The sequence below is a fragment of the Micromonospora sp. RP3T genome (genome assembly GCF_003027925.1).
Classification (GTDB): domain Bacteria; phylum Actinomycetota; class Actinomycetes; order Mycobacteriales; family Micromonosporaceae; genus Micromonospora.
On sequence record NZ_PYPS01000027.1, the window covers coordinates 54,290 to 103,833 of the forward strand.

Annotated in this window: 41 protein-coding genes and 5 tRNA genes (1 of these 46 cut by a window edge); 21 read left to right on the forward strand and 25 right to left on the reverse strand. The window is 74.4% G+C overall.

Annotated features, from left to right (window positions below; all coding sequences use genetic code 11):
• The 5 genes from C8054_RS21340 to C8054_RS21360 form a co-directional block, all read right to left on the reverse strand.
• On the reverse strand, nucleotides 1-165 hold the beginning of the coding sequence (locus C8054_RS21340) for a phosphatase PAP2 family protein (RefSeq protein ID WP_107159383.1). It extends 1,326 nt beyond the left edge of the window; the window shows 165 of its 1,491 coding nt (coding positions 1-165); its start codon is at nucleotides 163-165; its stop codon lies off the left edge, out of view.
• Between the two features lie 77 nt (nucleotides 166-242).
• Complete coding sequence (locus tag C8054_RS21345) at nucleotides 243-1,244, reverse strand: YihY/virulence factor BrkB family protein (protein ID WP_107159385.1); 1,002 nt, start codon at nucleotides 1,242-1,244, stop codon at nucleotides 243-245.
• On the reverse strand, nucleotides 1,237-2,244 hold the full coding sequence (locus tag C8054_RS21350) for a diacylglycerol kinase family protein (protein ID WP_107159387.1): 1,008 nt from the start codon (nucleotides 2,242-2,244) through the stop codon (nucleotides 1,237-1,239). Before C8054_RS21350 ends, C8054_RS21345 begins: the two co-directional genes overlap by 8 nt.
• A 91-nt stretch (nucleotides 2,245-2,335) precedes the next feature.
• The gene (locus C8054_RS21355; protein WP_107159389.1) at nucleotides 2,336-2,911 is read right to left on the reverse strand and encodes a Clp protease N-terminal domain-containing protein; all 576 of its coding nucleotides are present in this window, start codon (nucleotides 2,909-2,911) and stop codon (nucleotides 2,336-2,338) included.
• Nucleotides 2,911-3,147, reverse strand: a complete 237-nt coding sequence (locus C8054_RS21360) for an HTH domain-containing protein (RefSeq protein WP_107159391.1) — start codon at nucleotides 3,145-3,147, stop codon at nucleotides 2,911-2,913. The genes C8054_RS21355 and C8054_RS21360 overlap by 1 nt, the downstream gene beginning before the upstream one ends.
• A 102-nt stretch (nucleotides 3,148-3,249) precedes the next feature.
• Between C8054_RS21360 and C8054_RS21365 the strand changes: the two genes are divergently transcribed.
• From C8054_RS21365 to C8054_RS21390, 6 genes are all read left to right on the forward strand, one after another.
• Entirely contained in the window at nucleotides 3,250-4,050 is an 801-nt protein-coding gene (locus C8054_RS21365; protein WP_107159393.1) for a PP2C family serine/threonine-protein phosphatase, read from the forward strand.
• Nucleotides 4,051-4,117: 67 nt separating this feature from the next.
• Entirely contained in the window at nucleotides 4,118-4,681 is a 564-nt protein-coding gene (locus C8054_RS21370; protein ID WP_107159395.1) for a TetR/AcrR family transcriptional regulator, read from the forward strand.
• Nucleotides 4,678-5,502 (forward strand): oxidoreductase, encoded by an 825-nt coding sequence (locus C8054_RS21375; RefSeq protein WP_107159397.1) that lies wholly within the window; start codon nucleotides 4,678-4,680, stop codon nucleotides 5,500-5,502. The genes C8054_RS21370 and C8054_RS21375 overlap by 4 nt, the downstream gene beginning before the upstream one ends.
• Nucleotides 5,503-5,567: 65 nt before the next feature.
• The gene (locus tag C8054_RS21380; protein ID WP_107159399.1) at nucleotides 5,568-6,398 is read left to right on the forward strand and encodes a universal stress protein; all 831 of its coding nucleotides are present in this window, start codon (nucleotides 5,568-5,570) and stop codon (nucleotides 6,396-6,398) included.
• 128 nt (nucleotides 6,399-6,526) lie between these two features.
• Nucleotides 6,527-8,929, forward strand: coding sequence for a phosphoketolase (locus tag C8054_RS21385; RefSeq protein WP_107159401.1), 2,403 nt, complete (start codon nucleotides 6,527-6,529; stop codon nucleotides 8,927-8,929).
• Nucleotides 8,926-9,789, forward strand: coding sequence for a universal stress protein (locus tag C8054_RS21390; protein ID WP_107159403.1), 864 nt, complete (start codon nucleotides 8,926-8,928; stop codon nucleotides 9,787-9,789). Before C8054_RS21385 ends, C8054_RS21390 begins: the two co-directional genes overlap by 4 nt.
• A 47-nt stretch (nucleotides 9,790-9,836) precedes the next feature.
• Here the strand turns inward: C8054_RS21390 and C8054_RS21395 are convergent, their stop codons facing one another.
• Nucleotides 9,837-12,176, reverse strand: coding sequence for a heavy metal translocating P-type ATPase (locus C8054_RS21395; RefSeq protein WP_107159405.1), 2,340 nt, complete (start codon nucleotides 12,174-12,176; stop codon nucleotides 9,837-9,839).
• A 170-nt stretch (nucleotides 12,177-12,346) separates the two neighbouring features.
• Here C8054_RS21395 and C8054_RS21400 point away from each other — a divergent pair, with 170 nt between their 5' ends.
• Together C8054_RS21400 and C8054_RS21405 are read left to right on the forward strand one after the other, a co-directional pair.
• Complete coding sequence (locus tag C8054_RS21400) at nucleotides 12,347-13,357, forward strand: nitroreductase (protein WP_107159407.1); 1,011 nt, start codon at nucleotides 12,347-12,349, stop codon at nucleotides 13,355-13,357.
• Between the two features lie 92 nt (nucleotides 13,358-13,449).
• A complete protein-coding gene (locus C8054_RS21405) occupies nucleotides 13,450-15,117 on the forward strand; it encodes a GAF domain-containing sensor histidine kinase (protein WP_199199867.1) in 1,668 nt (555 codons plus the stop codon).
• Nucleotides 15,118-15,128: 11 nt separating this feature from the next.
• Here the strand turns inward: C8054_RS21405 and C8054_RS21410 are convergent, their stop codons facing one another.
• Nucleotides 15,129-15,767 carry a response regulator transcription factor gene (locus C8054_RS21410; RefSeq protein WP_107159411.1) on the reverse strand — a complete coding sequence of 213 codons (639 nt, stop codon included), beginning with the start codon at nucleotides 15,765-15,767 and terminating at the stop codon, nucleotides 15,129-15,131.
• A gap of 176 nt (nucleotides 15,768-15,943) precedes the next feature.
• Between C8054_RS21410 and C8054_RS21415 the strand changes: the two genes are divergently transcribed.
• From C8054_RS21415 to C8054_RS32345, 3 genes are all read left to right on the forward strand, one after another.
• Nucleotides 15,944-16,918, forward strand: a complete 975-nt coding sequence (locus C8054_RS21415; protein ID WP_107159413.1) for a nitroreductase — start codon at nucleotides 15,944-15,946, stop codon at nucleotides 16,916-16,918.
• Between the two features lie 56 nt (nucleotides 16,919-16,974).
• Complete coding sequence (locus C8054_RS21420) at nucleotides 16,975-19,899, forward strand: AfsR/SARP family transcriptional regulator (protein WP_107159415.1); 2,925 nt, start codon at nucleotides 16,975-16,977, stop codon at nucleotides 19,897-19,899.
• A gap of 65 nt (nucleotides 19,900-19,964) precedes the next feature.
• On the forward strand, nucleotides 19,965-20,969 hold the full coding sequence (locus C8054_RS32345) for a twin-arginine translocation signal domain-containing protein (protein WP_107159417.1): 1,005 nt from the start codon (nucleotides 19,965-19,967) through the stop codon (nucleotides 20,967-20,969).
• A 208-nt stretch (nucleotides 20,970-21,177) separates the two neighbouring features.
• Here C8054_RS32345 and C8054_RS21430 read toward each other — a convergent pair whose 3' ends face one another.
• Nucleotides 21,178-22,179, reverse strand: a complete 1,002-nt coding sequence (locus C8054_RS21430) for an NAD-dependent epimerase/dehydratase family protein (protein ID WP_107159419.1) — start codon at nucleotides 22,177-22,179, stop codon at nucleotides 21,178-21,180.
• A gap of 492 nt (nucleotides 22,180-22,671) precedes the next feature.
• On the opposite strand from C8054_RS21430, the gene C8054_RS21435 reads away from it, so the two are divergent.
• Nucleotides 22,672-23,214 (forward strand): hypothetical protein, encoded by a 543-nt coding sequence (locus C8054_RS21435; RefSeq protein ID WP_107159421.1) that lies wholly within the window; start codon nucleotides 22,672-22,674, stop codon nucleotides 23,212-23,214.
• 66 nt (nucleotides 23,215-23,280) lie between these two features.
• Here the strand turns inward: C8054_RS21435 and C8054_RS21440 are convergent, their stop codons facing one another.
• The 3 genes from C8054_RS21440 to C8054_RS21450 form a co-directional block, all read right to left on the reverse strand.
• On the reverse strand, nucleotides 23,281-24,927 hold the full coding sequence (locus C8054_RS21440) for a PKD domain-containing protein (RefSeq protein ID WP_107159423.1): 1,647 nt from the start codon (nucleotides 24,925-24,927) through the stop codon (nucleotides 23,281-23,283).
• Nucleotides 24,928-25,104: 177 nt separating this feature from the next.
• Nucleotides 25,105-25,176: transfer RNA gene (locus C8054_RS21445), tRNA-Val, on the reverse strand.
• A 13-nt stretch (nucleotides 25,177-25,189) separates the two neighbouring features.
• Nucleotides 25,190-25,262: transfer RNA gene (locus C8054_RS21450), tRNA-Gly, on the reverse strand.
• A gap of 149 nt (nucleotides 25,263-25,411) precedes the next feature.
• Here C8054_RS21450 and C8054_RS21455 point away from each other — a divergent pair.
• Complete coding sequence (locus tag C8054_RS21455) at nucleotides 25,412-25,654, forward strand: DUF6458 family protein (protein ID WP_107159425.1); 243 nt, start codon at nucleotides 25,412-25,414, stop codon at nucleotides 25,652-25,654.
• Nucleotides 25,655-25,744: 90 nt separating this feature from the next.
• Here C8054_RS21455 and C8054_RS21460 read toward each other — a convergent pair whose 3' ends face one another.
• The 4 genes from C8054_RS21460 to C8054_RS21475 form a co-directional block, all read right to left on the reverse strand.
• Nucleotides 25,745-26,563 carry an isocitrate lyase/phosphoenolpyruvate mutase family protein gene (locus C8054_RS21460; RefSeq protein ID WP_107159427.1) on the reverse strand — a complete coding sequence of 273 codons (819 nt, stop codon included), beginning with the start codon at nucleotides 26,561-26,563 and terminating at the stop codon, nucleotides 25,745-25,747.
• 87 nt (nucleotides 26,564-26,650) lie between these two features.
• Nucleotides 26,651-26,725 (reverse strand) — tRNA-Val (locus C8054_RS21465).
• A 13-nt stretch (nucleotides 26,726-26,738) separates the two neighbouring features.
• Nucleotides 26,739-26,809, reverse strand: a tRNA-Cys gene (locus C8054_RS21470).
• Between the two features lie 35 nt (nucleotides 26,810-26,844).
• Nucleotides 26,845-26,917, reverse strand: a tRNA-Gly gene (locus tag C8054_RS21475).
• A 273-nt stretch (nucleotides 26,918-27,190) separates the two neighbouring features.
• Here C8054_RS21475 and C8054_RS21480 point away from each other — a divergent pair.
• Entirely contained in the window at nucleotides 27,191-27,793 is a 603-nt protein-coding gene (locus C8054_RS21480; protein ID WP_199199863.1) for a TetR/AcrR family transcriptional regulator, read from the forward strand.
• A gap of 128 nt (nucleotides 27,794-27,921) precedes the next feature.
• On the opposite strand, the gene C8054_RS21485 is transcribed toward C8054_RS21480, so the two are convergent.
• The gene (locus C8054_RS21485; protein WP_107159429.1) at nucleotides 27,922-29,094 is read right to left on the reverse strand and encodes an alkane 1-monooxygenase; all 1,173 of its coding nucleotides are present in this window, start codon (nucleotides 29,092-29,094) and stop codon (nucleotides 27,922-27,924) included.
• A 285-nt stretch (nucleotides 29,095-29,379) separates the two neighbouring features.
• Here C8054_RS21485 and C8054_RS21490 point away from each other — a divergent pair, with 285 nt between their 5' ends.
• Nucleotides 29,380-30,738, forward strand: coding sequence for a glycosyltransferase family 2 protein (locus C8054_RS21490; protein WP_107159432.1), 1,359 nt, complete (start codon nucleotides 29,380-29,382; stop codon nucleotides 30,736-30,738).
• Between the two features lie 18 nt (nucleotides 30,739-30,756).
• Here C8054_RS21490 and C8054_RS21495 read toward each other — a convergent pair whose 3' ends face one another.
• Nucleotides 30,757-31,611 carry a hypothetical protein gene (locus C8054_RS21495; RefSeq protein WP_233219815.1) on the reverse strand — a complete coding sequence of 285 codons (855 nt, stop codon included), beginning with the start codon at nucleotides 31,609-31,611 and terminating at the stop codon, nucleotides 30,757-30,759.
• A 181-nt stretch (nucleotides 31,612-31,792) separates the two neighbouring features.
• Between C8054_RS21495 and C8054_RS21500 the strand changes: the two genes are divergently transcribed.
• The 3 genes from C8054_RS21500 to C8054_RS21510 all read left to right on the forward strand — a co-directional run bounded on the left by C8054_RS21500 (nucleotide 31,793) and on the right by C8054_RS21510 (nucleotide 34,387).
• Nucleotides 31,793-32,461, forward strand: coding sequence for a methyltransferase (locus C8054_RS21500; RefSeq protein ID WP_107159434.1), 669 nt, complete (start codon nucleotides 31,793-31,795; stop codon nucleotides 32,459-32,461).
• Nucleotides 32,462-32,636: 175 nt separating this feature from the next.
• A complete protein-coding gene (locus C8054_RS21505; RefSeq protein ID WP_107159436.1) occupies nucleotides 32,637-33,569 on the forward strand; it encodes an ABC transporter ATP-binding protein in 933 nt (310 codons plus the stop codon).
• Nucleotides 33,566-34,387, forward strand: coding sequence for an ABC transporter permease (locus C8054_RS21510; RefSeq protein WP_107159438.1), 822 nt, complete (start codon nucleotides 33,566-33,568; stop codon nucleotides 34,385-34,387). Before C8054_RS21505 ends, C8054_RS21510 begins: the two co-directional genes overlap by 4 nt.
• A gap of 24 nt (nucleotides 34,388-34,411) precedes the next feature.
• Here the strand turns inward: C8054_RS21510 and C8054_RS21515 are convergent, their stop codons facing one another.
• From C8054_RS21515 to C8054_RS21530, 4 genes are all read right to left on the reverse strand, one after another.
• Nucleotides 34,412-35,089 carry a response regulator transcription factor gene (locus C8054_RS21515; protein WP_107159440.1) on the reverse strand — a complete coding sequence of 226 codons (678 nt, stop codon included), beginning with the start codon at nucleotides 35,087-35,089 and terminating at the stop codon, nucleotides 34,412-34,414.
• On the reverse strand, nucleotides 35,086-36,813 hold the full coding sequence (locus C8054_RS21520; RefSeq protein WP_233219824.1) for a sensor histidine kinase: 1,728 nt from the start codon (nucleotides 36,811-36,813) through the stop codon (nucleotides 35,086-35,088). Before C8054_RS21520 ends, C8054_RS21515 begins: the two co-directional genes overlap by 4 nt.
• Before the next feature lie 114 nt (nucleotides 36,814-36,927).
• The gene (gene bioD, locus C8054_RS21525) at nucleotides 36,928-37,656 is read right to left on the reverse strand and encodes a dethiobiotin synthase (RefSeq protein WP_107159443.1); all 729 of its coding nucleotides are present in this window, start codon (nucleotides 37,654-37,656) and stop codon (nucleotides 36,928-36,930) included.
• Nucleotides 37,653-38,810, reverse strand: a complete 1,158-nt coding sequence (locus tag C8054_RS21530) for an 8-amino-7-oxononanoate synthase (RefSeq protein ID WP_107159445.1) — start codon at nucleotides 38,808-38,810, stop codon at nucleotides 37,653-37,655. The genes bioD and C8054_RS21530 overlap by 4 nt, the downstream gene beginning before the upstream one ends.
• A 156-nt stretch (nucleotides 38,811-38,966) precedes the next feature.
• On the opposite strand from C8054_RS21530, the gene bioB reads away from it, so the two are divergent.
• From bioB to C8054_RS21545, 3 genes are read left to right on the forward strand one after another with little or no spacing between them, the layout of a single operon-like run.
• Nucleotides 38,967-39,962, forward strand: a complete 996-nt coding sequence (bioB, locus tag C8054_RS21535) for a biotin synthase BioB (protein ID WP_107159447.1) — start codon at nucleotides 38,967-38,969, stop codon at nucleotides 39,960-39,962.
• 52 nt (nucleotides 39,963-40,014) lie between these two features.
• Nucleotides 40,015-40,236 carry a hypothetical protein gene (locus C8054_RS21540; RefSeq protein WP_199199868.1) on the forward strand — a complete coding sequence of 74 codons (222 nt, stop codon included), beginning with the start codon at nucleotides 40,015-40,017 and terminating at the stop codon, nucleotides 40,234-40,236.
• A gap of 4 nt (nucleotides 40,237-40,240) precedes the next feature.
• A complete protein-coding gene (locus C8054_RS21545; RefSeq protein WP_107159482.1) occupies nucleotides 40,241-40,747 on the forward strand; it encodes a GNAT family N-acetyltransferase in 507 nt (168 codons plus the stop codon).
• Nucleotides 40,748-40,835: 88 nt separating this feature from the next.
• Here C8054_RS21545 and C8054_RS21550 read toward each other — a convergent pair whose 3' ends face one another.
• From C8054_RS21550 to C8054_RS21565, 4 genes are all read right to left on the reverse strand, one after another.
• The gene (locus C8054_RS21550) at nucleotides 40,836-43,268 is read right to left on the reverse strand and encodes a non-reducing end alpha-L-arabinofuranosidase family hydrolase (protein ID WP_107159449.1); all 2,433 of its coding nucleotides are present in this window, start codon (nucleotides 43,266-43,268) and stop codon (nucleotides 40,836-40,838) included.
• A gap of 212 nt (nucleotides 43,269-43,480) precedes the next feature.
• Nucleotides 43,481-46,366, reverse strand: a complete 2,886-nt coding sequence (locus tag C8054_RS21555) for a glycoside hydrolase family 9 protein (protein ID WP_107159451.1) — start codon at nucleotides 46,364-46,366, stop codon at nucleotides 43,481-43,483.
• A 219-nt stretch (nucleotides 46,367-46,585) separates the two neighbouring features.
• Nucleotides 46,586-47,080, reverse strand: a complete 495-nt coding sequence (locus C8054_RS21560) for a hypothetical protein (protein WP_146179950.1) — start codon at nucleotides 47,078-47,080, stop codon at nucleotides 46,586-46,588.
• 5 nt (nucleotides 47,081-47,085) lie between these two features.
• On the reverse strand, nucleotides 47,086-49,544 hold a 2,459-nt coding region (locus tag C8054_RS21565), incomplete at its 5' end, for an ALF repeat-containing protein (RefSeq protein WP_107159455.1).

Below are 49,544 nucleotides of genomic sequence, written 5' to 3' on the forward strand. Positions count from 1 at the left end.
GGCCGCCGCGTGGTCGGCGTCCTGGAGCGGGCTCCAGCGGAACCGGACGAGCATGAGCAGCACGCCGAAGGCGACGCCCGCGCCGGCCACCGCGAGCAGCCCGACGAGGCTCCGCTCGGCGAAGTGGCCGAGCGGCCGGCGCCCGGCTTCCTTGACCGCGGTCACACCGCACCTCCCTTTTCTTCCTGCGAGGCGCGCTGTACCCGATCGGCGTGGCTCTCACACGCCGCGTCGGCGCGGCGTCAGAGCGCGGTCATCTCCCCGGTGTCGAACAGCTCCTCGCGCTGCGCCTCCGGCTCCCACAGATCCGGCTGGGCCGGCTCCTCCACCCCGATCCGCATGGCCTCCAACTGGGCGGCGAAGGCCAGCCCGCCGAAGAGCGCCATGCCGGTGAGGTTGGCCCAGAGCAGCAGCGCCATCATGCCGGTCAACGCGCCGTAGGTCTGGCCGAAACCGCCGCTGTACTTGACGTACGCGGCGAGCAGCAGGCTGGCCAGCCACCACAGCGCGATGGCGATGCCGGCGCCGAAGAAGAGCCAGGACAGGCCGGGTTGCTTGCGTCGGGGCGCGTGCCGGAACAGCACCGCCACGGCGAGCACGGTCAGGCCGAGACTCAGCGGCCAGCGGACCACGTCCCAGACGACGGTGGCGACGTCGCCCCACTCGTAGTGCCGGCGCACCGAATCGCCCAGCGCGCCGCCGCCGACCAGGATCAGGAACCCGGTCAGCGCGGGCACGCCGGCGACCACCGCGAGGACGGCGGCGCGGACGTACTTCCACAGCGCCGGGCGGTCCCGCTCCACGCCGTAGATCCGGTTGGCGCCGCGCTCGATCTGCGCCATCGTGGTGGTCAGCGCCACCAGCCCGGTGATCAGACCGAGGGTCAGCGCCAGCTCGCCGGCGTCCTCGGTGCGGTCGGTGTCGGAGAGCAGCTCCTGCACCACCGTCTCGCTCTGGCCCGGCGTGATCGCCAGGACCGTGTCGGCGACGACCTTGCCGCCCTCGTCCGCGCCGAGGTCGGTGATCAGCCCGGTGAGCGCGATCAGGAACGGCACCACGGCGAGGCAGAGCTGCAACGCCAGGGCCCGGGAGTGGCTGAAGCCGTCGCCGTAGCGGAACCGGATGAACGCGTCCCGCAGCAGGGACCAGCCGCCGTGCCGGCGCAGGGTGCGCCAGGCGTCGTCGGCGGACAGCTCGTTCTCGGCCATCAACCGGGTCTCGGGGACGAGCTTGGTGCTACTCACGGCGCGCCTCGTCGATCAGACGCTCGCCGCGCTCTGCGGCGGCCTGGGCGTCCTCCGCCAGGTCGGGGTGGTCCGCCGGACGGGGCACGCAGAGCCAGAGCGACTCGGGCCGGATGGTGGCGGTGAGCGAGCGGCCCGGCTCGATCAGGTCGCCGTCGAGCTGCCGGGGCTGGGCCCGGTTGCTGGCGATCTCGACGGTGCGGGCCCGGAACACCTCCATCCGGGGCACGCTGCCGGTGCGGCGGACCAGCGCCCAGCCCATCGCGACCCAGTGGCCGAGCGTGCGCGGGGTCAGCACCGCCACGTCGAGCCAGCCGTCGTCCGGCTCGGCGTCGGTGAGCAGGCGCACCCCGCCCTGGAGGCGGCCGACGTTGGCCACCAGGACCGAGCGGGCGCGGCGGCGCAGCGGCGGCCGGCCGTCGATGCGGACCGAGACCCGCATCGGGCGGTCCCGCAGGTGGCGGGCGGCGCCGACCAGGTAGGCCGGCCAGCCGATCCGCTTCTTGGTGGTCTCGGAGGTGGAGTCGAGCATCTGGGCGTCGAAGCCCATTCCGGCCATCACCGCGAAACACTGGTCGTCGACCACGCCGACGTCGAGCCGGCGCATTCCGCGCTCGACGGCGACCTCCAGCCCGGCCGCCAGGTCGCCTGAGAGGCCGAGGTTGGCGGCGAGCAGGTTGCCGGTGCCCTGGGGCAGCACGGCCAGCGCCACGTCGGTGCCGGCCAGCGCGGTCACGCAGGCCATCACGGTGCCGTCGCCGCCGCAGGCGAAGACCACCTCAGCGCCGGCCTTCACCGCCTCCTCCGCCTGGCCGCGGCCCGGGTCCTCGACCGTGGTCTCGTACCAGGTCGGGGCCGGCCAGCCGGCCGCGTCGAGCGCGCCGTCCACGATCCGGCGGAACTCGTCGAGGTCGGCCACCTTCACCGGGTTCACCACCACGGCCGAGCGCGGGGTCCGGTTCTCGGCGGTCACCGGAAGCTTGTCGTCTGCACCGTCCACGGCGTCAGTGTGCAGGACACCGGGCGCGGCGGCGACCCGGCGGGCGGGGTCGTTGCGAGGACCGCAATCAGGTTTGGATTCCGGCGGGGGGTCAGGCCGCCTCGCGCAGCGCCGCGTCGACCCGTCGCCGCAGGTCGTCGACGTCGACGCCGGCCTCGGTGAGCACCTGCGCGGCCAGGCCGTCGCCCTCCCGGAGCAGACCGAGCAGGATGTGCTCGGTGCCGATGTGCCGGTGGCGCAGCCGGAGCGCCTCGCGCAGCGACAGCTCCAGCACCTTCTTGGCCCGCGGCGAGAACCGGCCGCTGTCGTGCCGGCGACGCCACCACCGGCGCGGGCGCGGTGTCGCCTCGCGGAACGCGTCCGGGCCGAACGACTCCTCGATCCGGGCCACGATGGCGGCCAGGTCGATGCCGATCTCGCGCAGCGCCGCCGCGTCCGCCGCGCCGAGCCCGTCGACGCCCTGCGCGGTGTGGCGGGCCACCGCCGCGCGCAGGGCGTCGGCGTCGACGCCGTCGGCCGACAGCAGCCGGACCGCCAGGTTGTCGCGGTCGGCGAGCACACCGAGCAGCAGGTGCTCGGTGCCGACCGGCCGCCGGCCCTCGGTCTGTGCCTCGACGAGCGCGTGGTGCACCACGGCCCGGGCCCGGTCGGTGAATCGTTCGAACATCACGCCTCCCAGCTTTCGCGCACCGCCGGCCGTCCGGCGTGCTTCTTGTGGACCGCCTGTCGGCTGACCTCGAGCGCGTCGGCGATCTCCTGCCAGGACCAGCCCTGTCGGCGGGCGTTGTCCACCTGGACCACCTCGAGCCGTTCGAGCAGCCGGCGCAGGGCGAGCACGGCCCGCAGGCCGACCTTGGGGTCGGTGCTGCCGGCGGCCGCCGCGAGTTCCGTTGCCTGACTCATGCTGTCAATGTAGGTTGACAGCACCATGTCGTCAACCCCGGTTGACACCAGACACGCCCCGACCTGCCCGTTCGCCGCCCGTGCCGGTGTTACGGTCCGCTGGTGTTCCACCGCCGCCCACCGGACCGGCCGGTCGAGGCCACCCGCCGACTGACCGCCGGCCGGCTCACGCTGGAGGTCGCCGGCGGCAGCGTGGTCGGGCACCGCTACCCGGCGAACTACGACGTGCTGCACGTCGACGAGGAACTGCCGCTGGCCGTGGTCTGCGACGGCATGGGCGAGGGCGAGGGCAGCCGGGTGGCCGGCACGACCGCGACGCAGACCTTCGTCGGGCGGGTCCGCGCCGGGTGGCCGGTCGTCGACGCCGCCGGGCTGCACGCCGCCGCCGCCGAGACGCAGCGCCGGGTCCGCCGGGCCGGCGCCACGCGCGCCGGGCTGAGCGGGTGCACGCTCACCGCGCTGGTGATCGAGCCGGACGGCGACCGGGGCTGGCTCGTGCACCTCGGCGACTCGCGGGCGTACCGGCTGCGCGACGGGCTGCTGGAACTGGTCACCGTGGACCACACCATGGCCTGGCTGGGGCTGCTGCACGGCTGGTGGCCGGCCGACTCCCCGGAGGCGGCCCGGGCCCGCTACCAACTGCTGCGCTACGTCGGCCACCCGGACCAGCCGGAACCGGACCTGCTCGCCGCCCCGCTGCGTCGCGGGGACACCTGGCTGCTCTGCACCGACGGGATCAGCGACCAGCTCGGCTACCACCGGCTGCGGGACCTGCTGGCGGCCCGCCAGGAGCCGGCGCGGACGGTCCGGGCGCTGCTGGACGCCAGCCTGGCGGCCGGCGGCGCGGACAACGCCACCGCCGTCGTGGTCCGCGTGCACCCCGCCCTGCCCGCCCCCCGCTGACCACCGCGCTCCCGGCGTGACCGGGGACACGGTTGACGTACTGACGTTTTATGCAAGACTTGTCAGCATGTCGAACGACCGGTTGGAGACGATCCTGACCGCCGCGTACGCGTGCTTCACCCGGCACGGGATGCGACGCACCACCATGGACGACATCGCCGCCGCCGCCGGCATGTCCCGGCCGGCGGTCTACCAGTACGTGCGCAACAAGAACGACGCCTACCGACGACTGGCCGAACGGCTCTTCGCCGACACGCTCGACCAGGCCCGGCGGGCCGCCGCCACCGGAGGCGGCGAACTGGCCGACCGGCTGCACGACGTGCTCGCCGCCAAGCTGGAGCTCACGCTCACGCTGCACCGGGACAGCCCGCACGCCACCGAGCTGCTCGACGCCAGCGGCAAGCTCACCGGTGACCTCGTCGAGGCGTACACCGCCGAGATGACCGACCTGGTGGCCGGCACGCTGGCGGACGCCGCGGGGCCCCGGGCCCGCGCGGTGGCCGACGTGCTCGTCGCGCTCACCCGCGGCCTGGAGGCCGACCTCACCGACCCCGACCTGCCCCGGCAGCGGCTGCGCGACGGCGTCGCGCTGCTCGTCGCCGGCCTGACCTCTCCGGGAGACCACGCATGACCACCGTCCTGATCACCGGCACCTCCTCCGGCATCGGCCGGGCCACCGTCGCGCGGCTCGCCCGCCGCTCCGACCTCACCGTGTACGCCACCGCCCGCAAGGTCGACGCGATCGCCGACCTGGCCGACACCGGCGCCCGACTGCTCGCCCTCGACGTGACCGACGAGGCGTCCATGCGCGCCGCAGTCGCCACTGTGGAAGCCGCGCACGGCCAGGTCGACGTGCTGATCAACAACGCCGGTTACGGCGAGTACGGCCCGATCGAGGAGGCCCCGATGGACCGGGTGCGGGCCCAGTTCGAGACCAACGTCTTCGGGCTCGCCCGGCTCACCCAGCTCGTGCTGCCCGGCATGCGCCGGGCCGGCCGGGGCCGGATCGTCAACGTCAGCTCGATGGGTGGCCGGCTGGTCTTCCCCGGCGGCGGCTACTACCACGCCAGCAAGTACGCGGTGGAGGCGATCTCCGACGCGCTGCGCCAGGAGGTGCGGCCGTTCGGGGTGGACGTGGCGGTCATCGAGCCGGGCCTGATCCGCACCGGCTTCGGCGCGGTCGCCGCGTCCACGCTCGGCGCCGGCACCGAGCCGACCGGGCCGTACCGCCGGATGGTGGCCGCGGTCGACGCGTCGATGGCGAAGTCCTACCGGAACCCGGCGCTCGCCGCCCCGCCGGACGCGGTGGCCCGGGTGATCGAGCGGGCCGTGCTGGCCCGCCGCCCCCGCACCCGCTACCTGGTCACCGCCGCCGCCTGGGCGATGGTGCACACCCGCCGGTTGTTCGGCGCCCGGTTCTTCGACGCGGTCAACCGCCTCCAGTTCCGCTGACCCGGTCCGGCCGGCCGGCCGCCCGACTACCGTGGGTGAAGAACCCGGTCGGGAGGTGAGCCGGAATGGCCGCACCCACCCACGGCGCGGTGGTGGTCGGCGTCGGCCGGTCGGCGGAGGCGCTGACGGTGGTCCGCACGGCCGCCGGCGAGGCCGCCGCGCACGACCGGCCGCTGCACCTGCTGCACGCGTTCAACTGGGCCGCGACCGGCGGCCCCGCCCCGGCCGGCGGCAGCCGCATCGACGCCGAACGCCTGCTGGAGCAGGCCGGCCAGCTCGCCGCCGACGCCGCGCCGGGGGTGCCGGTCAGCGGCGAGATCGTCGAGGGCTCGCCGGTCGAGGCTCTGCTGCGGGCCGCCGGCACCGCCTTCCTGGTCGCGCTCGGTGACGGCGGCATCTCCACCTGCCCGGCCTGCGTACCGGCCGACGCGCCCGCCGTCGAGCTGGCCGCCCGCGCCGGCTGCCCGGTCCTGGTCGGCCGGTCCGAGCCGGCCCCGCCGGGGCCGCTGCTGGTCGGCTACGACGGCTCGCCGGGCGCCCGCCACACCCTCGGGTACGCCTTCGACTGCGCCGAACGCCGGGGCGCCCGGCTGCTCGCCGTCCGGGTGGTCGAACCGGAGCGCCGCGACACCGACGACGGCCTGCTGGAAGCGGCGGTCAACCGGCAGGCCGTCCGGCACCCCCGGGTGGCCGCCGACTGCCAGACCGTCCGCGGCGAGCCCGCCGACGTCCTGCTCGACCGCTCCCGATCGGCGCAGCTCGCGGTGGTCGGCGCGCGCGGCGACGGGCCGGTCCGGTCCAGTCTCGGCGAGGTCAGCCAGGCCCTGCTCTACCACTCGCCGGCCCCGCTGATCGTCGTCCGGGGGCTCGACCCGGGCGCCCGGGAGGGGGCATGACGCCCGCCCGACCCGGGACCTACGGCCCTGACCGACGCCCCCGCCCGGACGCGAGGGTGGACGGGCCGGGGACGGAGGATTCCGCCCCGAGTGGCAGCCGACCCCGAGCCGCGAGAGGCCAACGTCGCATGGACACCGCGCTGGACCTGCACAGCCCCCTGACCGACGACGAGTTGCGCCGGCTGGACGCCTACTGGCGGGCCGCGAACTACCTGACCGTGGGGCAGATCTACCTGCTCGACAACCCGCTGCTCCGCGAGCCGCTCAAGCCCGAGCACGTCAAGCCCCGCCTGCTCGGCCACTGGGGCACCAGCCCCGGCCTCAACCTGCTCTACACGCACCTCAACCGCGTCATCGTCGACCGGGACCTCTCCGCCATCTTCGTCACCGGCCCCGGCCACGGCGGCCCGGCACTGGTCGCCAACACCTGGCTGGAGGGCACCTACAGCGAGCTGTACCACCACATCCCGCGCGACGAGGCCGGCATGCAGCGGCTGTTCCGCCAGTTCTCGTTCCCCGGCGGCATCCCCAGCCACGTGGCACCGGAGGTGCCCGGCTCGATCCACGAGGGCGGCGAGCTGGGGTACGCGCTGAGCCACGCGTACGGGGCCGCGTTCGACAACCCGGACCTGCTGGTCGCCTGCGTGATCGGCGACGGCGAGGCGGAGACCGGCCCGCTGGCCGGGAGCTGGCTGTCCAACGTGTTCCTCAACCCGGCGCGGGACGGGGCGGTACTGCCGATCCTGCACCTCAACGGCTACAAGATCGCCAACCCGACGGTGCTGGACCGGATCCCCGCCGACGACCTGCGCGACCTGATGCGCGGCTACGGCTACCAGCCGTACCTGGTCGAGGGCGACGACCCGGCGACGGTGCACCAACTGCTCGCCGCGACGCTGGACCGGGCGGTCGACGAGATCGCCGAGATCCAGCGCCGGGCCCGCTCCGGCGGCGAGGTCGAGCGTCCCCGCTGGCCGATGATCGTGCTGCGCACGCCGAAGGGCTGGACCGGCCCGGCGGACGTGGACGGCAAGCCTGTCGAGGGCACGTTCCGCGCCCACCAGGTGCCGATCGCCGAGGTGCGCGACAACCCGGCGCACCTGGCCGAGCTGGAGCGCTGGCTGCGCAGCTACCGGCCGGAGGAGCTGTTCGACGCCACCGGCGGCCCGGTCGCCGAGCTGGCCGCGCTGCCGCCCACCGGCGACCGGCGGATGAGCGCCAACCCGGTGGCCAACGGCGGCAAGCTGCTGCGCAACCTGGAGCTGCCCGACTTCCGTGACTACGGCGTCGACGTCGAGGAGCCCGGCGGCACGGTCGCCGGGGCGGCCGGCACGCTCGGCCCCTGGGTGCGCGACGTGATCGCCCGCAACCCGCAGACGTTCCGCCTGTTCGGCCCGGACGAGGTCGCCTCGAACCGGCTCGGCGCGGCGTTCGAGGTCACCGACCGGGCGTTCGTCGGCCGCCGGGAGCCCGGCGACGACCACCTCTCCCCCGACGGCCGGGTGATGGAGGTGCTCTCCGAGCACCTCTGCGAGGGCTGGCTGGAGGGCTACCTGCTGACCGGCCGGCACGGCATCTTCACCAGCTACGAGGCGTTCATCCACATCGTCGACTCGATGGTCAACCAGCACGCCAAGTGGCTCAAGGTGACCCGGCACATCCCCTGGCGGGAACCGATCGCCTCGCTGAACTACCTGCTCTCCAGCCACGTCTGGCGGCAGGACCACAACGGCTTCTCGCACCAGGACCCCGGCTTCATCGACCATGTGGTCAACAAGAAGGCCGAGGTGGTCCGCGTCTACCTGCCGCCGGACGCCAACACGCTGCTCTCCACCATGGACCACTGCCTGCGCAGCCGGCACTACATCAACGTGGTGGTGGCCGGGAAGCAGCCGGCGCCGAACTGGCTGACCATGGACGAGGCGGTCCAGCACTGCCGCCGCGGCCTGGGCATCTGGGACTGGGCCAGCACCGACGACGGCGCCGAGCCGGACGTGGTGCTCGCCTGCGCCGGCGACGTGCCGACGCTGGAGACGCTCGCCGCCGCCGACCTGCTGCGCCGGCACCTGCCGGACCTGAAGGTGCGGGTCGTCAACGTGGTCGACCTGATGCGGCTGCAACCGCCCTCGGAGCACCCGCACGGCCTGCCGGACAACGAGTTCGACACCATCTTCACCCGCGACAAGCCGGTCATCTTCGCCTACCACGGCTATCCGTGGCTGATCCACCGGCTCACCTACCGCCGCGCCAACCACGAGAACCTGCACGTGCGCGGCTACAAGGAGGAGGGCACCACCACCACGCCGTTCGACATGGTGATGCTCAACGACCTGGACCGCTTCCACCTGGTCATCGACACCATCGACCGGGTGCCGGGGCTGCGCTCGCGCGCCGCGCACCTGCGCCAGGAGATGGTGGACACGCGCCAGGCCTGCCGCGACCACACCCGCGAGTACGGCGAGGACGACCCCCGGGTCGCCGAGTGGCGCTGGATCCGCGAGACCGACCCGGCCGTGAAAGGTGACGCATGAGTGACGACGAGATCGTGGTCGGCTACGACGGCTCGACCGACGCGTCGGTGGCCCTGAACTGGGCGCTGGACGAGGCGGGCCGGTCGGGCCGGCCGGTGCGGCTGGCGTACGTCTTCGAGTGGTTGACGGTGGCCGGCTGGATCGGCCCCGGCGTGGCCCCGGGCATCTGGCCGGACGAGAACGCCCGCCGGCAGATCGAGGAACTGGTCCGCAAGGCGGCGGCGGACGCCGCCGCCGAGCGGCCCGGCATCACCGTGCACGGCGAGGTGTTCGACGGCCCGCCCGCGCTGGTGTTGCAGGAACGCTCCACCGGGGCCGGGATGCTGGTGCTCGGCAGCCGGGGGCACGGCGGCTTCGGCGGCCTGCTCGCCGGCTCCACCGCGGTCTCGGTCAGCGCGCACGCCCACTGCCCGGTGGTGGTGGTCCGCGACGGCCAGGCCGCCACGTCCGGGCCGGTGGTGGTCGGCTCGGACGGCTCCCCCTCGGCGCTGCGGGCGCTCGGCTTCGCCGTGGAGCGGGCCGCCCAGCGGGACGTGCCGCTGCGGGTGCTGCGGGTGTGGGAGCCGCCGGGTGACCGGTGGGCGCCGCCGGACTTCGACCCGGAGGACGTCGCGGCCGGCGAGCGGACCGCCGCCGAGGCGGAGCTGGCACCGTGGCGGGAGACCTTCCCGAACGTGCCGGTGGAGATCTCCACCGTGCCCGGCAGCGCCGCGTCGCTGCTGGTGGAGGCGAGCCGGGCGGCGCAGCTCGTGGTGGTCGGCAGTCGGGGCCGGGGCGGGCTGCGCGGCATGCTGCTCGGCTCGGTCAGCCAGCAGCTCATCCAGCACGCGCACTGCCCCGTCGCCGTCGTCCGGGAGTAGAAGGAGGGGCCCCTTCTTAACGCATTCTGCATAAGAAGGGGCCCCTCCTAACGCCCCGGCGAGCCGTCGGCGGTGTTGAGCGAGAAGTAGTCCTCCTCCTCCTGGGCCAGGTGCAGGCGCAGCACCGCGTCCAGGCCGTACAGCGCGGCGAGCAGGTCGGGCACCTCCTCGGCGGGCAGTCCGCCGTCCAGCGCCGCCAGGTGCCCGCCGATCCGCTCCACCAGCCGGACGATCTCCACGTGCGCCCGGCTCATCGTCGAGGTTGCCTCGTCGCTGCCGAGCGGGCCGGCCAACGCCGGGTAGAGCTGCCGTTCCTCGGCCGCCTCGTGCGGCAGCACCTCGTCGACCAGGCGCCGGTGCACGTCCCGCACCGCCGGCACGCACCCCGGGTCGTCCGGGTGGGTCGCCACCAGGTCGGCGGTGTCCCGCAACCGGGCCAGCACGTCCCGGACGCCGCCGTGCTCGTGTTCGTACCGGTCGAGCAGCTCCCGGGTGTGCGGGGGCACCTCCCGCTGCCGCAGCCCGCCGCCGAGCGCCCGCAGCGCGTTGAGGATCACCAGCACGTCGATGCCCTCCTGGAGGAACGCGCCGGCGACCGGGGGCAGCCGGCCGGCGGCGGCCACCAGCATCGCCACCACCGCCAGGCCCATGCCGACGGTCGCGCTCTGCACCGCGATGCGGCGGGCGTACCGGGCGATCTCGACGGCGTCGGCGAGCCGGTCCAGCCGGTCCACGGTGAGCACCGCGTCGGCCACGTCGGCGGAGGCGGTCGCCCCGGTGGCGCCCATCGCCACCCCGACGTGCGCCTCGGCCAACGCCGGGGCGTCGTTGACGCCGTCGCCGACCATCACGGTCACCGCCCGCGCCGACTCCGCGCGTACCCGGTCGGCCTTCTCCGCCGGCGCGCAGCGCGCGATCACGTCGTCCACGCCGACCACCTGGGCGACCTGGCGGGCCGTACGGGGACGGTCGCCGGTCACCATGACCAGCCGGGTCAGCCCCGCCTCGCGCAGCCGCCGCACGGTCCGCCGGGCGTCCGGGCGGACCGGGTCCTCCAGCAGGATCGCGCCCAGCGGGCCGTGCTCGTCGCTGACCCAGACCGTGGACCGGCCGGACCGCTCGGCCCGGTCCCGGACCCGGTCCGCCCACGCCGGCGGCTCGCCGTCGAGCTGGCCGACCCGCACCGTCCGGCCGTCGACCCGGCCGGTCACGCCGCGCCCCGGCTCCTCGGTCACGTCGGTGGGCCCGGCCAGCGGCAACCCCCGCTCGCGGGCCTGCCGGACCAGCGCGGCGGCCAGCACGTGCGGCGAGAGCTGCTCGACGGACGCGGCGAGGCGCAGCACCTCGTCCCGGTCGCCGCCCGGCGCGACCACCGTCTCCGCGGCCCGGGGCCGGCCGGCGGTGAGCGTGCCGGTCTTGTCCAGCAGCAGGGTACGGGCGCGGCCGAGCTGCTCCAGCGAACCGCCGTCGCGCACCAGCACGCCCCGGCGGGCCACCCGGGACAGCCCGGAGACCACCGCGATCGGGGTGGCCAGCAGCAGCGGGCACGGGGTGGCCACCACCAGCACCGCCACCGCCCGCACGAACTCGCCGGACAGCAGCCACGCCAGGCCGGCGAGCAGCAGCGTGAACGGCACGAACGCGGCCGCGTACCGGTCGGCCAGCCGCACCATCGGGGCCTTGCGCGCGGTGGCGTCGGCGGCCAGCCGGACGATGCCGGCGTACGTGCTCTCCGCCGCGTTGCGGTCGGCCCGCAGCCCGAAGCCGGCGCCGGCGTTGACGACGCCGCTGGCCACCTGCTCCCCGACGGCGCGGCCGACCAGCCGGGACTCGCCGGTCACCACCGACTCGTCGAGCGTGGCCGCCTCCTCGACCGTGCCGTCCACCGGCACCACGTCACCGGGGCCGACCACCAGCCGGTCACCGGCGACGACCCGGTCCAGCGGCACCACCTCGATCCCGCCGTCCGCGGTGCGCCGCCGCGCCTGCCGGGGCGCGCGTTCCAGCAGCGCCCGCAGGTCGCGGGTGGCCCGGCGCCGGGCGTACTCCTCCAGCGCCCGCCCGGTGGCCACCATCACCGCGATCACGGCGCCGGCCAGGTACTCCCGCACCAGCAACGCGCCGAGCAGCGCCAGCACCGCGATGACGTCCACCCCGAACTGCCGGCGCCACAGTTGGCGCAGCATGGTCCAGGCGGCCGGTGCCAGGGCGGCCACGGTGACCGCCGCCCAGACCAGACCGGCCGCGCCCCGCGCCCCCGCGAACCACAGCGCCGCGCCGGCCAGCACGGCCAGCGTGAGCAGCGCCAACGGGGCCCACTCGGCCACCACGGCCCGCCGGGCGCGGGCCGGCCGTTCGGGTACGCATTCGCGCGGTTCCGTCCCCATGGGCGAATCGTCTCAGTGCCGAAGCGGGACAGGTAGGGCGAACGCGGGTAATCCGAGGGGCCGAAGGACCCCGTGCGGCGGGTCCGGACATGCCCGAGGATGGAGCGGCAACCCCACCCGGGCATCCCGGGCGTGGGGCACGATGGGGAGAAACAGGAAAGGTCGTGACGATGAGCCACGAGACGCCGGCTACCGATCGCCCGCTGACCACCGCGCTCGCGGAGGCCGCCGGCACGGCCGGCCACGCCCCCTCGGTGCACAACACCCAGCCGTGGCACTGGACGGTCCGGCCGGACGCGCTGGAGCTGCGGGTGGTCCGGGAACGGCACCTCAGCGCCATGGACCCGGAGGGCCGGCTGCTGGTGGTGAGCTGCGGCGCCGCGCTGCACCACGCCCGGGTGGCGCTGGCCGCCGAGGGCTGGACGCCGGTGGTGGAGCGCCTACCCGACCCGCACCAACCCGACCTGATGGCCCGGCTCACCGGGCTGCGGCACACCGGCGCCGACCCGGACGCGATGCGCCTGGTGCAGTGCATGCGGATACGGCACACCGACCGGCGCCCGGTCAGCGACGAGCCGATCCCCGCCGCCGTGCTGGACGACATCGACCGGGCCGCCACCCGGGAGGGCGTCAACCTGCAGATCCTCGACGACATGCAGAAGATCGAGCTGGCCGGCGCCGCCCAGCAGGCCGCCGCCGTCGAGGCGGACAGCCCGGAGCTGCGCGAGGAGCTGGCGTACTGGACGAACCGGGCCGGCACCGGCACCGGCCTGCCGCCGGAGGTGCTGCCCGACCAGGCGGCGCAGACCACCGTCCCGGGCCGCGACTTCGGCACCCCCGGCTCGCTGCCGATCGGCCCCGGCCACGACAAGGCCGCCGTCTACGCCATCCTCTGGGGCGCCGAGGACGAGCCGCTGAGCTGGCTGCGCGCCGGCGAGGCGCTCTCCGCCGCCTGGCTCGAAGCCACCCGGCACGGGGTGTCGGTGGTGCCGCTCTCCGGCGTGGTCGAGGTCGACGGCACCCGCGAGGTGCTCCGGCAGACGCTGGCCGGCCTGGGCCACCCTTACCTGAGCATGCGGCTCGGGCTGGCCGACCCGGAGCACGCCGGCCCGCCGCACACCCCGCGGCTGGACGCCGCGCAGACCGTCGACACCTCGGCGGTCCGCGACCAGCCGTCCTGACGGTCTCGTCGGCGGCGGCCACCGGGCGATAGCATCGGCCGGTGGCCGCCGCACCGAACCCCCGGCACGAGCCCGTCACGCCGTCGCTCGGGTTGTCCCCGCTGTCCCGGGTCCGCCTCGACGAGCTGCTCCAGGAGATGCTCGACCGGGTCGGCGAGGTGGTCACCAGCCGGGAACGGCTGCGTGCGCTGCTCGACGCGGTCGTCGGCATCGGCTCCGACCTGGACCTGCGCAGCACGTTGCAGCGGATCGTGCGGTCGGCGTGCGAGCTGGCCGGCGCCCGATACGGCGCGCTCGGGGTGATCGGGCCGGGCCGCATGCTGCACGACTTCATCGTCCACGGCATCGACGCCGAGCTGCACGCGCGCATCGGCGAGCTGCCGCACGGCCGGGGCGTGCTCGGCCTGCTCATCGACGAGCCGAAGCCGCTGCGCATGCCGGACATCACCCGGCATCCCCGGTCGTACGGCTTCCCGCCGCACCACCCGCCGATGCACAGCTTCCTGGGCGTGCCGGTGCGCATCCGCGACCAGGTGTGGGGCAACCTCTACCTGGCCGAGAAGCAGGGCGCCGCCGAGTTCACCGAGGACGACGAGGAGATCGTGGCCGCGCTCGCCGCCGCGGCCGGCGTGGCGATCGAGAACGCCCGCCTCTACGCGCTGGCGCACCGGCGGGAACGCTGGCTCGCCGCCGCCGCGGAGATCACCTCGGTGCTGCTGGGCGAGGTGCGCCGCACCGACGCGCTGTCCCTGGTCGCCCGCCGCGCCCGCGAGGTCGCCGAGGCGGAGCTGGCGCTGGTGCTGCTCTACGACGAGGACGAGGCACAGTTCACCGTCGAGGTGGTCGACGGCGCGGACCCGATCGCCCGGGAACTCGTCGGCGTGGTGCTGCCGGCCGCCGAGACCAGCTTCGCCGGCTCGGCCACCGAGCGCCGACACGAGCAGGTCGACGACCTGGCCGCGGCGGCGCCCTGGCCCCAGCCGGTGGTCGCCGGCCCGGCGGTGGTGTCCCCGCTCGCCGCCGCCGACACGCTGCACGGCGTCCTGGTGATCGCGCACCGGCCCGACCACGGGCCCGCCGCCGACGACGACCTCGCGTTGCTGGCCAGCTTCGCCGGGCAGGCCGCGCTGGCCATGGAGCGGGCGCGCGGCCAGGAGGAACGGGAACTGCTGGTGGTGCTGGAGGACCGCGAACGGATCGCCCGGGACCTGCACGACGTGGTGATCCAGCGGCTCTTCGCCACCGGCCTGCAACTCCAGAGCGGGGCGATGAACGCCCGACCCGAGGTGGCGAAGCGCATCAACCAGGCGGTCGACGACCTGGACGCCACCATCCGCGACATCCGCCGCACCATCTTCGAGCTGCGCACCCCGATGAGCGCGGCGCTGCGCACCGAGATCCGCGAGGCGATCGAGGTGGCCGCCGAGACGCTCGGGCACCGACCCGACCTGGACCTGGTCGGCCCGATCGACAGCGCCGTCCCGGACGAGCTGCGTCCCGAGCTGGTGGCCGTGCTGCGCGAGGCGCTGTCAAACGCGGTCCGCCACGCGCGGGCCGACCGGGTGTCGGTGCGGGTCGCGGTGGACGCCGGCCGGGTCGAGATCACGGTCACCGACGACGGGATCGGCTGCGACCCGACGGCGGCCCGCAGCGGCCTGGTCAACCTGCGGGAGCGGGCCGAACGGCTCGGTGGGGAGTTCACGCTGCGCCGGGTCGAGCCGCACGGCACCGAGCTACGCTGGGGCGTCCCGCTCGACTGACCCGGCCGGGGTCAGTGGGTCTTGCCGAGCAGCCGGGTGGCCAGCACGGCCGCCTGGGTGCGCCGCTCCAGGCCCAGCTTCGCCAGCACGCTGGAGACGTAGTTCTTCACCGTCTTCTCCGCCAGGAACATCTTGCCGGCGATCTCGCGGTTGGTGAGCCCCTCGGCGACGTACTCCAGGATCCGCCGTTCCTGCTCGGTGAGCGACTTCAGCTCCCGCGGCTGTTCCACGCCGCTGCGGATGCGCTCCAGCACCCGGGTGGTGATCGCCGGGTCGAGCAGGGACTGCCCGGCCGCCACCCGACGGACCGCGTCCACCAGGTCGGTGCCGCGGATCTGCTTCAGCACGTAGCCGGCCGCACCGGCCATGATCGCCGCGAACAGCGCCTCGTCGTCCTCGTACGAGGTGAGGATCAAACCCTTGATGGACGAGTCCACGGCGCGTACGTCCCGGCACACGTCGATGCCGTTGCCGTCGGGCAGCCGGGCGTCGAGGATCGCCACGTCGGGGCGGAGCGCGGGAATCCGCCGCGCCGCCTCCTGGGCCAGGCCGGACTCGCCGACGACCTCGATGTCGCCGCTGCTGGTCAGCAGATCGGCCAGGCCACGACGGACGACCTCATGGTCGTCGAGCAGGAACACCCGGATCATCAGTCCTTTCTACCCGCTGCCGGCCACCCCCGCACGGGCCGAAGGTCCCGTCGTCGACGCGCCGCCCCGGGCCGGTCGGACCCGCCCAGGTGGGGACCTCCGGCCCTGCTCAGGGCCGCTTCCGGTGACGCACCGTAGGAACCGGAAGCCCGACGCCGTACGGAGGGAGCACGACCATGACGACCGAATACACCGTCGGGCAGCTGCGGGCCGCGGTCACCGACGCGGTACGCGCGCCGTCGCTGCACAACACCCAGCCGTGGCGGTTCCGACTGCACGACGGCGGCATCGAGGTCGCCGTCGACCCGCTGCGCGGCCTGCCGGCCACCGACCCGACCGGCTGGGGCGCGCGGATCGCGTGCGGGGCGGCGCTGTTCAACCTGCGGCTGGCGCTGGCCGTGGCGGGCACCCCGGCGACGGTCCGCCTGCGCCCGTACCCCGCCGAACCGGACGTGGTGGCCCGGCTGACGCCGGACGTGCCGCGCCGGCCCACCCCGACCGAGCAGAGCCTGTACGGGGCGATCGGCCGCCGCTTCAGCAACCGGGCGCCGTTCTGGCCGGACCCGGTGCCGGCCGAGGCCCGCTGGCGGCTCGGCGAGGCGGCCCGCGCCGAGCAGTGCTGGCTGGAACTGGTCATCGGCACCAGCGCGGTCAACGCGTTCGCCGAGGTCGCCCGCAGCGCCCACCGGGTGCTGGAACGCGACCCCGCGTACGTGGCCGAGCGGGTGGCGTGGATCCGCTCCGAGCCGGCCCCGGACGGCGTACCGGCCACCGCCGGCGGCCCGCAGACCGAACCGCAGGACCTGCTGCCGCAGCGTGGCTTCGGCGGACGCAACCGGGCGCCCGGCCGGGACTTCGAACCGGAGCCGCTGGTCGCCGTGCTCGGCACCCCCGGCAACACCGGCACCGACCAGGTCGTGGCCGGGCAGGCCCTGCAACGGGTGCTGCTCACCGCCACCGACGCCGGGCTCGCCGTGTCGATGCTCTCCCAGCCGATCGAGGTGCCGGCCGCGCGGGAGGCGCTGCGGCTGTCCCTGGGCCGGTTCGGCACGCCGCAGATGGTGATGCGGGTCGGGTACGGCCAACCGGGCCGCGCCACCCCGCGCCGCCCGGTCGACGAGGTGCTCGACCTGCCGGTCGCGCGGGCCTGACCCCGCCACCGCGACCGGAGCGACAGTGGTCGATCCGGTGGTACGGTGTCGCCCGCATGGTCAGTTATCGGATCCTGGGCCCGCTCGAGGTGCTCCGGACCGGGCAGCCGGTCCCGCTGCGCAGCCCCAAGCAGCGGGCGGTGCTGGCCGTCCTGCTGGTGCACGCCGGCCGGGTCGTCTCGCGGGACCTGCTGCTCGCCGCGCTCTGGGGCGACGCACCGCCGGACACGGCCGTCGGTCAGGTGCAGACGCTGATCTGGCGGCTGCGCGGTGTGCTCGGCGACGCCATCGCCACCCGCCCCGGCGGGTACCGGCTCGTCGTCGCCCCCGACGCGCTCGACGCCACCGTCTTCGCCGCCACCACCGCCGAGGCCGCCGAGCTGGCCGCCACCGGGCGGCTGACCGAGGCGTCCCGCCGATACGGCGACGCGCTCGCCGCCTGGCGCGGGCCGGTGCTGGCCGACGTGCGGCTGCCCGGTGACCCGGGCGCCGCCGGGTTCCATGCCGCCGTCGCCGAGCTGACCGAGCAGCGCCTCGCCGCCGAACGGGACCGGATCGACGTCGAGTTCGGCCTCGGCCGGCACGCCGAGCTGATTCCCCGGCTGCACCGGATGGTGCGGGACGAGCCGCTGCGGGAGGAACTGCGCGAGCGGCTGATGCGGGCGCTGCACCGGGCCGGCCGGCGGGCCGAGGCGCTGGAGGTCTACCGGCAGGGCCGGGCCGCCGGCGTCGCCGAGCTGGGCCTGGAGCCCGGCCCGGCGCTCCAGGCCCTGCACGGCCGCATCCTGGCCGGTGATCCGCTGATCGACGACGCCCCCGACCGGGTGCCCGCGCCGGCCGCCGCGCAACTGCCGATGGACGCCCCCGACTTCGTCGACCGGGACGCCGTCGCCGCCGACCTGGTGGCCCGGCTCACCGCCGCCACCGCGACCGCGCCGCGGGTCGTCGCCGTCTCCGGCGTGGCCGGCGGCGGCAAGACCACCCTCGCCGTCCACGTCGGACACCTGGTCCGGGCGGCCTTTCCCGACGGGCAGCTCTTCGTCGACCTACGCGGCGGCGGCGAGCCGCTCGACCCGGGCGCGGTGCTGGGCCGGTTCCTCCAGGCCCTCGGCGAGGACCCGCGCGCGGTGCCCGCCGGGGCGGACGAACGGGCCGCCCTGTTCCGGGCCCGCACCGCCGGCCGGCGGCTGCTGGTCGTGCTGGACAACGCGGCCGGCGAGAACCAGGTCCGCCCGTTGCTGCCCGCCGAGCCGGGATGCGCGGTGCTGGTCACCGCGCGGCGGCGGCTCACCGCCCTGCCCGGGGCGGCCCACGTCGACCTCGGCGTCTTCACCGCCGAGCAGGCCGTCGACCTGCTCCGCCACGCGCTCGGGCCGGCCCGCGTCACCGCCGAACACGCCGACTGCCGCCGGGTGGCCGAACGCTGCGGCCACCTGCCGCTGGCCATCCGCATCGCCGCCGCCCGGCTCGCCGCCCGCCCGCACTGGCCGGTACGGCGGCTCGCCGACCAGCTCGCCGACGAGCGCGCCCGACTGGACGTGCTGCGCACCGGCGACCTGGCGGTCCGCTCCAGCCTGGCGACCAGCTACCAGGAGCTGACCGGCGCGGAACGGCGCCTGCTGCGGCTGCTCGGTGCGGTGGACCTGCCCCGGGTGCCGTCCTGGGCCGCCGCGGCGCTGCTCGACCTGCCGCTGGCCGCCGCCGAGGAACTCACCGAACGGCTGGTCGAGGCGCGGCTGGTGGACGTCGACCCGGCCGGTTACCGGCTGCACGACCTGGTCCGGGCGTACGCCGGGGAACGCGGCGCGGCCGAGGAACCGGCCGACGTCGGACGGGCGGCGCTGGCCCGGCTGGTCGGCGGCTGGCTGACGCTGACCGACGAGGCCTACCGGCGTACCCCCGGTGGTTTCCGGCGCGGCCCGGCCGGCGCGGCGCCGCGCTGGTCCCGGTGGACGGCGGCCGAGCTGGACGTGGTGCTCGCCGACCCGGTGTCGTGGTTCGAGGCGGCCCGTGGCCCGCTCACCGGCGCGGTCCGCCGGGCCGCGTCGGCCGGGCTCGACGAGGCGGCCTGGAACCTGGCGAACACGCTCGGCCGCTTCTTCGAACTGCGCGAGCACCTCGACGACTGGGACGCCACCACCGGGCAGGCGCTGGCCGCGTGCGAGGCGGCCGGCAACGAGACCGGGCAGGCGTGGCTGCTGCGGGCCCGCGGCGAGCGGTACCTCAACCTGGACCGGCTGGACGACGCGCTGCGCTGCCTCGACGCGGCACTGACCCGGTTCGAGCGGCTCGGCGACCGCGCCGGGCAGGCGCTGACGCTGCGGGCCGCCGGCACCGCGCACCGGCTGCGCCGCGACGACGCCGCCGTGATGACCGCGTTGGGGCGGGCCGAGGCGCTCACCGTCGAGCTGGGCGACCCCACCGGGCAGGCGCAGGTGCTGTTCGGGCTCGGCGCGGCGCACCGGGTGGCCGGGCGCACCGACGCGGCGGAGACCGCCTTCCGGGCGGCGTTGACGCTGTTCCGGCAGCTCGACGACCGGTTCGGCGAGGCGTACACCTCGACCAGCCTGGCCCTGGTGCTGGGGCGCGTCGGCGCGGAGGCGGACGCCGGCCGGTTGCTGCGCCGCGCGTTGGCGCTCTGCGAGGAGCTGGGCTACCGGCGGGGCGCCGCCATCAGCCGGGGTCACCTCGGCGACCTGCACCTGCGCACCGGCGAGTACGAGCGGGCGGTGGCGGAGCTGACCGAGGCGGTGGCCGGCAGCCGGGAGGTCGGCGACGGCATCGGCGAGCTGATCGCGTTGCGTCGTCTCGGCGCCGCCCATCTCGCCCTGGGTCGGCTCGCGGCGGCCCGGTCCGCGTTGCGCGGCTGCCTGGCGCTGTGCCGCGTGCACGGCGAGGAGCAGGAACGTGAGCGAGCGCTGCGGCTGCTCGGCGAGGCGCGGACGCGGGCGCGCGCCGCGAGCGGGGTGAGAGCGAGCTGAGAGGACGGCACGGCCGGCGGGCGGCACGGTGAGGGCCGAACCCATCGGACCAGGGGAGGCTCCCGATGACCGACCGCACCACCGTCCCGCCGACGACCGGCGGACCCGGCCTGTCCCGACGCCGGTTCCTCGGCGGGGTCGGCGCGTCCGCCGCCGTGCTGGGCGCGGGCGGCGTGCTCGGCGTTCCCGCGCCGGCGTCCGCCGCGTACTACATGAAGTGGGGCGCGGTGGTCTCGCCCGGCAGCGCCACCAACAACATCGACTTCGCCCGCAAGGTGGACCTGCTGCGCCGGATGCGTCCGCAGACCGCCCGCATCTCGATGTTCTGGGGCGACCCGAACCGGCGGCAGTTCAGCGACGGGCAGCTCGACGAGCTGCGCGGCACCGGACTCACCGAGATGATCATCCAGTCCTCGGAGGACCCGGACCCGGCCCTGGCCCGCCGGCAACTCGACCAACTGCTGCCGTACGTCGACGCGCACCCGAACACGCTGTTCGTCTGGGAGATCGGCAACGAACCCGACTGGCACCAGCCGAACAACCCGTGGCTGGCCCGGTGGAACCGGCTGGCCACCATCCGCGACAACAAGCCGGCCCAGGACCGGGGCAACCTGCTCTGGGCGATCAACATGCCGGCCGGCCGCTGGAACGGCGACGGCTCCGGGTTCACGTTCGGCAACTCCGGGCAGTGGTTCGACGCGTTCGTCCGGGACACCGGCGACGGGCTGGGCGCGATGCTCACCGGCCCGTACCGGCCGGACGTCGCCACCGTGCACTGCTACAGCTCCAGCTACCTGACGCGCGGCGCGGACGGCGGCGGCGAGCGCAACCCGTACAAGATGATCGACTACGTGCGGGGCTGGAACCCGGGCCTCAGCATGAAGATCACCGAGGCCGGGATCGACGGCGCGAAGTCCGACCGCGGCTACCGCTACGTCAGCTTCGGCTCGTCGGTGGCGAACGAGACGGCCGGGCAGGTCGACAGCGTCTGCTTCTACGGGCTGCCCCCGGCCGAGCGGCAGTACGGCATCTGGGAGACCGAGGCCAGCCAGGTCGGCACCCACCCCTGAGTGCCGGACCGGGCGCGCCGCCGGGTGCGACGGCGGCGCGCGGGGAAGCGGCGGGGCCGCCGGGACCCGGCCCCGCCGCACCGCCCCCGTCCGGCCTGCCCCTCGTTGTCGCCCGCGCCGCCAGCGGCCCGCCCCCGTTGTCTGTCGGGCCGGCGCCGGCGGGTCGGCCGCCTGCGCTCCGCGACCGGAGGGCGACCCGCGTCGCGGGTCAGGCCGGCAGGGTGGCCAGCAGCGCCGCCTCCCGCTCCGGAGCCAGGCCCACCGGGGCGCGCGCCGGCCGACCGGCCCGCGCCGGCACCCGACCCACCTTCCGCAGCCACCGCCAGGTGTCCGCGACCGTCTCGGCGACCGGCCGGCAGACCAGACCCGCCGCGTACGCGCGCTCGACGTCGCGCTCCTGCAACCAGCGGTACTCGTGCCCGCGCGGGATCCAGATCGGCAGGTCGTTCCACGGCTCCACCCCGGCGGCGAGGATCGGCGCCGGCGGCGTCCACCGCAGCGTCGCGTCCGACCCGGTCGCCGCCACCACCGCGTCGAGCAGCTCACCCATCGTCGTGTGCCCGCTCCGACTCACCACGTTGTACGCCCCGCCGACGCCCTCGGCGCCCCGGTCCAGCAGCCAGCCCGCCAGGTCGCGGACGTCCACGTACTGCACCGGGAGATCCGGCGGCCCGGGGGCCAGCACGTCCCCGCCCCGGGCGACCCGGTGCAACCACCACGGCAGCCGCCCGATGTCCTCCCCCGGCCCGAGGATCAGGCCGGCCCGCACCAGCAACGCCCGCTCGCCGAACACCTGCACGGCGGCCCGCTCCCCGCCGGCCTTGTTGCTCGCGTAGTCGCTGTCGTCCGCGTCCGGCTCGGCCGCGACGGTCGGCGCCTCCTCCCCCGTGCCCGGCCCGGCCGTCGGCGCGTACACCGAACCGCTGGAGACGTAGACGTAGTGCGGCACCGCACCGGTCAGGGCCCGTGCCGCGTCCCGCACGGCCCGGGGCGCGCCGTCCCAGGTGTCCACCACCAGGTCCCACTCGCCGTCGGCGAGCGCCGCCAGGCCTCCGGGCTCGTCGCGGTCACCCCGCAACCGGTGTACGCCGGCCGGCACCTCGCCGTGCACGCCCCGGTTGAAGACGGTCACCGCCCAGCCACGGCGGACCGCCTCGGCCACCACCGCCCCACCGACGAAACCCGTGCCACCCAGCATCAACAGTCGCATCGCCCCACCCTGCCCCCGGAACCCCGTACCGGGAGGACCTGTTCACGGTGAGCGGATCTGCCAACGGCAGAACTGCCCCTCCCCCGCCCACTCCCCGGCTGATCGCTCCGCCCCGTCGCCCCCGCCCGGCCCTGGCCTTCCCTCGGAACGTCGGTTTCGCACGCAATGACCGGTCCGCAACCGCAAGATCGCCGGACGGGATGCTCGGGGCGTTCCCGCGTGGGGTGTTGTGTCCGGTTTTGGGGTGGTGGGCGGCACGCTGGCGGTGGAATGGGCCGGGGGGTCGCGGCGTTGTACCCCGGTGCACGGCCGAGGAAGGCAAGCGCCCGCCCGCCCCCTGGGAATGACGGTGGGGTCCCGGTCGTTGCACAGTCTTCCGGCGCCGCGTCGAGGCCCCGCCCCGCGAGCAGCCGGAACCCTCCGAGAACTTCTTTGTGCGCCTGACGGTGCCCGCACCCCCCGGTGCGTTGACCCCCGAATGGAGCCTTTCTGATGAACACGATGCTGCGTAAGAGTGTGCTGGGTATTGCTGGTCTGGCGTTCACCGGTGGTGTGTTCGCCGGTCCGATCGCCGCGCACGCCGACGCCTCCGCCCATGTGGCGAAGCCGGTCGTCGCCGTGCAGGGTGAGCAGTCGACGATCAACCTGAACGACGAGCAGACGGCCAACGTCAAGGCGATCATCGCGGCGACGAAGAAGGCCGGGCTGCCGGAGCGGGCGGCGGTGGTCTCGATCGCGACCGCGTTGCAGGAGTCGAAGCTGGAGAACCTGGGCCACCTCGGCGACAAGAATGACCACGACTCGCTGGGCCTGTTCCAGCAGCGCCCCTCCTCGGGTTGGGGCACGCCGGAGCAGATCACCGACCCGGAGTACTCGACGCTTGCGTTCCTGAAGGGTCTGAAGCAGGTCGACGGCTGGCAGGACATGCCGCTGACCAAGGCGGCCCAGACCGTGCAGGTGTCGGCCTACCCGGACGCGTACGCCCAGTGGGAGAAGCAGGCCACCGACCTCGTCGCCAAGCACTGGAACAGCTGAGACAGCACGAAGGCCGGCACCCCTGCCCGGGGTGCCGGCCTTCGCGTGCGTACCGGAAAAACGGGGTCAGGCCGGCGGGAGGACGAACGTCCAGGTGGTGGTGGTCGTGCTCGCCGCCGCTCCCGTCGCGGTCAGCCCGCCGTAGCTGCCCACCGGGACGCTGCTCGCCGAGTCCGCCAGCAGGCCGGTCACCCGGCCCCCTCCGGTCTGCGAGCTGTTGCTGCGGACCGCGACACCGGCCGGCGGGGTGAGTGTGGTGGAGGTGGCGTCGCCGTGCAGCCAGTACGACACGGCCCAGCTCTGCGCGGCGGTCACCGGCGCGAACGGGGTGATCCGCGTGGCGGTGCTGGCCGGGTCGGTGGCCCGGGCGAAGACCGGCGCGCCCGGCGCGACCCCCCGGTACGCGGCCACCACCAGGTTGCCCTTCGCCTGGCTGTCCAGCGCCACCCGCACCGCCGTGCCCGCGTCCCCGGCGGTCGCGGTCTTCCACCAGGCGGTGGTGGTGGCGTAGCCGCCGTCGAACCGGTCGAGGCGCGTCCAGCCGGTCACCCCGGTCGGCTCGCCGGTGCCGGTGTGGGTGTTCTGGCCGAGCAGGAGCAGCAGCGTGTCACCGGGCTGCACGCCGGACGGGACGGTCACCGTGTGGCTGGTCCAGTTGGCGTTCGCGGTGGCCTGGCCGACGAACGAGATCCGTTCCGGCACCGGCGCGACGGTGACGTCGACGGTCGTGGTGCCGGTGGCGCCCCGGTCGTCGGTGACCGTCAGCGTGACCGGGTAGGTGCCGGCCGCGGCGTACGCGTGCGACGTGGTCGGCACGGAGACGGTGTCGGCGTCGGACCCGTCGCCGAAGGTCCAGCGGTGGTCCTGGATCGCGCCGTCCGCGTCGGTGGAACCGGCGCCGGAGAACGTGCACACCAGCCCGGCGCAGGACGGCGTCACGGCGGCCACCGGGGCCTGGTTGGCCGGCCCGCCGGAACCCTTCAGGATCTTCACGTAGTCGATGTCACCGGCGAAGTAGTCGCAGGTCACCTTCGTACCGTCGCACTGGCTCTTGCCGCCGACGGAGAGCTGCCACGAGTTCGCGATGGTGCCTGTCGGCCCGGACAGCCGGCTGGTACGGACGCCGTCGACGTACATCTCCACGTACGCGGCGGTGCGGTTGCAGGTGACGGTGTGCCACTGGCCGTCGGCGATCGGCACGTCGGTGTACCCGGTGCGCGAGGCGCCGTCGCCGCCGCGGAACAGGCACTTCGGCTTGCCGCCCGGCGCCTCGAACTTCCAGTAGCCGCCGGCGGTGTTCCCCTGTCCCTTCTGGAGAATGTTGCCGAACGAGTACGTCGTGCGGTAGCGGATGGACACCGAGAAGTCCCCGGCGTCCGGGTTGAGGTCGGTGCTGTGCGGCACCAGGTCCACGTGGCCGGGCACGTACTCCTGGTCGGTGGGCAGATGGGTGGCGAACCGGTGGCCGGTCGCCCCGGCGTAGATCGCGCCGGTGACCACCTCGTCGCCGACCGCGCCGTGCCGGCCGCTGCCGCTGCTGTCCGTCAGCACGGTCGACGCCGCCGGCTCGTCCATGCTCCAGAACGCCACGGTCCGGGTGGCGGTGGCCTGCGCGGGCGCGCCGCCCACCGTCACCCCGGCCGCCGCGACGACCACCGCCACGCCCGCCCGGGCGACCGTACGCCGCCATCGTCCCTGCCCGATCGTCCGCATGTGACCGCCTCCCTGCGTATCGGGCCTCACCCTGACACGCGTCGAGCCGGCGGCCCATAACCCGCACGGTTGATCTTCACCCGGCCCTCGGGGCGAACGGGTGACCGATGTGGCCGGTGCCGGCCGCCAGTGGGAGATGCCCGCCGGTCAACCGGCGGCAGAGGGGTGATTCTTCGGTGGGCGATACTGGGTTTGAACCAGTGACCTCTTCCGTGTCAAGGAAGCGCGCTCCCACTGCGCCAATCGCCCGGGGCAGTTCGCGAGCGGACGACGGGATTCGAACCCGCGACCCTCACCTTGGCAAGGTGATGCGCTACCAGCTGCGCTACGTCCGCACCGTCGCCGGCTCGCGTCGGCGACGAGGGAAACTCTACCCGATGCCAAGATCGCCCCGCGGCGACCCCCCGGCCCCCGGGGTTGCGCTGCTCGTCGCCGGGGTACAGAGCCGGGCGACAGCACAATCATCCCCCTGAAGGAGGCTGTCGTGGGTATCGGTACGAGCATCTTCCTGATCGCGGTCGGCGCGATCCTCACGTTCGCGCTGAACGCCAACGTCGGCGGTGTCGATCTCGACGTCGTCGGCTGGATCCTGATGGCAGCCGGCGTGCTCGGTCTGATCATGACCACGCTGGTCTGGGGCCGTCGCCGTCAGGTGGTCACCACGGTCGACCAGCCGGTGGAGTACCGCCGGGTCGAGGAGCGCCGGGACGTCGCCCCGCCGATGTGATCCGACCGCACACACCCGGGGGCCGACGGAGCTGATCGGTCCCCGGCCGGGACGGGGGTGCCGCTGGGCGCCCCCGTCCGCGTCCCCGGGTCAGTCCCGCATCAGCGCGTTGAGCGTGCCGTGGTCGAGCCCGCCGGCCAACGAGTCGTACGTCCCGGCGTCGAGCGCCTCGGTCGCCGCCCGCCGGACCACCGCGTACGCCGCCCCGAAGACGGTCGACCCGAGGCTGATCCGGGCCACCCCGAGCCGGGCCAGCTCGGCAACCGCCGGGGCACCCGGCCTGACCAGCACGTTCAGCGGGGCGGGGAGCGCCGCTACCAGCGCCGCGATGGTCTCCGGATCGACCGTCCCCGGCACGAAGACGCCGTCCGCGCCGGCAGCCAGGTACGCCTCGGCCCGCGCCACCGTCTCCGGCACACCGCCGACGCCGCGCAGGAACGTGTCGACGCGCGCGTTGACGTAGAGCGGGATGTCGGCGCGGTCCGCGGCGGCGCGGACCGCGACCAGGCGGGCGCACTGCTCGTCGACCGGGCGCAGGGGCGGGCCGGCGTCGTACCGGGCGTCCTCGATGTTCACGCCCACCGCGCCGGCCGCGAGCACCGCGGCCACCGTTGCGGCCACCTCGTCGGGAGTGTCGCCGTACCCGGATTCGATGTCGGCGGTGACCGGCAGGGGCACCGCGGCGGCGACCCGGTGGATCACGTCGACGGCGGTCTCGCGGGTGAGCGCGTCGCCGTCCGGCGCGCCCCGGCTCCACGCCACACCGGCGCTGGTGGTGGCGACCGCGCGGGCGCCGGCCGCGGCCACGATCCGGGCGCTCGCCGCGTCCCAGGCGTTGACCAGCACCAACGGCTCACCGGGCACGTGCAGGCTGCGGAATTGCTGGGCTCGGGTCTGCTGTTCGTTCACCGGGCCAGTCTCGGCCACGCGGGGCGTTCCCGGTGCCCCGCACCCGACGAGAAAGGCCGTGTCGAGTGATCGACACGGCCTTTCCGATGGTGGGCGATACTGGGTTTGAACCAGTGACCTCTTCCGTGTCAAGGAAGCGCGCTCCCACTGCGCCAATCGCCCTCGTCAACTGCCGAGGTGGAGACGGGATTTGAACCCGTGTACACGGCTTTGCAGGCCGTTGCCTCGCCTCTCGGCCACTCCACCGAGGTTGCCCCCGAACTGCGTGGCGGCATTCTCCGAGCGGACGACGGGATTCGAACCCGCGACCCTCACCTTGGCAAGGTGATGCGCTACCAGCTGCGCTACGTCCGCACGCCCCCGGCGTTTCCCGGTGACGGATGAGAACTTTAGCCGAGCGAGGGAACGTTGCCAAATCGGATCCCCGTTCCCGGCGCGTCCGGGATGAGTGCTGCGCGATCTCCGGCAGGCATCCTAGGAGCCTGGGTGGGAGCCGGTGGGTCGATCACAGGTACGCCCACCTGCGGTTCCTGGCCACCGGCAGAGTGTCTACCTTCCGACTGTCCCATCGCCGACCGGCCGCTCCGGTAACTCCTCGTGGTCATCCGGATGGGCTACCGTAACGGCGTGACGAGACGAGCCGCCGAGATCCGCCTGGACGCGCTGCTGCGCACGGCCTGCGAGGTGATCGCGGAACGAGGGCTCGCCAACACGCGCACCGCCGACGTGGCGGAGGCCGCCGGGGTCAGCCAGGCGCTGGTCTTCTACCACTTCGCCACCAAGGACCGGCTGCTCGCGCAGGCGTTCGCGTACGCGGTCGAGCAGGATCTGGCCCGCCTGGACGCGGTGCTCCGCTCCGCCGCGCCTCCGCTGGCGAAGCTACGCCGGATGCTGCGCCTCTACGCGCCGACCGGCCGCGCCGCCTCCTGGTCGATCTGGATCGACGGCTGGTCCGAGTCGCTGCGGACGCCGGAGTTGGAGAAGCTCTCCCGCCGCCTCGACCTGCGCTGGCGGCAGGACCTGGCGACGGTGATCGCCGACGGGGTCGCCGACGGCACCTTCACCTGCCCCGACCCGGCCGGCGCGGCCTGGCGGATCAGCGCCGTCATGGACGGCCTGGCGGTGCAGCTCTCGGTGCACGAACGGGTGATCACCCGCCGGCAGATCGCCGAGTGGATCCGTCTGGTCGCCGCCCGCGAGCTGAGCCTGGAGCCCGGCCAACTGGACTGATCCGGCACCGGCCCGGCAACAGACCCGGCCGGCTGGACGGCAGCCGGCACCAGGCCCGGCCGGCTGGACGGGAGCCGGCACCGGGCCCGGCCGTCCACCAGGGGGTGCGGGACGGCCGGGCCCGGAGTTCAGCCGGCGGACGGCTCCGCGGCACCGGTCCGGGCCAGGCGGGCCCGCACCCGGTCCCGGGCCGGCGGGTGGACGTTCGCGGCGGACAGGTCGCCCCGGTAGTGGGCCAGCACGCGGTGGTCCATCACCCGCCGCCAGACCGGCGGCACCAGCGCGGCGACCACCATGGTGGCGTAGCCGGCCGGCAGTTGCGGCGAGGCGTCGAAGCTGCGCAGCGCCTGGTACCGGCGCAGCGGATTGGCGTGGTGGTCGCTGTGCCGCTGGAGCTGGAACAGGAACACGTTGGTCACGACCCGGTCGCTGTTCCAGCTGTGCCGGGGATCGACCTTCTCGTAGCGGCCGGCGGCGGTGCGCTGCCGGGCCAGGCCGTAGTGTTCCAGGTAGTTGACGGCCTCCAGCAGGGAGAAGCCGACCACCGCCTGGAGCACGAGGAAGACCAGCACGCCGGGCCCGAACACCGTCGCCAGCACGGCGAAGAGCAGCACGGTCAGGACCCAGGCGTTGAGCACGTCGTTGCGCCAGGTCCACGGGCTGCGCCCGCGCAGCCGGAAGCGGCCGGCCTCCAACCGCCAGGCCGAGCGCAGGCTGCCGGCGACGGTACGCGGCCAGAACGCCCAGAACGACTCGCCGAGGCGCGAGCTGGCCGGGTCCTCGGGCGTGGCGACGCGGGTGTGGTGGCCCCGGTTGTGCTCGACGTGGAAGTGCCCGTACCCGGTCGGCGCCAGCGCGATCTTCGACAGCCGGCGTTCCGTCCGCTCCCGCTTGTGCCCCAGCTCGTGGGCGGTGTTGATGGCGATGCCGTCGACCACCCCGACGGTGGCGACCAGGCCGGCGGCGGCCGGCCAGGAGAGCCGGCCGCCGGCCCACACCGCGCAGCACAGCACCAGGGCCGCGTACTGGGCGGGCAGGTAGAGGTAGGTGAGCCAGCGGTAGTAGCCGTCGGCCTGCAACGCCGGCACCGCCGCCTCGGGCGGGTTCGCCCGGTCGTCGCCGATCATCAGGTCGACGAGCGGGATGGCGACGAAGACCACCGCCGGGGTGAGCCACCAGGCCCAGCCGGACCCGGTGGCGTGCCAGAGCGACCAGGCCAGGAACGGCAGCGCCGGCACGAGCAGCGCGAGCGGCCAGAGCGGCCTGCGGGGGTCCCGCCACGGAACGGTGTCGGTACGCATCGTCGGACTCCGATCGGTTGCTCCTGACCCGACTGTGTCAGCCGCCAGCGTGTTTTACAAGAGAAAAGTTTTTGTAAAGCGAGCCACCCCTACCAACCCCTGCCTTCAGTGACTGCCACCTATGCGCACGGTTATCGTGAATCATCCTCATCACAGCGTTCTCCGGCCTCCACCCCCGGCCGGCCCCCTCCCGCACGCCCGCGCCGGCGGTCCGCAACGAACCCGCCGCGCCGGTGGCCCCGGTGGCGCACGTCCGCCACGGAACGACGAACGGAGATCACGCGCATGTCGTCGCAGACCCCCGGCTCCCCCGAGCTGACCGTGGTGATGCCGACCTACCAGGATCCGCACTGCCTGGAACTGACCCTGCGGGCGCTGGCCCGCCAGACGCTGTCACCGGACCGCTTCGAGGTCGTCGTGGTGCGCGACGGCGGATCGTCCGACGGCTACCCGGAGGCGCTGGCCGCCGGCGCCGGCCTGCGCCTGCGACTGATCGAGCTGGCCGAGCGCCGGGGCCGCTCCGGCGTGCGCAACGAGGGCGTACGACACGCCGCCACGGACCTGATCGTCTTCCTCGACGCCGACTCCTGGTCGATGCCCGACCTGCTGGAGCGGCACCTGACCCACCACCGCACGCCGGGTGCCGCCCCGGTGCTGATCGGCCGCCGGGACGACATCGGCCTGGCCCACCTGCCCGCCGTGCTGCGCGACGAACCGGCGGCGATCCCCCGCCTCTCGCCGTACGCCGGCGACATGCGCTTTCCCCCCGACGGCGTGCCGGACGAGCGCCGGGACTGGCTGGCGGTCGGCTGGACCGTCGCCTACACGCACAACATCTCGCTGCCCCGTGAGCTGTTCGACCGGGTCGGCGGCTTCCGCGAGGAGTTCGCGCTCAGCTACGGCATGGAGGACATCGAGCTGTTCTACCGGGTCGACCAGGCCGGGGCGACGTTCGGGTACGACGACGACGCCCGCGTCGTCCACCTGCCGCACCACCGCAACATGGGCCGCAACTGGGCCGAGATGATGGCCAACACCCGGTCGATCATGGCGCTCTACCCCTGCCTGGAGTGGGAGTTCCTCAGCGTCATCGTGGGCCCGGAGGCGGTCAAGCGGATCCTGTTCTTCCGCTCCCTGGTCCGCGCGTCCGTCACGGCCGCGACGTGTGCCATCGGCCCCGCCGTGACGAGGCTCGCCGACCGGCTGCCCGGCCCGCGGGTGCTCTGGGTGGGCAGCGGCAGCGCCGACGCCGGGCTGCCCCCGGAGGCGTTGACGTTCGACCACGCTGCGCCGGTCGGGCCGACCAACTTCCACCTGATCGGCCTCGCCCCGCCGCTGCCGCCGGGCAGCCTCGACGCGGTGGTCAGCGTGGACTTCTGGCGCTACCTGCTCTGGCCGGAGCTGTGCCAGTTCGTCAACGCGTCGCTGCTGCTGTCCGGCGAGGTGCACCTGGTCGCCACCGACGAGAGCGCGCCGGAGATGTGCGCCGTCGACCCGGAGTCGCTGGCGTACCTGCACCGGTCACTGGCGGCCGAGTTCACCGTCGACCGGCAGGACGTGCCGGGCCTCGGCACGGTGCTGTCGCTGCGCCTCCGGTCCGCCGGCGCCGCGCCCGCGTACGCGCAGGCCGCAGCCGCCGGCTGAGGCCGGTCAGCGCCGGCGTCACCGCCACCGTCGCGGGGTCCGTCGCCGTTCGAACGACGGCGCCGGGCCCCCGGCCGGACCACCGGTCGGCTCGCCGGCGGGGCCCAGCAGGCGTCGCATCCGCAGCAACAGCCCGGCCCCGAGGAAGAGCAGCAGGCCACCGAGCCCGAAGGCGGCCTGCACCACCCCGAAGCCGCCGGTCTCGGCGACCGGCCGCCCGGCCGCGCCCGGCAGCGGCGGCTCGACCACCGCCGCGTCGGTCGGCTCGTCCGCCGTCGGCTCCTCGGTGGGCGGCTCCTCGCTGGTCGGGTCGGTCGGCTCGGCGCTGGTCGGCGTCGGCTCCGGCGTCGGCTCGACCGCCTCGCCCACCACCTGGCGCGAGGCCGTCCGCCGGGCCAGCAGCCGCAACTGCGGGTCGTACGCCTCGGCGGCGATGCTGACCCGGCCGCGCCCCACGTCCTCGGCGAAGGCCACCCGGTAGCGCGCGGTCACCGTGCGCCCCGGGCAGAGCACCCCCGGGTCCAGCTCCCGGTCGGTCAGTCGCGCGGTGTCCCCCTCGGTGCGGATCTCCAGCGGAAACGAGCCGGTCTCCTCCACCCGGTCCACCTTCACCTGGTCCAGCCGCAGGCCCTGCACCTGCAGCAGCATCGACCAGCGCACCTTGACGCAGTCGGAGCGCGCGCCCCGGTCGGACCGGGACACCACCGCCGAGAGCGTCTCCACCCGGTTGCCGCCGGTGAACTCGTCCGGCAGGCCGCTCAGCTCCGTGGAGAAGGCCGCCGCCGCCCCGGCCGGCGCGGCCCCGGCGAACCCGGAACCCGCCAGGCAGGTCAGCACCAGCCCGATCCGCAGCGCGTGCCGCCACCCGCTCACCAGGCCTCCTCACCTCGGTCGGTCGTGTCCACCCGCAACGCTAGGAGCGGTCCCGGCCGGCCGGTAGACGGGCGTGTTCGCACCCAACGTCAACATCGGGGGGTCGTTTCACTGACAGTGGTGAACCGGTCACGACCGCCCGCCGACACGCCCGGGACCGGCCGTGCGACACAATCTCCGGGTGTCCGAGCTGTCCGCCGCCTTCGTCCGGCTGCACGCGCGTCTCGCCCCGGTCGCCTTCGTCCCCGAGGTGCGACTGCACCAGGCCGACGAGCCGATCGGCCTCTGGGAGCTGACCGAGGGCGAGTTCCGCAGCAGCCAGCCGCCGCCGTTCTGGGCCTTCGCCTGGGCCGGCGGGCAGGCGCTCGCCCGGTACGTGACCGACCATCCGGAGCTGGTCGCCGGCCGCCGGGTGCTCGACCTCGCCGCCGGCTCCGGCCTGGTCGCCATCGCCGCCGCCCGGGCCGGCGCCGCCGCTGTCCGGGCGGTCGAGGTGGACGAGCGGGCCGTCGCCGCCGTCGCGCTCAACGCCGAGGCCAACGGGGTACGCGTCGACGCCGAACTCGGCGACGTGCTCGACTCCGACGCCGGGGACGCCGAGGTGGTGCTGGCCGGCGACGTGTTCTACAGCGAGGCGATGGCCCGGCGGATGCTGCGCTTCCTGCTCCGGGCCGCCCGGTCCGGCGCGCGGGTGCTGGTGGGCGACCCGGACCGGGCGTTCCTGCCCCGCGAGCGCTTCCACCGGTTGGCCGGGTACGACGTGCCGGTGTCCGAGGCGCTGGAGAGCGTCCGGGTCAAGCACACCACCGTGTGGGAGCTGGACCCGAACCCGCCCGGCGCCCGCCGCTGACGCCCCTGCCGCCAGCCGCCCCTGCCGCCAGCCGCCCCTGCCGCCAGCCACCCCTGTTAAGCGGGGCCCGCCTCTACCGGAGGCGTTAAGAAGGGGCCCCGCCTTACCAAAGTGGGGGTGGGTGGGTGCCGTTCGGCGGCGGTGGGAGGTGCCTGCCGGCGCCTAGCGTCGGCGCATGATCACACTTCGTGGGTTGACGAAACGGTTCGGCGGGGTGACCGCCGTCGACGACCTGACCGTCGAGATCCGCCCCGGCCAGGTGACCGGATTCCTCGGCCCGAACGGCGCCGGCAAGTCCACCACCATGCGGATGGTGCTCGGCCTGGACCGGCCCACTTCCGGAGCGGCCCTGGTCAACGGGCGCGCGTACCGCACCCTGCGGCACCCGCTGTACGAGGTCGGCGCGCTGCTCGACGCCACCGGCGTGCACCCGGCCCGCTCCGGCGTGGCGCACCTGCGGGCGATGGCGCGCAGCAACGGCGTACCGGCCCGGCGGGTCGCCGAGGTGCTCGACCTGGTCGGTCTGGACACCCGGGCCGCCGGCAAGCCGGGTCGGGCGTTGTCGCTGGGGATGGGACAGCGGCTCGGCATCGCCGGCGCGCTGCTCGGTGACCCGCCGGTGCTGCTGCTCGACGAGCCGGTCAACGGCCTCGACCCGGACGGCGTGCGGTGGATCCGCGGGTTCACCCGCCGACTCGCCGACGAGGGACGCACCGTGCTGATCTCCAGCCATCTGATGAGCGAGATGCAGCAGACCGCCGACCGGGTGGTGGTGCTCGGCCGCGGCCGGCTGGTCGCCGACGCGCCGCTGGCCGAGCTGATCGCCACCCGGCCCGCCGCCTCGATCCGGGTACGTGGGCCGGAACCGGCCGCACTCGCCGCGCTCGGCGACCGGCTGGCCGCCGAGGGCGCGACCGTCACCGCCGGGCACGGCGGCCTCTCCGTCGCCGGCAGCACCGCCGACCGGGTCGGTGACCTGGCGTACGAGCTGGGGGTGCGGCTGCACGAGCTGACCGCCGTCGCGCCCTCACTGGAAGAGGCGTTCCTGGAACTCACCGCCGCCAGCGTCGAGTACGTCGCCGGCCCGACCGGAGGCGAAACCCGATGACCGCGCTGCCCACCCTCGACCCGACCCGGCCGACGTCCCGGCCCGCCCCGGCCGGCCATCCGCTCGTCGGCGCGGTGGCCGCCGAGTGGACCAAGCTCTGGTCGGTCCGCTCCACCTGGTGGACGCTGGTCGCGGCGCTCGTCACCATGGCGGCCACCGCCGCCCAGCTCGCCATCTACGCGGTGAACGCGAACACCGACGACGACCCGACCGTGGACCCGGGCGTGCTGCCGGTCGGGGACGTGGTGGCCGGCTCGCTGGAGCTGACCCACTTCGTCGTGCTGGCGCTCGGCCTGTTCGCGATCACCAGCGAGTTCGCCACCGGCACCATCCGCACCACGCTGCGCTGCACCCCGTCCCGGGGGCGGGTGCTGGCGGCCAAGGCGCTCGTGGTCGGCGCGGTGACGTTCGGCGTCGGGCTGCTGCTCGGCGGCGTCGGCGCGGCGGTGGCCCGGCCGGTGCTGGGCGAGTGGGGACGGGCGCCGCTGGGCGGCACGGTGGCCGACATCGTCGCCTGCGCCGGATACCTGGCGCTGGTGAGCGTGCTGGCGCTCGGGCTCGCCGCGGCGCTGCGCGGCCCGGTGCTGACGCTGACCGTGCTCCTGGCGCTGCTGTACATCGTGCCGCTGTCGTTGCAGGAGCCGGACCTCACGGTGCTCACCCGGATCGCCGACGCGTTCCCCGGCGTCGCCGGCGGCCACTTCCTGGCCGGCGACACCGAGCCGTACCCGGCGGCCGTCGGGCTGCTGCTGCTCGCCGGCTGGGCCGCCGCCGCGCTGGCGGGCGGCCGGTGGGCGCTGGCCCGGCGCGACGCCTGACCGCGCCGGCACGGGCGGGGCTGGTCAGCCGGTGGGCGGGACCAGCCCCGCCTCGTACGCGAGGATCGCCGCCTGCACCCGGTTACGCACGTCCAGTCGGGTGAAGACGCTGGTCAGGTAGCTCTTCACGGTGCCCTCGACCAGGTGCAGCCGGCGGGCGATCTCGGCGTTGGACAGCCCCGCCCCGACCAGCGCGAGCACCTCCCGCTCCCGGTCGGTCAGCCCGGCCAGCCGATCCCGCGCGGACGGGCCACGGGCGAGCCGTCCCCCACTCAGCTCGATCACCCGGCGGGCCACCCGGGGCGACAGGTACGCCCCGCCGTCGGCCACCGCGCGCACCCCGGCCAGCAGTTCCCTCGGGTCGCCGGACTTCAGCAGGAAGCCGGCGGCGCCGAGGCCGAGCGCGCGGGCGATCAGGTCGTCGTCGCCGAACGTGGTGAGCATGACCGGCGCGGTCTCCGGCACCAGGCGGCGGATCTGCGCCACCGCGTCGAGCCCGTCGCAGCGGGGCATCCGGATGTCGAGCAGCGCCACCCGGGGCCGGTGCGCACGCACCAGCTCCACCGCCGCGTGGCCGTCGCCCGCCTCGCCGACCACCTCGACGCCCGGGTCGGCGGCGAGGATCGCCCGCACCCCGGCGCGCACCATCGCCTCGTCGTCGGCGAGCACCACCCGCAGCGGCCGCCCGTGGTCGTCGGTCATGACGCGATCCGCTCCTTGCTGATCAGCTTCCCGTCGCTGAAGCAGAGCCGCCAGGTCGGCTCCGCGAACGGGAAGTTGCCGTCGGTGTAGAACTCGCAGCCGGGGGCCGCACCGGTGGCGGGTGACTCGGCCTGCCGCCGGGGCAGCCCGAGCGCGTCCCGCTGCTCACCCAGCCTCAGCCGGTCGAAGCCGGGCCGGTCGAGCACCGCCCCGGCGGTGGCGAGCGGGTAGTAGACCAGCGCGAGCACCAGCGCCAGCCCGGCCGGCGCACCGAACGCGACGAGCAGGCTGCGGCGGACCCGCCGGCGGGCCTCGCGCAGCCGCCGAGCCTCCACGCGGGGCCGCCCGCCGTCGTGCGGGTCACCGTCGTGCGGCCCGCCGTCGTGCAGATCGCCGTCGTGCAGATCGCTGCCGTACGGATCGCCGCCGTACGGATCGCCGCCGTACGGATCGCCGCCGTACGGATCGCCGCCGTCGTGCGAGTCACCGCCGCCGGGCCGCCAACCGACGCGCGGGGGGCCGAGGCTGGCGACGGGCACCGGGGCGCCGCCGGGTCGCACGTCCGGCCGACGGCCGTCGGTCGGGGCGGACAACCCGCCCCTGGACAACGGAAGGCGGGCGGTGACCGCCCAACCGCCGTCGCACCGGCCGGCGTCCAGGGCGCCGCCGGCGAGGCGTACCCGCTCGCGCAGCGCCAGCAGGCCGGAGCCGTGCGACGCCGACCCGGGCAGCGGACCGGCCGGCGCCTGCGGGTTGACCACCGCGACCGTGACCGCGTCGGCGGCACGCGCCACGGTGACCGTGACCGGAGCGTCCGGCGCGTACCGGGCGGCGTTGGTCAGCGCCTCCCGGACCACCCGGTGCACGGCATGCGCGACCAGCGGCGGCAGGCCCACGTCGGCGGCCGCCTCGCCGGGCAGGTGCACGGTCATGCCGGCGTCGCGGGCACCGTCGACCAGGTCGGCGACCGACTCGCCGGGCAGGCGCCGGGGGCGCTCCTCGCGCAGCACCCCGATGATCTCGTGCAGCCGCTCGGTGGCGGCGGCGACGCTGGCCCGCAGCTCCCCCGCCGCCGCACGGTGCGCCGGCGACAGTCCGGTCGCCAGCTCCAGCGCGCCCGCCCGCAACGCGATGAGGCTCAGGTCGTGGCCGAGCGAGTCGTGCATGTCCTGGGCGATGCGGGCCCGCTCGCGCAGGCGCACCCGTTCCGCCTCGCTCCGCCGCTCCTGCGCGGCGTGCCGTCGCCCGGCCGTGGCAAGCGCCCGGTGCTGGCGCCGCAGCCGGCCCAGCAGCCAGGGGAACACGCCGGCGAAGAGCAGCACCGAGGCGAGCTGGAACCAGGCGGCCGGCTCGGTGCCGAGCAGGCCGAGGTTGAGCACGGTGCCGGTCACCGCGATGGCGGCGAACACCGCCGCCGCCGGGGCGGCGCGGGCGCTGCGCAGCCCGGCCAGGTAGCCGAGGACCGGGATGGCGAACACCACGTTGCCGTCGACGAGCGAGCCGGCCACCACCGCCGACACCGCCACGAGCGGCCACCGGCGGCTCACCGCCACAGCCACGCCGAGCAGCGCCAACACGCCGACCAGCAGGGCCACCTCGTGCGACCGCCACGGCGGGGTGAGCCGGGCGTACGTCACCGGTGTCGCGAGCACGGCCCAGAGCAACAGGTCACCGGCCCGGCGACGGGCCGTCGGGGACAGCGGGCGCAGTTCCACGGCGGTCACGCTACCCACGCCGGCCGGGGCCGGACACCGACGAAGGTCAGGTGAGCCGGGGGTGGCGTTAAAAGGGGCCCCCGCCTATACCGAATGCGTTAAGAAGGGGCCCCGCCTTACCGCTCAGCCGCTCTCCTCGGCCCAGGCGCGCCAGTCGTCGAGGACGCCGTAGAGCGCGGGGGTGAGCCAACCCGGCGCCGAGCGGCGGAACACGCCCGGGTCCATCCCGCCGGCGCCGGCGGGCACCGCGCCGAGCAGGTTCGGCACCAGCTCGGACAGGTTCAGCCAGTGCACCAGCTCCGGCTCGGTCGGCCAGGCGCCGATCACGACGCCGGCCGGCACGGCCCGCCGCTCCAACGCCTCCAGCGTCAATGCGGTGTGGTTGAGCGTGCCGAGCCCGGCCCGCGCCACCACCAGCGCCGGGGCGCCCAGCGACACCGCCAGGTCGGCCACCGTCCAGGGCTCGCCGGACGGCCGCACCCCCATCGGTACGAGCAGCCCGCCGGCCCCCTCGATCAGCACCAGGTCGTGCTTGTCGACCTCCTCGCGGACCGCGTCGACCGCGTTGTACAGCTCCAGCGGCGGCAGCTCGGCGACCCGGGCCGCGGCCAGCGGGGCGAGCGGGTCCGGGTAACTGGCCAGCGTCCGGCCGGTGAGCGGGGCGGCCAGCCGGGTCACCGAGTCGACGTCACCGGGCTCGCCGGTGGCGGTGCCGGTCTGGCCGGGCTTGACCACCGCCACCCGCAGCCCGGCCGCCTGAGCGGCGGCGGTGACGGCCGCGGTCACCACGGTCTTGCCGATCCCGGTGTCGGTGCCGGTCACCAGTACCGCGCCGGTCCAGCCGTCGCTCATGAGTCCTCCGTTCGCGACTGCGGGGCGCACGCCACGATCACGTCCAGGGCCCGTTCGAAGTCCGCCCGGTCCACCCCGGCGCCGATGGTCAGGCGCAGCCGGGGGCGGCTGTCCGGCGTGGACGGCGGACGGAAGCAGCCGACCGCCACGCCCCGGTCGCGGCAGGCCGCTGCCCACGCGGTCGCCGCCTCCGGGCCGGGCGCGGTCACCGAGACCACCGCCGCGTCGGGGGCGGACACCGGCAGCCCCGCCGCGCCCAGCCGGCGCACCGCCAGCGCGACCCGGTCGGCCAGCTCGGCGCGGAGCGCGTCGCCGTCCCGGGCCAGCCGCACCGCGGCCCGCACCCCGGCCACCACCGCCGGTGGTGGCGCGGTGTCGAAGATGAACGTGCGGCCGGTCTCCACCAGGTGGCGGACGAACTCCGCCGGCCCGGCGACCACGCCGCCGGCCCCACCGAGCGCCTTGGACAGGGTCGCGGTGACCACCACGTCGGGCGCGCCGGCCAGCCCGGCCGCGGCCACCCCGCCGGCGCCGGCCGGGCCGGTGACGCCGAGCGCGTGCGCGTCGTCGACGAGCAGCAACGCGCCGTGCCGGCGGGCCACCGCGTGCAGCTCCGCGAGCGGCGCCACGTCCCCGTCGACCGAGAAGACCGACTCGGTCACCACCACGGCCGGCCGGCCCGGCGCGGCGGCCAGCGCGTCGGCCACCGCGGCCACGTCCCGGTGCGGCGTCACCAGCGTCTCGGCGCGGGAGATCCGGCAGCCGTCGATCAGCGAGGCGTGGTTGTGCGCGTCGGAGACGAGCAGCGTACGCGGCTGGCTCAGGCCCCGGACGGCGGCGAGGTTGGCCAGGTAGCCGGAGGAGAAGACCAGCGCCCGGTCGACGCCGAGCCAGGCGGCCAGGTCGTCCTCGAGCGCGTGGTGCAGGTCGGTGGAGCCGCGCACCAGGCGCGACCCGGTGGCGCCCAGCCCGTACCGGGACAGGGCCGTCGCGGCGGCGGCGGTGACCTCCGGGTGGGTGGCCAGGCCGAGGTAGTCGTTGCCGGCCAGGTCGACGACGTCGTCGTCGGCCGCGCGTGGACGCAGCGTGCGGGTCAGGCCCGCCTCGGCCCGCTGTTCGGCGCCGCGGTCGAGAGCCGCCAGCCAGTCCGCCACCGCACCGTCCCCTCCCGCCGACCGCTCGCCCCGCCGGGCGCTTCCGCCGGGCGAAGTTACCACCCGGGCGGGCGACCCCGGCGTGGCGTGGTCCCGGCTCGCCGGGCCGCTCACGACGGTTTCCCGCGCTTCCGGCGGCCTGTTAGGTTACGAGCCATGCCAGAGATCCTCGACCAGGCCCGGACCCGGGTGCTGGAGAACGGCGTCGGCCTCGACGAGGCCGGCATCCTCGCCGTGCTGAACCTGCCCGACGAGCACCTGCCGGCCGCGCTCCAACTCGCCCACGAGGTCCGGATGCGGTGGTGCGGCCCGGAGGTCGAGGTCGAGGGCATCGTCTCGCTGAAGACCGGCGGCTGCCCGGAGGACTGCCACTTCTGCTCCCAGTCCGGCCTGTTCACCTCGCCGGTCCGGTCGGTCTGGCTGGACATCCCGGCGCTGGTCGAGGCCGCGAAGCAGACCGCCGCGACCGGGGCCACCGAGTTCTGCATCGTGGCCGCCGTCCGTGGCCCGGACGCCCGGCTGATGACGCAGATGCGCGCGGGCGTGGCCGCGATCCGCGAAGCGGTCGACATCCAGGTCGCCGCCTCGCTCGGCATGCTCACCCAGGAGCAGGTCGACGAGCTGGCCGCGATGGGCGTGCACCGCTACAACCACAACCTGGAGACCTGCCGCTCCTACTTCCCGAACGTGGTCACCACGCACTCCTGGGAGGAGCGCTGGGAGACGCTGCGGATGGTCCGCGAGTCCGGCATGGAGGTCTGCTGCGGCGGCATCCTCGGTCTCGGCGAGACGGTGGAGCAGCGGGCCGAGTTCGCCGCTCAGCTCGCCGAGCTGGACCCGCACGAGGTGCCGCTGAACTTCCTCAACCCGCGTCCCGGCACGCCGCTGGGTGACCGGCCGGTGGTCGAGGGCAAGGACGCGCTGCGGGCCATCGCCGCGTTCCGGCTGGCCATGCCGCGCACCATCCTCCGGTACGCGGGCGGTCGCGAGCTCACCCTGGGAGACCTCGGCACCCGCGACGGCCTGCTCGGTGGCATCAACGCGGTCATCGTCGGCAACTACCTGACCACGCTGGGTCGGCCGGCCACCGACGACCTGCAACTCCTGACCGACCTGAAGATGCCGGTGAAGGCGCTCTCGGCGACCCTGTGAGGCGACGGTGACGAAGCTGGTCCGACCCGACGCGCCGGCCGGTGACGCCGACGTGGGCAACCGCGCCGGCACGGCCGACGACGCCGGTGCGGTGACGCGCTGGTGCGACAGGTGCGGCGAGTCGGTGGCAGCCGGCCCGCACCCGGCCTGCGCGGCGGCGCGGGTGTGGGAGCCGCCGCGCTGGTGCGCGTCCTGCCGCCGACGGATGAAGGTGCAGGTCGTGCCGGCCGGATGGTCGGCGGTCTGTGTCGAGCACGGCGAGCGGCGGGGCTGACGCGATGCTGCGCGGGCGGACGGTGACGCTGCGGCCGGCGACGGACGCCGATGTGGCCGCGCTGGCCGCGATCCGTGCCACCCCGGAGGTGCGTCGCTGGTGGCGGGGCGGCGACGACCTGGCCGAGGCGGTCCGCGCCGACCTGGCCGACGACGCGCTGGCCGTCTTCGTGATCGAGCACGAGGGCCGGCTGGTCGGCGCGATCCAGTGGTACGCGGAGACCGACCCCGACTACCGCCACGCCAGCCTGGACATCTTCCTCGACCCGGAGGTACGCGGCTCCGGGCTGGGCGGGGACGCGATCCGGACGCTGGCCCGGCACCTGGCCGACGAGTACGGCCACCACCGGTTCACCATCGACCCGGCGGCGGCGAACACGGCCGCGATCCGGGCGTACGCGAAGGTGGGTTTCCGGCCGGTGGGCATCATGCGGCGCTACGAGCGGGGCGCCGACGGGCGCTGGCACGACGCCCTGCTGATGGACCTGCTCGCCGACGACCTGGCCGACTGAGTCGGCGACGCCACACCGACGGCGCCACCACCGACGGGCGTGCCCGGCACCGCACGGTGCCGGGCACGTCCCGGTGGTCAGCGATCCGTCAGCGTTGCAGGGTCAGCACACCCGGCCGCCACGGCAGCAGGTTGTAGTCGCCGCCCGCGCTGGGGTTCTTGCCCTGGTACAGCATCTGGAGGTTGCACGCGTCGACGGTCTTGGTCTGGTCGGGGTTGTTGCGGACCAGGTCACCGTGGCTGATGTCGTTGGTCCACGTCGCGCCGCTGTTGGCCTTGCCCGCGAACGGGTTGCTCTCGGTGGCCGCGTTCGGGGTCCAGGTGCCGCCCAGGCTGGTGGCGGTGAAGGAGCGGAAGTACCGCCCCTGGCTCCCGATCGCCTCGACGAGCATGAGGTACTGGTTCTGGCCCTGCACCTTGTAGACCTCGACGCCCTCGAACAGGTTGTTGGTCGAGTCGGTCATGATCGTCGTGTAGCTCGAGCCGAAGCTGCCCGGGAAGTTCCCGAGCGGCATGCTCGACCGGTAGATCTTGCCGTTGTCCCCGGCGAAGAAGAGGTACATGTTCTGGTCGTCGCCGATGAGCGTCTGGTCGATGACGCCGTACGGGGCGTCGGGGAGGCTCGCGGTGGAGAGCGTCTGCGCCGCGGACCAGCCGTTGGCGTTGGTCGGGTCGCTTGACGTCTTGTAGCTGAACGACGTCGGCCCCCACTGGTACGCCAGCACCCAGATGTTCTTCGGGGCGAAGTAGAGCAGCGTGGGCGCCACGGTGCCCTGGCTCATCCCGGTCTGACTGGCCGAGGCCATGTCGGACCAGTTCGTGAACAGGCCGAAGTTCATCGAGCCGTACTGTCCGCTGCTGTTCACGTTCGACGCGTAGACCAGGTGCTTGCCGTTGTAGACCACGTTGGTGAAGTCCTTGACCGAGACCCAGCCGTTCGCCGGGTTCGCCAGCGCGCCGGTCGACGACCAGCGGTAGGTCGACGGCAGCGCGCAGCCGCTCGGCGGCGGCGTGGTCGTCGGCGGCGGCGTGGTCGGCGGCGTGGTTCCGCCGAAGTCGGTCCGCCACTGCTGGTTGGCCTGGCCGTTGCAGTCGTAGAGCTGGATCTGCTGGCCGTTGGCGCTGCCCCAGACGTCCAGGCAGCGGCCGGACTGCACGCCGGTGATGGAGCCGTTTGCGTTGACGTTCCACTGCTGGTTCGGCTGCCCGTTGCAGTCGTAGATGATGATCGCGGTGCCGTTCGCGGTGCCCTTGGCGTTCGCGTCGAGGCACTTGCTGCCGTACACCATCAACTGCTTGTTGCTGGTGTACGTCCACTGCTGGTTCGACTGGCCGTTGCAGTCCCAGAGCTGGACCCGGGTGCCGTTGGTCTGTGTCGAGTTGGGCACGTCGACGCAGCGGCCCGACTGCGCCCCGATGATCCGGCCGGCGCCGCCGGACGGCGGCGGTGTGGTCGGCCCGGAGGTCGGTCCCGAGGTCGGGGCGGCGGCGTTCAGCGCGTTCAGCACCGAGGTGTACGCGGCCTTCTTGTTGCCGCCGCCGTCGAACAGCAGCGGGCTCTCGCCGGAGCGCCACGAGTCGCTGTCGCGCACGCCCCACACGGTGATGCCGATGCAGCGCGGCACGTTCACGCACGCCTGGGTCAGGCCGGCGTACTGGCTGGTGGAGGCGTTGGTGACGTCGGCCTCGGTGAGTGCCACGTCCACGCCGAGCGCGGCGAAGCTGGACAGCGTGGTCTGGAAGTTGCTCGGCAGCGAGCTGCCGCCGGTGAAGTGGGTCTGCAGACCGACGCAGTCGATCGGCACGCCCCGGGACTTGAAGTCCTGGATCATCCGGTAGACACCCTGCGTCTTTCCGTACGACCAGTTCTCGATGTTGTAGTCGTTGTAGCAGAGCTTGACCGACGGGTCGGCCGCCCGCGCGGTGCGGAACGCCACCTCGATCCAGTCGTTACCGGTGCCCTGCAGGTTCGAGTTGCGGCGGCTGCCGTCCTCGTTGAACGCCTCGTTCACCACGTCCCACGCGGCGAGCTTGCCCTTGTAGTGGGCCATCACCCCGTTGATGTGGTTGATCATCGCGTTGCGCAGCGTGCTGCCCTGCATGTTCTGCATCCAGCCGGGCTGCTGGGCGTGCCACGCCAGGGTGTGACCGCGCACCTTCAGGCCACGCTGGGTGGCCCAGTTGTAGATCTGGTCACCGGAGTTGAAGTTGAACTGGTTCTGGTTCGGCTCCGTCGCGTCCGGCTTCATCTCGTTCTCGGCCGTGATCATGTTGAACTCACGCGCCGCGATGGTGCTGTACGTCGAGTCGTTCAGCCGGCTCGCCGCGATGGCGGTGCCGAAGTAGCGGCCCGACTGCGCGGCCGCCGCGCCCAGCGTGCTCGCCGCGGCGTTCGCCGACGGCATCATCACCGCGACCGCGGCCACTGTCACGACGCTGACCGCGCCGGCGAGCAACGCTCGGACGGCGGGCGATCGCCGCCGCGAGTGCCCGCCACGATGAACGGATGGACTCACTGTCACCTTGGCCTCCTTGGTGGGCCAACACCCGGGTCGTCTGGGCGGGGACGACCGGACGTCTCAGTTGAGGGATTTAATGCCATCGATGCTTTCATCGACCGTTCGAATGGACAACAAGTTTCGGAAAAGTTTCGGAAGTAAATTTCCCCGCTCGGCAACCCGGCGTGGCCGGTCACGCACATCCGGTGACCGACCACGCCCGTTGCGGGTGACGGTCAGGAGACCGTGCAGGCCGCCCCGTTGAGGGTGAAGGCGGTGGGCTTCGGGTTCGTGCCGGTGTGGGTGCCGTTGAAGCCGAAGCTCGTCGACGCCCCCGCCGCCAGCGTCCCGTTGTAGGCGAGGTTCGAGGCGGTCACCGCCGTGCCGGTCTGGGTGACGTTCGCCGACCAGCCCTGCCCGACCTTCTGCCCGGTGCTCGGGAACGTGAAGGCGAGCGTCCAACCGTTGATCGCGCTGGTGCCGGTGTTGGTGACCGTGACGTTCGCGGTGAACCCGGTGTCCCAGGTGTTCGCCGTCCAGGTCACCGCGCAGCCGCCGCCGGTCGGCGCGGTCGTGGTGGTGACCGTGACGCCGGGCGAGGCCGGCGAGACGTTGCCGGCCGCGTCCACCGCGACCACGGTGAACGTGTACGCGGTGGAGGCGGTCAACCCGGTCACCGCCAGCGTGGTGCCGGTGGTGGAACCGACCAGCACGGTCCCGCCCCGGTAGACGCGGTACCCGGTCACCCCGACCGCGTCGGTGGCCGGACCCCAGGTCAGGGTGAGCCCGGTCGGGCCGACCGCCGACGCGGTGGGCGTACCGGGCGCGGTCGGCGGCGTGGTGTCCGGCGCCGGGGCGGCCGGCGTGGTGACGGCCAGCGCCGCCGAGGCCGCCGACCGGTTGCCCGCGCCGTCGACCGCGCGCACGGTGAACTGGTACGTCCGCTCCGGCGTCAACCCGGTCACCGCGAGCGTGTTCGTGGTGGCCGGACGCAGCACCAGCGCGTCGCTGCCGGTCTGCGCCTGGGTCACCTCGTAGCCGGCCAGGCCGCTGCCGCCGGTGTCGGTGGCGGCGGCCCAGCTCAGCGTCAGGCCGGTGGCCGTGACGCCGGAGGCGACCGGGGTGCCGGGGGCGGTCGGCGCGGTGGTGTCCGGAGTGGCCGGGCCGGGCTCGTCGCCCCACACCCGCACGCCGCCGGAGTAGAGCGGCACCTTCCGGTTCGGCCCGGCGGTGGCCTGGTACGACGGGTCGTTCGTCGGGTCCCAGGTGCCGCCCTCCGGCACGCCGATCTTGAACTGCACCTCCATCCGGTGCTGCGACTGCCCGGCCGGTGCGATGGTGTAGCCGGTGCAGTCGACCTCGACGTACCAGATGTCGCCGGAGAACTGCTTCGCCGTCGACGGCGACGGGCAGCCCTGGGTGTAGCCGGGCGTGACGGTCACCGGGCCGGTGCCGTCGGGCCGGAAGTAGTACCGGAACTTTCCGGTGGTCAGCGCCCGGGCCGGGAACGCCGACTTGTTGTAGATGACCGCCTTGAGCCCGGTGGCCCGCGGCTCGGCCTGCATCACCGTGGTCTCCACGGTCAGCTCGTCCATGTCCGGCGTCTCGGCGGTCGGGAAGCCGGCGCGCGGGCTGCCGCCGTACTCGCCGGTCAGCCGGGCCAGCGCGGAGGTGAAGCCGGCGTTGTAGTCGGTGGCCACCTCGTTCATCACGTAGTCCGACCGGCTGTCGCTGTACGCGTCGTTGGCCGCCGACGGGCCGCCGACCAGCGCGCCGTAGAGCACGTGCCGGGTCTCGACCGGCACGGTCTGGCTGTCCCACCAGGAACCGTGCGCGGTGCGGTGGTGCGGGTTCTTCGGGGAGTTGGTCCCGAACCCGATCAGGTAGCTGGAGTTGCGCGGGTTGTCGCCGAGCGCGTAGTTGACCTGCCGGACCGCGAAGTCGTGGTAGCGCGCCTTACGCGTCGCGTCGGTGGTCTTGTCGCTGTAGACCAGCGCGGCGAACGCGGTGTTGGCGGCATAGCGCAGCGCGCCCCAGGAGTCGAGCACCGCCATCCCGCCCGGCGAGTAGGGCACCCGCTGCCCGTTGACGCCCACGGTCCAGTAGTCCAGCCAGCGGTTCGCGTCGTCGACGTACTTCTGCTTGCCGGTCAGGTTGGCCAGCAGCACGTACGCGCCGAACTGCTTGTTGTCCCAGGCCAGCGTCCACTTGTAGGAGCGGGTGGTGGACTGCGGCTCGGTGCCGAGCTTGTCGTACTCGCTCTCCGCCTTGGTCAGGTAGGCCGCGTCGCCGGTGGCCCGGTACAGCCACGTCGCGCCCCAGACCAACTCGTCCTGGTAGCCGCTCCAGGACTTGTAGAACGACGCCGCGTCGGTGATGCACTCGCTGTACGACTTCCGCACCGTGTCGGCGAACGTGTAGAGCTGCTTGGCGTGGCCGAGCAGCTTGTCCGCGTAGGCGGCGTCGGTGGGACGGAACACCATCGACGAGGCGGCCATCGCCGCCGCCGTCTCGCCGGCCAGGTCCGCGCCGCCACAGCTCGCATCGATCTTGTACGCGGGCCGCGCCATCGGCAGCACCTCGGCCGGCCCCCACCACTTGTGGTCGTCGTCGCCCTTGCCGACCTGGCCGTAGAGGACGTTCGGCGCGGGGTGCGCCTTGACGAAGTAGTCGTTGACGAAGCGCAGGTTGTTCAGCAGGTGGGTGAGCTGGCCGGAGGCGACGTAACCGTCCCGGTACTCGACCGCGCCCCAGGCCAGCATGGTGGTGCTGAACGCCATCGGGAAACCGAACTTCACGTGGTCGCCGGCGTCGTACCAGCCGCCGGTCAGGTCGACGCCGACGTCGGCGCCGTCGGTCAACGCCGAGTCGCCCCGCCAGGAGACCCGGTTCCAGGACGGCTTACGGCCGGACTGCTGCGCCTCGTAGAAGAACAGCGACTTCTGCAACGCCTCGGCGTAGTTGTACGCGGGCGCGGCCTGCGCGGCCGGGGCGGACGCGGTGGCCGGCGCGGCGGCGGCCGGCAGCGGCACGGTGGTCGCCAACGCGGCCACCAGCGCGGCGCCGGCGGCGAGCAGCCGGCGGGACGGGCGACCGCGCGGCGGCGGGGTCGGTCGGGGCATGGCGAGCTCCTGTGGAGGGAGCCGCACGGCGGCACGACGCGGCGGGGAACGCTGCCGGTCGGCCGCCGTGCGGCGGTGGTGGTGGGGTGGACCGCGGAGGCGCGGGAGCGCTCCCATGGATGGTTGACAATGTAATCTCGCGATCACCCGTTTGGGAAGACGGCGATGGGGCCGCCACGACGTCCTAGCGACGTCGCGACGGCCCCACGCCGTCCCGCCTCAGAACTCGACGCCTCGCAGATACACCTGCCGGGTGGGACCCGAATCGGTCATCTCGACTGTCAACTCCGTGCCGGACACCGGACGGACCCGACCGCGCAGGTACGACTGCCCGCCGTCGTACCAACCCCACTCCCGGCGCCGGTCGTCCCGATTGTCCGCCAGCACCGAGCCGGCCAGCGGGGTCAGCTCGGCGAACCCGTTGGCCTCCCGGAACGCGTCCACGCAACCGGCGTCGGCGCGAAAGGCGAGATAGAAGTCATCGTCGATGCCGTCGCTGGACCAGTACCGCAGGCCGTCGGTCGGGCAGTCGGGCAGCCGCACGTGGAACTGGTCGAGCAACTGCGCCAACGACCTGTCCCAGCGGCTCGAGGGGTAGGCGCGGTCGTCGAACGGCGCGCGGTCGCGGTGCTGCACCACGAAGACCACCGCACCGACGACCACCACCGCGACGGCGACGAGCAGCCACCGGAGCGTGCGCCTACCCACCCGCACCCCGCTCACCCGATGTTCTGGGTGCTGCTCGACCCGCGGACCGCGAACTCCTGAGCCACGCCGTAGGTGTGCATCGCGGCGTAGTCGTCGAAGGAGATGCCCCAGATCTCCTCGCCGGCATCGAAGTTCCAGTCCTTGTACACGTCCACCCCGTAGGAGCCCTTGGGGACCGGTTTCCCGTCCACGATGCTAACCGTCACGGTGCCCTTGACCCGGTACTGGACGCCACGCACCCCGAGCCGGTAATCCAGGTTGTTCGTCATGCTGACCCCGAGCCACATGCTGTCGATCGCGTACGTGCAACTGGACCGGCCGCTGCTCAGGCACCTGCTGCCGGCCGAGCCGAGCATCTCCGCCAGGCTCCCGTTGACCGCGGACTTGAACTGGTTGTCCTTGAGGTACTGGTCGACGCTGACGATGAAGTCGTCACCGGTGGCGCCGTAGTAGTGCTTCCACAACTGGCAGGCCTGGTTCGTGATCGCGCACACGCCCTGCATGGTGGTCCAGAGCTGGGCCCGCATCTCCAGCAGCGCGGTCGGCTCGTTCCACGGCGGCGTCTTGGACCCGTACGCCCCGTTGTCGCCCGGCGTGGTGGGGTCGTAGTCGCCGTCCTGCGTGACGATCAGCTCCTTGGCCAGCCGGGCCAGTTCCTCCTCCCGCTGCTTCTGCACGGCGATCTGCAGGGCCTCGATCGCCGCCTGCGCGGCGAGCACCGCGTCCTTGCCGGCGTCGATCGCCGAGTTCCGGGCCTGCACCGCGGACGCCTGGGCGGCGGCGGCGTAACCCCGGGCCCGGGCCGCCGAGGCGTTGGCCCACGAGGCCGAACGCTGCGCCGACTGCGCGGCCTGGTGCGCGGAAAGGGCGGCCTGCCGGGCCCGCGTCGCGGCGGCGTTCGCCTGGTCCGCCGACGCCTTGGCCTGCTGCGCCGCCTGCAACGCCTGGTTGGCGTAGGTGGCGGCCTCACTGGCCGAGGCGCTCGCGGCCCGCGCGTACGCCTCCGCCTCGGCCTGGGCGGCACGGGCGATGGCGGCGGCGTAGCCCGCGTCGGCGGCGTCCTTCTGCGCGTTGGCCGCGTACTGGGCGGTCTCGGCCACCAGCCGGCTGACCGTGGCGGCGTGGGTGGCCGCCTCGTGGTCCCGCTGCCGCGCCTTGTACTGCTCGGTGTCGATGAAGTACCGGAGGTAGCCGCGCGGCCCCTCGAGCGCGATCCGGCCCGCCGCCTTCACCTCCGGCCCGCCCGCGGTGATGAGCTGCCCGACCGTGATCCGGTCGTCCACCTCGGCCGCCTCCCAGCGCCCCACCCGCAGGAACCGGTCGATGTCCGCGGCGGTGCCGTTCAGCGCGGCCTGACCCGCCTGCTTGGTGGTGCTGCCACCGGCGTTCATGATCTGCCCGACCTTGATCCGGTCATCGGTCTCCTTGCCCGGATAGGCGCGATCGGCGAGGAACCGGCGCACGGTGGCGATGTCGCCGTTGAGCGCCGTCTTCGCCGCGTCCTTGAACGCCGGCTTCGCGGTGCCCTCGGCCAGGTGCAGCACCCGGGCCCGGTCGTCCTGCTCGCCGGCCAGCAGCCGACCGGTGCGCAGGAACTCCCGCAGGTCCGCCTCGGTGCCGGTGAGCGCGTCCTCGGCGGCGGCCCGGGTCCACGGCCCGGCCACGTCCCGCAGCCGGAGCGCGGCCTTCCGGCCGCTGGTCAGCACCGTCGCGCTCGACGCGCCCGGCGCGGCGGCCTCGTCCAGGAGCCGCTTCGTCTCGGCGTCGACCCGGTCGAGTTCGGCCCGGTCGTACGGAATCTCGACCGGCCGGTCCAGGTCCGCCACCCGGGCCTTCTGCGCGGCCTGCACGGCCGCCTCGGTGTCGAGTTCCAGGCGCAGCACGTCGGCCTGCCGGGAGGTCTGCTCGACGGCCGCCGCCTGGGCGGACGCCTGGGTGGCGAGGTCGGCCGCCAACTTGGCCGACACCGCGTGCCGGGTCGCCTCCGCGGCCGCGTCCGCGGCCTCACCCGCGTGGTCGGCGGCGGCATCCGCCGCCGTCGCCGCGGCCCGGGCGTGTGCCGCCGAGTTCATCGCGTACTGGTACGCCTGCCGCGCGGCGGTGCCCGCCTGGCGGGCCAGCGACTCGGCGGCGTCGGCGGCGCGGTCGGCGTTCTGCGCCTGCCGGCGTGCCTCGGCGGCGGCCCGGCGGGCCCGCTCCGCCTCGGAGCCGGCCGCCTGCGAGTAGTTGCTCGCCTCCTCCGCGGCGGCGGCCGCGGCGTTGGCGTTGGTCACCGCGTTGCGGGCCGCGGCGGCGGCGTTGCCGGAGGCCTCGGCGGCATCCCCGGCGGCCTTGGTCGCCGCGGCGGCCTTCTCCGCCGCGGCGGCGGCGGCCCGGGCCTGCTGCGCGGCGTACTCCCCGATCGCGTGCACCAGCAGCTCCCGCAGCGAGACCGTCCGGTCACCCCGGTGACCCCTGCCCTCCAGGTTCG

Excerpts from the sequence above, each read along its gene's own strand:
- C8054_RS21355 (WP_107159389.1), bottom strand. The coding sequence starts at position 2,911 with ATGTTCGAACGATTCACCGACCGGGCCCGGGCCGTGGTGCACCACGCG.
- C8054_RS21360 (WP_107159391.1), bottom strand. The coding sequence starts at position 3,147 with ATGAGTCAGGCAACGGAACTCGCGGCGGCCGCCGGCAGCACCGACCCC.
- C8054_RS21370 (WP_107159395.1), top strand. The coding sequence starts at position 4,118 with ATGTCGAACGACCGGTTGGAGACGATCCTGACCGCCGCGTACGCGTGC.
- C8054_RS21375 (WP_107159397.1), top strand. The coding sequence starts at position 4,678 with ATGACCACCGTCCTGATCACCGGCACCTCCTCCGGCATCGGCCGGGCC.
- C8054_RS21380 (WP_107159399.1), top strand. The coding sequence starts at position 5,568 with ATGGCCGCACCCACCCACGGCGCGGTGGTGGTCGGCGTCGGCCGGTCG.
- C8054_RS21385 (WP_107159401.1), top strand. The coding sequence starts at position 6,527 with ATGGACACCGCGCTGGACCTGCACAGCCCCCTGACCGACGACGAGTTG.
- C8054_RS21390 (WP_107159403.1), top strand. The coding sequence starts at position 8,926 with ATGAGTGACGACGAGATCGTGGTCGGCTACGACGGCTCGACCGACGCG.
- C8054_RS21395 (WP_107159405.1), bottom strand. The coding sequence starts at position 12,176 with ATGGGGACGGAACCGCGCGAATGCGTACCCGAACGGCCGGCCCGCGCC.
- C8054_RS21400 (WP_107159407.1), top strand. The coding sequence starts at position 12,347 with ATGAGCCACGAGACGCCGGCTACCGATCGCCCGCTGACCACCGCGCTC.
- C8054_RS21410 (WP_107159411.1), bottom strand. The coding sequence starts at position 15,767 with ATGATCCGGGTGTTCCTGCTCGACGACCATGAGGTCGTCCGTCGTGGC.
- C8054_RS21415 (WP_107159413.1), top strand. The coding sequence starts at position 15,944 with ATGACGACCGAATACACCGTCGGGCAGCTGCGGGCCGCGGTCACCGAC.
- C8054_RS21420 (WP_107159415.1), top strand. The coding sequence starts at position 16,975 with ATGGTCAGTTATCGGATCCTGGGCCCGCTCGAGGTGCTCCGGACCGGG.
- C8054_RS32345 (WP_107159417.1), top strand. The coding sequence starts at position 19,965 with ATGACCGACCGCACCACCGTCCCGCCGACGACCGGCGGACCCGGCCTG.
- C8054_RS21430 (WP_107159419.1), bottom strand. The coding sequence starts at position 22,179 with ATGCGACTGTTGATGCTGGGTGGCACGGGTTTCGTCGGTGGGGCGGTG.
- C8054_RS21435 (WP_107159421.1), top strand. The coding sequence starts at position 22,672 with ATGAACACGATGCTGCGTAAGAGTGTGCTGGGTATTGCTGGTCTGGCG.
- C8054_RS21440 (WP_107159423.1), bottom strand. The coding sequence starts at position 24,927 with ATGCGGACGATCGGGCAGGGACGATGGCGGCGTACGGTCGCCCGGGCG.
- C8054_RS21485 (WP_107159429.1), bottom strand. The coding sequence starts at position 29,094 with ATGCGTACCGACACCGTTCCGTGGCGGGACCCCCGCAGGCCGCTCTGG.
- C8054_RS21490 (WP_107159432.1), top strand. The coding sequence starts at position 29,380 with ATGTCGTCGCAGACCCCCGGCTCCCCCGAGCTGACCGTGGTGATGCCG.
- C8054_RS21505 (WP_107159436.1), top strand. The coding sequence starts at position 32,637 with ATGATCACACTTCGTGGGTTGACGAAACGGTTCGGCGGGGTGACCGCC.
- C8054_RS21510 (WP_107159438.1), top strand. The coding sequence starts at position 33,566 with ATGACCGCGCTGCCCACCCTCGACCCGACCCGGCCGACGTCCCGGCCC.
- C8054_RS21515 (WP_107159440.1), bottom strand. The coding sequence starts at position 35,089 with ATGACCGACGACCACGGGCGGCCGCTGCGGGTGGTGCTCGCCGACGAC.
- bioD (WP_107159443.1), bottom strand. The coding sequence starts at position 37,656 with ATGAGCGACGGCTGGACCGGCGCGGTACTGGTGACCGGCACCGACACC.
- bioB (WP_107159447.1), top strand. The coding sequence starts at position 38,967 with ATGCCAGAGATCCTCGACCAGGCCCGGACCCGGGTGCTGGAGAACGGC.
- C8054_RS21545 (WP_107159482.1), top strand. The coding sequence starts at position 40,241 with ATGCTGCGCGGGCGGACGGTGACGCTGCGGCCGGCGACGGACGCCGAT.
- C8054_RS21555 (WP_107159451.1), bottom strand. The coding sequence starts at position 46,366 with ATGCCCCGACCGACCCCGCCGCCGCGCGGTCGCCCGTCCCGCCGGCTG.